Genomic DNA, 45,900 nt, shown 5'->3' on the forward strand with positions numbered 1-45,900 from the left:
TGCCATTCTTCCTGGTGTTGCAACTGCTTTTCTGATTTGTGGCTTTTCCCTCATATCTATGACACTTGGTGGCATCTTCGCTGGTATTATTGTTGCTTTAGCAACCATTTTAATTTCACGAAATAGCTTTCAGAAAGAAGATGCATCCATGACCGTCTTTTATCTTATTGCACTCGCGGCAGGTGTCATTATTATCTCACTAAAAGACTCAACAATTGAGCTGCTTCATCTCTTATTCGGATCGGTTCTTGCACTTGATGCACAAGCCCTTTGGTTAATCACTATTATAATGCTGATTACACTATGCAGCCTTTGTATTTTTTGGCGTGCACTTGTTTTAGAAAGCTTTGACCCCCTCTTTTTTAAATCACTCTCTCCGTTGAGTAAATATATTCATATTTCATTGCTTGGACTTGTGGTGTTGAATCTGGTTGGAGGCTTTCAATCACTAGGAACATTACTTTCCGTTGGCATTATGATGATTCCAGCTATTACAGCCCGTTTTTGGTTTTCACGGCTAGGCCCTATTTGCGCGCTTTCCACTCTTTTTGGAATCATTTCTAGCGTATGTGGTCTCCTGCTTTCTTTTCATCTTTCTCTTCCCTCCGGCCCTGCTATCATCATTGCCGCAGGATTTATTTATCTTTTTTCCTGCTTGATAAGTCCACGTGGCTTTATTGTAACATGGTTTCCCCACCTCTTTTATACCTCCTCACTTTAAGGAAAAAATGTGCCTAAGTTTACTCAAAAATTTGTTCTTCTTGGAGCTTTATTGCTTTCCCTTTCTCCATTTTCTGCTTCTGCAAACAATAAAATCAAAGTTGTTGCGAGCTTTTCTATTCTCGCAGATCTCGTAAAAAATGTAGGAGACAACCATATCTCTATGACCACTTTTGTAGGTCCCAATGCGAATACCCACACTTATGAACCTACCCCCCATGATGCTCAAGCTCTTAGAAATGCTCAAATTATTTTCATCAACGGACTTCATTTAGAAGGATTCATTGATCGCCTCATTACAGCAAGCGGTACAAAAGCACTTCTTGTCAAAGTTAGCGCTAACATTCCCTCCCTCAAAATGAAAAATCAAGAACATAATGCCCATCACCACCATAGCGTTATTGATCCACACGCTTGGCAAACAATTCCCAATGTCAAAATCTATGTGAAGAATATCGCTGCTGCTTTTTGTAAAATCGATCCACAATCCTGCACCAGCTACAAAAAAAATGCCGAAACCTACATCCAAAAACTTAAAATAGCACAAGATACCCTGAAAACAAAAATTGCTACCATCCCTAAAGATAAACGTATCATTATCACATCTCATAACGCCTTTGGCTATTTTGCCAAAGAATATGGTTTTACTATCCTTGCTCCCCAAAATGCTTCAACAGAAGCTGAAGCAACCGCAGCCGATGTTGCTAAACTTATCAAACAAATTAAGGCGAATAAAGCAGCTGCACTATTCGTTGAAAATATCTCTAATCCTCGGCTCATAAAACAGATTGCAAAAGAAACAGGTTTAAAAATTGGTGGGACTCTTTATTCTGATGCATTGTCAAATAAAAATGGCCCTGCAGCAACTTATCTCGATATGATGGAACATAATGTGAATACCATCATTGATGCCATCACAAAACATTAAGATTTTCTACAAAAGAGATAAAAAAGCGTTCATAAAATCGTAAGTCTATGATTATATTACTAATGATACCCAACATCTATAATTGATAATATTGATATAAAATAAAGTTACTTTTACAGAGAAATTTATACTCAATAGATGCTAAGATAGATAAAGTAAGTGGATTTATTGCCTCATGATGCCCAGATCGTCAGCGGCATCATTCTATTTTCCAACGCTTCTTTTACAATAACTCTCGACACTTGAAACGATTCATAAGAAGCATTTGGGGTCTCTTTCTTAAAGTATTTTTATCTACCCAACTCCATTTATAACATACAAGTAGAATGAGTGTATGAATAAAAACCACTTGAAGAAAAAATGCCTCTTATGAAGAGTCTCAACACAATAATTGTTGCAATGTTGGAGACTGGCAGAGAGTATGATGATGGACCCAGCTTGCATTTTTATAAATATAAAGATGGCGATACACAATGGATTTTATGTTATACTACTCATAAACGACTGCGTGAAAAAACAGTTGGAATAACCTTGCAAAATATTTTTTAAAACAAGTGCGTGAATTGGCAACCTAATAGCCTTCTGTTTAGGTATTCTGTTTTGTATGAGAGATGTAATTCTATTCAAAGAACGTAATAAAAAAATGTGTTCGGCAATGCGCAGTCTCCATTATGTAAGAGACATAGTCTCAGATATTTTTGAAAATCGTAATACTAAATTGCTAAAGATAGAAACTATTTTTTATCTTTCTGCTTTCATATTCCCCCCTAAACTAAGCTGTCTCCTCATTTTAGAAATTACATAAGAAGATAAGCTTATTCCACTCTGATATACAAAAACTGAATACAACACTGAGCCGTCTTCATATTTGTCTCAAACATACTGCTGTATAAAGTTTAGGTTGATTTATAAGCAACAAAAAAGCACGCACTTTATAAGAAAGCAATACCATAAAATCATTAATAGACTGGCAATATATTGAAAAAATATACCATCTTTCATAAAATGCTTTGCAAAACAACAAGATAACTGTCTTTGTCCCTGCTGATTCTTATAGGTGTTCGCACCAATCCCTTATGTCATATTCATAAAAATCTGTTTAAGAATGGTCTATAGGCAATTTTTTAACTCAAGAATATAGAAAGATCGATGGGATGTTACAGATGTGTTTCATCTGCTTTTATCATTAAAAGTAATGAAAATTGTAAAACAAGCGCGCCTTCTATCTCTCAGTGATTTCTTTTGCAACTGATCGGATACCCTCGCTGAGAATTGCATAGTGATTTACATGAGAAAAAATAAACTTGCAGCATGCGCGTGCAGGTTTCTCTCTAATTTATGTGATTGCTAAAAAAACAGATGCCTCTTATAGGATCTCTGAAACCATTTAAGATCATATAGTCAGCAGTAAAATAGAATATGCCTATTCTCGTACAGACTATTTAGAACAGCGTCGTATTTTTTGGATCAAATAGACTTCTTATGTTAGGGATCAAAGCTACGATATGGGGCGCATCCCCTCTCATCTGTGAATTATTGTTTCCCTCTATTTCTCTCATTTACTTTTTATAAGTTACATAAATTATTACATCAAGAAACACATAATAATATATTGTTTTTTATGAGCAAAATATGGTTAATCAATGGTTATTTTATATTGATATTTTTTTATAGTGAAAATGATTTTATTATGTTTGAGATTTGAAAATAATATTCTTCTCACAGACCGTGAAAATGCATATTTTCTTCATATAAATGTTTTGACATTCTCAGCGCCATGGGACAATGGATCATTACCAAAACTTTTAAAATTTTGTTTTTAATCCCATCGGTTACAACCTGATTTTGTAAATGCAATCGAGAAAATCGAAACGCAACATAAAAGAAAGTCGTGTCACATCAATTAATGCTTACTTACTATTTGTACGCTTTCCAGTGTTTTTGTTAAAAGTATGAAAATTCTGATGAGCGACAGTGAAACTTAGTTTTTGCCCATAGTCGTGTGTCAAGCGTTCTTTTATTTCAATCGTAAAGATGATATTATTCCAACGCGTTAAAACATGGCAACCTGTTCCGATAGGCTTGATAAGCTCAATTTTTGTGTGAAAGACAGGTCCTTTATCTGGATGTTCGCCCAATAAGATTATTTCAGGTCTGAATGCTAAAAGATCAGTTTCTTCGCCATAAGAAAATGAATGCCCTAAATGTTGTTCTAAGACATGGCGATCAAGAAAATTCATAGGAGGAGAACCAATAAAATCAGCAACAAATGTTGTTGCTGGAGTGTCGTAAATTTCCATTGGTGTTCCAATTTGCTCGATAGCTCCTTTATTCAAAACGACTATTCTATCAGCTAATGTCATAGCTTCTAGTTGATCATGGGTAACATAGAGGCTGGTCGTTCCTAATGAACGCTGTAGTGTTTTTATTTCAATACACATTTGCGCCCGCAATTTTGCATCAAGATTTGAAAGAGGTTCATCAAAGAGAAAAACACGGGGTTGACGTACAATCACACGCCCCATTGCAACACGCTGACGTTGTCCTCCTGATAATTGTCGTGGCTTACGATCAAGAAATGATTCTATCTCCAAAAGTTTTGCAGCATGTGCGATGCGTTTTTTAATTTCTTCTTTAGGAGTTTTACGATTTTTAAGACCATATTCTAAGTTTCCACGAACTGTCATATGGGGATAAAGAGCATAATTTTGAAAAACCATAGCAATATCACGATCAGCTGGTTCACGATCATTGATACGTTCGTTATCAATACATAATTCACCTGAGGTAACTTGTTCAAGTCCTGCTATAATACGCAATAAGGTTGATTTTCCGCACCCTGAAGGACCGACAAGAACAAGAAGTTCTTTATCAGCAACAGTTAAGTTTAAATCATCAATGACCAGAATGCCGTTGTCATACCGTTTTTTTATATTTGATAACTGGATTATGGCCATAATTACTTCTCCGTTTCAATAAGGCCTTTGATAAAAAGCCGTTGCATGAAGATAACAACAAGAACAGGGGGAACCATGGCAACAACCGATACTGCCATGAGTATATTCCATTGAGGATCATGTTGAAGTGATTCGACAATAAGCTGTTTTAAAATAATAAGGATCGTTTGATGATTTTGATCCGTTGTGATGATAAGAGGCCAAAGATATTGTATCCATCCATAAATAAACATAATGATAAATAAAGCAGCGATATTGCTTTTACTAAGAGGAAGAAGAATATCCTTAAAAAATTTAACTGGACCTGCACCATCAACACGTGCCGCCTCTAAGAGTTCATCTGGAATAGTCAAAAAAAACTGGCGAAATAAAAATGTAGCGGTTGCAGATGCAATAAGTGGAATAATCATTCCACTATAGGTGTCGATCATCCCCAATTTCGCAACAACCTCATAGGTTGGAAGAATACGAACTTCGACAGGGAGCATCAATGTAACAAAAATAAGAACAAAAGCAGTTTTTCGGAAAGGAAAACGCATATAAACAATTGCATAAGCAGATAAAAGTGAAATAATAATTTTTCCAATACTAATCCCTAGAGCCATAATGAGTGAATTCATTAAGAGTGGACAGAGGTTGGGAAGACCGAGTTGTGCAAGGCCATCACCAAAGATTGTTTTATAATTTTCCAAAGCATATTTCCCAGGTAAAAGAGGAAGTGTTCCCGAGTTGAATGCTGCTGAACTATGGGTTGATGCAATGATAGCAACGTAAACTGGAAAGCAAATAATGATAATGCCAATAATGAGAGTAATATGGGTTAGAAATTTCAAAATAGGGCGATTTTCAACCATAATTTACTTCCTAATATTGTACACGACGCTCAATCCAGCGAAACTGAATAAAGGTTAAGACAATAACCATCAACATCAATATTGTTGACTGTGCTGCTGATGCACCGATTATTTGATTTCTAAAGCCATCGTCATATACTTTATAGACGAGGATGCTCGTTGCACGCGCAGGACCTCCAGAAGTTGTATTATCAATAATACCAAAGGTATCAAACATAACATAATTGACATTGACAATAAGAAGGAAAAACGTCGTTGGTGAAATTTGCGGGAAGACTACAGTCCAAAATCGTTTAAAGGGACCAGCACCATCAATGGCGGCTGCTTCTATTTGAGAACGCGGAACAGACTGAAGACCTGTAAGAAAAAAGAGAAAATTGTAAGAAATTTGTTTCCAACTAGCCGCTATGACAATAAGAATCATTGCTTGAGTGCCATTAATACGATAATTCCATAGCACCCCTATTTTCTCGAGAAGAAAAGGGATAATTCCGATGGTGGGATGAAAGATAAACAGCCATAATATACCTGCCAATACTGGAGCAACAGCATAGGGCCAGAGCAAAAGCATTGTATAAGCCTTTTTTGCACGGATGACACGATCAACACAGACAGCTAAGAGAAGTGATATTGTCATTGAAGCGACAGTAACTGAGATGGAAAATACTGCGGTTGTAAGAAGTGATTGCAGATAAGTAGGATCAGAAAGAACGGTTAGATAATTTTCAAAACCAATAAAGGTTGTTGTAAAGCCAAAAGGGTCTTCACGCTCAAAAGATGATTTTATTGCTTGAGCAGCAGGCCAAAAGAAAAACAAAAAAGTCACAAGAAGCTGAGGGAAAAGCAGTCCGTAAGAAAGTAGACTATTTTTAAAATATGCATGTTTTTCTTGCATTCGTAGGGCTCTTTAAATGTAGAGACTTTAAAAAGATAAACAAAAAGAACTCAACTGTTTTTGTTGAGTCTTTAATGTTTAACAATAAAACGAGATTAATGATTAGATTTTTCAAATTCACGCAAGAGTTTATTTCCACGTTCAACGGTCTCATCTAAACCATCTTTCGGTGTTTTTGAACCACTAAGAACAGCTTCCAACTCTTGATCAAGAATGGCACGGATTTGTGGTAAATTACCAAATCTTATCCCTTTCGAGTTAACTGTTGGTGGATTAAGATTAATCTGTTTGATAGCTATATCCGCACCTGGCGTTTTTTCATAGAAATGTTGTTTTTTGCTCAATTCATAAGTCGCTTTTGTGGTTGGAAGATAACCTGTTTCCTGATGCCATTTTGCTTGGTTTTCTGTTTTTGAAAGAAATTTAAGAAAAGCGGCTGCCCCTGCATATTCCTTTGGGGTATGTCCCTTAAACGCCCAAATAGAAGCTCCCCCAATAACTGAATTTTGTGGTGTTCCTTCTGCATCCTTATAATACGGTAGCATACCAACTCCCACATCAAACTGAGCTTCCGAAACAATTCCAGCACGTGATCCTGAAGATTGCATAAAAATTGCACAATTTTGTGCCATAAACATTGGTGTTGAATCTAATGCACCTGCTGGACCACCATAACGGAAAATACCTTGATCAGACCACTTTTTCAGGTCAGTCCACATACGCACTTGTAAAGGTCCATTAAATGTAAGTTCTGAATCAAGTCCTTTAAAGCCATTTTCCTTCGTTCCAAAAGGAACATTATGCAACGCTGAAAAATTTTCTATACCAATCCATTGAGCAGCATAAGCCATCGTAAAACCGCAAGTTGCCGCTTTAGTCTCAAGAATTTTTTTGGAAAAGTCTTCTATATCTTGCCACGTTTTAGGAGGCTGTTCCGGATCAAGCCCTGCTTTTTTAAAGATATCTTTGTTATAATAAAGAATGGGAGTTGAAATATTAAATGGCATAGAGATGATACGTCCCTGTTCATCGGAGTAATAACCACTAATAGCAGGGAAATAATCTGTAGGATCAAATTCTTGTTTTGTATCAGCCATAAGTTGATAAAATGGATAGATTGCGCCTTTTGCAGCCATCATAGTTCCAGTACCAACGTCATAAATTTGGGCAAGCACTGGTTGTTTCTTTCCACGAAATGCTGCAATGAGTGAAATCAACCCCTCTTCATATTCGCCGCGAAATGAAGGAACAACTTTATACTCTGATTGACTTGCATTAAAATCGTTAATGAGACTTTCAGTTTGCTTTCCTAATTCACCACTCATAGAATGCCAAAAGCTGATTTTTGTCTGCGCAAAACTTGCTGTTATTCCCGCTGTAGACATTATGATAGCAACCGTGGCCGCTATGGAAAGATAAAAACGACTCATGGCTCACCCTTTCTGAAGTGATGGAATACAAACTACCCCTAAATTTATAGTATTACACATGAACATGCTATGACAGTTTTATTTCAGAAATATATTCTCTCATTTAAACAGGAACCACCAAAAGGTCAAATGAATTTGTTTAAATTTATTCGTTTTCTTTTATAAGCTTTCTTATGTATTAACGAGATACGCGTTTGTAACTATCTGAAAAAAGTGAGATGGCTTAAATAAGCAAAGTCAATTGGTAAAAAGATATAGATCGTAAATGTCATTCAATGACTATTTTAATATCTGGATTTACTTTTTTTAAAAAGAATTATTTATTCTTTTGCTATTTGTCTTATAATTTTCGGCTTATAACTTTAACACGATGTAGCTACTGAATTTAACGAAGAGACAAATAGAATTTTTCTTAAAACTACGAAAATCATTTTGAAACGCTTAATAGTTCCTTTCCTGTAGTGAGATCACGCTCCTCACGCAAAACAAAATGACATTGTATTACCAATTTTCATGCTGTTAAAAAATCTTTCAATACATCTACATTTCATGATAGCTCCTATAAAATATAGCCATAAAGTCTCTCCACTAAATTATATAAGACTTTTTGTATGCCATCATATGAGCCCCTAATGCTTCAACAAGTCTTGCATTTGAAATACGTTAAATGAATATTTTTATTCTTTTCTCAATAATTTTTTATCCACACACCAACCCTGCTTGTAATGTGTAAACGAATGATTTTGATTGATTCATTGTAAAAAGATTTGAAATAAGAAAATCTTACGTATTAAGATCTCTTATTCATATGAATAAACCATTAATTATCATTATAAATCAATGTATTATTGTTATATATTAGATAATTTTTCTTCTTTCATTACGCTAGCTTTATGAGGATATATAGTTCCCTTTGTATTGATGTATTTTTACCTTTGTGCACGCAATTGCAATGCGAGATCGGGTTGATCTGTCGTAATATAATGTACAGGCATGTCAAGCCAATGTGATAACCGAGCTTTTCCATTAATTGTCCATACCCCTACAGTAAAACCAGCCTCAAGAGCTGATTCAATAAAGTCCTGTGAAACAATGGAGCCATCTAAACTTAGATCAGAATAACCTAATTGCTTCCATACAGAAAAATGACGGTACATATCACCTTCAAGATTATCAACACATGGACCAGATGGTATTCCTGCTTCAATAAAAGGACGAAGGATCAAAGGATCAAAACTAATTGCAGAAACCCGTTCTGATAAATTTCGGCTTTTTATTAGCGCAAGCGCTTTTTGGGATAATATTGTTTCACGCTCCACTTCACCACATGTCTTGATTTCAAGATGCAATGCAATATTCGTTGGTGCTAAAAGATCAAGCACCTCTTCTAATAAGGGAGGTGCTTCTTGGCTTCCTTTTACGCAGAGTTGTTTGCGTGTTTCATTATCAATGTCGTGAATATACCCCTTTTTTCCAACCAATTGGTCTAGACGGAAGTCGTGAAAGACAACCACTTCACCGCTTTTCAGCAAATGAACGTCGCATTCAACTTCATCAACACCTAACGCTATAGCATTATTAAATGCCGAAAGAGTATTTTCAGGATAAAGATGAGCTCCGCCACGGTGTGCAACAATTTTTTTCTCAGACATGCAAAATTCCACACTTCTCAATTTTAAACGATATTAGCGTACAGATTGCCAGATAAAGGCTTATCCTTCATTTTAATTATTCCCATTCAATAGTACTAGGAGGCTTTGAGGTTACATCATATACAACACGATTAATCCCTCTAACTTCGTTAATAATACGTGCTGCCGTCTTACCTAAAAACGCCATATCATAGGGATAAAAATCAGCAGTCATTCCATCTACAGATGTGACGGCACGAAGAGCACAAACAAATTCATAAGTGCGACCATCCCCCATCACGCCAACAGTTTGAACAGGAAGAAGAACAGCAAAAGCTTGCCAAATTTCGTCATAAAGACCAGCTTTACGGATTTCCTCAAGATAAATAGCATCTGCTTCACGTAAAATTTCTAATTTTTCACGGGTCACAGTACCTGGACAGCGAATTGCAAGACCTGGACCTGGAAAAGGATGGCGACCAATAAACTGCTCTGGTAATCCTAACTCTCGCCCTAGCAAGCGAACCTCATCCTTAAAGAGCTCACGCAACGGTTCTACAAGTTGCATATTCATCTGTTCTGGCAGCCCACCCACATTATGATGGCTTTTAATGGTTACCGTTTTACCAATAGCAGACACACTCTCAATAACATCTGGATAAAGTGTTCCTTGTGCTAAGAACTCTGCACCTCCTATTTTTTTAGTTTCTTCTTCAAAAACTTCAATAAAAAGGCGACCAATCGTTTTGCGCTTTTTTTCTGGATCTGTCTCACCCTCTAAAGCATTAAGAAATATATCGGCAGCATTAACGTGAATAAGCTCTATATTATAATGATCACGAAAGAGCGTGAGAACTTCTTCAGCTTCATTCTTGCGCATCAGCCCATGGTCTACCAAAATGCATGTCAGTTGATCTCCTATGGCTTCATGAAGGAGTACCGCTACAACAGATGAATCCACCCCCCCTGAAAGACCACAAATCACACGACTTTTCCCAACTTTTTGTCGTATCGTAGCAATTGCCTGCTCACGATAAGAAGCCATTGACCAACCACCTTTAATAGCAGAGATTTTATGAATAAAGTTTTGCAAAAGTTTTGTACCATCTGGTGTATGGATAACTTCAGGATGAAACTGTACTGCATAAAAATGTCTTTTTTCATCAGCAATAGCCGCATAGGGAGCTCCGTTTGAGGTCCCTATGACACGAAAACCTTCTGGTAAAGCTGCCACACGGTCACCATGGCTCATCCATACTTGATAACGAGAACCTTTTTCCCACACTCCATCAAAAAGAGCACTCTCTTCTTGCACTTCCAAAAAAGCACGCCCAAATTCACGCTCATGTCCAGCTTCAACCTTTCCTCCAAGCTGAACACACATGACTTGTTCACCATAGCAAATACCCAGAATCGGAATACCCGCCTCAAAAATTTCCATTGGAGCACGCGGAGAGCCCTCATCAATAACGGAATAAGGACTCCCTGATAAAATAATAGCTTTAGGATTTATGCGGCGCACAGCTTCTAAAGCCAATTGAAAAGGAGCAATTTCACAATATACCCCCATTGCTCGTACCCGTCGTGCAATAAGTTGTGTAACTTGTGAACCAAAGTCAATAATAAGAACCGTGTCTGGATGTGATATGCTCATAGAAAACCAATCAACAATTGTAAAAGAAAACTCATGCGAGTTATGATTCAATCTTTCTTTTTTCACAAGCCTATTTTCTTAAGAAAAAGATTATTCTCGTAAAATTTATGATAAAAAATGCAAAAATATGGATCAATGTTTTTTTTGCAACACAGATAAAAAGAACCCATCTGTTTGTGTTGTGGCCGGCGACAAAGTAAGTCCATAATTTGAAAAAACTGGTTGCACAGGAGAAAAACTAAAATGTTTCTGCCAAAGCGCTGGCATATCTATTGGAGCAAAATGAGAATGTTGTTGAAGGAAACGGGAAATTTGTTCCTCATTTTCATCTGTAAAGAGAGAACAGGTAATATAGACTAGGCGCCCATTTGGCTTAAGATAAGCTATCGCTTCATTCAAAATAGATCTCTGTTCTGTTTGGCGTTGTTTCACCTGTTCTAATGTTAAACGCCATTTCGCATCTGGACGACGACGCCATGTTCCTGTCCCACTACATGGTGCATCTAGTAGAACTCTATCCATCTGACCTGTTAATGGTTTTAATTCTTCTCTTTGCACTCGTATTTGTACATTACGAACACCAGCGCGTCGAAGACGATCAAAAATAGGAGCCAAACGAGCTTTGTCTGAATCATAGGCATAAATTTGCCCACGATTGTTCATATCGGAAGCTAAAGCTAATGTTTTACCCCCAGCACCTGCGCAATAATCTAATACCTGCATGCTTTCTCGCGCTTCCACAAGGTGAGCAACAATTTGAGATCCTAAATCCTGTATTTCAAAGTGTCCTTTTTGAAAAGCTGGTTCCACTTGAACATTAGGATGACGGTTAAACTTTTCAATCGGTGCAATTCTCAAAGCTTGCTCAAACCATGGCAAAGATTTAAGTTTGGTTTTTGCTAATTCTTTCAACACCTTTTCTGGTGTTGCCTTTAAGTTATTTACCCGTAGGTCTAAAGAAGGACGCGTTGCTAACGCAGCCGCTTCAGTGATCCAATTATCACCAAATAAAGGACGCAGATGCGCTTGACACCATTGCGGAATATCACCACGAATATAGTCTGGAGCATCCACTAATTGCTGACCTTGCCACGATTTACGCTGTTTAGCTCCTAATAACTGCGGCGCAAACCGATCTTCTGCTAACTCACCGTCAATTTGCTCCAGCGTCATTTTTCCAGAATCTAATAAGGCACCAAAAACGATATCTCGGATATCATCACTCTCCATACGCCATTGTAAAGAATAGCGTCGTCTTAAAACATCATAAACGATTGTGCCAATAGCTGCGCGATCACCTGCTCCAGCAAAGCGATGAGAAAGCCCCCAATCCTTTAAAGCTTCTCCTACTGGGCGATGCTTCATTTCTATCTCTTTGAGAACATCTATTGCTGCTTGCAAACGCCCACCTAATCGCATTCATTTCTCCCATTAAAATAATAAAATCTTAAATCATCTAAAAAAATAATATTATCTTCTTCTTGCCAATAAAACCTTCTCAAAACCATTAAAAATTTACATTCAACATTAAAATGATCTGATCATACTTTTTATAAGATCCAATATTAGAGTATCTAGATTTTTCCTTTCATCTTCTGCCCATTCACTTTTTATCCCTCTACCTCTTATACTAAAAGATACGCAGCCATCCATAAAGAACTTATTTCCGCCATGCATTACGAAAAAACAAACTCCTTAATTATTGCGTAAAATAAAATTTACGAGGATTATCTGAATAACAGAAAAAATCAAATATCTCCCATCTTTTTAGGGCTATCCATCTGAAAAAATAGAAAAAATCTTCTCATAAAATTAAACACGTCCATCTTACGTTCACCAAAAAATTAACTTTTTAGAAAATGCTTGGAACCACTATTTGGCATGACCGTTTTTACTCTACTGGCAACTGCCAGACAATTTAAAAGGAGAAAATAATGACTTATAATAATGGAAAAACAACTTCATCTAAAAGCCGTCATAACACAATGCCCTCAAACAACGGAAAGAAATCCGTCCAAAGTGATCAGACAAACACTCGCCAACGTGCGTCAAAGACAGGACGGAAGACTACAAAAAGTTAATTCTAATTTTATATAACTTATTTCATATAGTCTTAACAGAAAGAATTAGAGTTTTGACCTCTAATTCTTTCCTTTTTGGGATTATTACACCAAATCACAAACAGAAAAAAGCGCAGTCCCTCTTTCTTGTTCTCGGAAGATTTTATATTTATACGATATGACATTATGCTCTTATATCTTTAAATATCTTTAAACTGGCCCACGATAGTTTGGACTCTCCCGTGTGATAGAAACATCATGCGTATGACTTTCATGGAGTCCCGCATTCGTAATACGTACAAACGTTGCTTTTTCACGAAACTCTACGAGATCTTTTGCTCCAACATACCCCATTGAAGCACGAAGTCCACCAGCAAGCTGATGTAGAACTGATGCTATAGGCCCTTTATAAGCCACCTGCCCCTCCACACCTTCAGGAACCAACTTAAGTTCATCACGAACATCATCTTGAAAATAGCGATCTGCCGATCCTCGTGCCATAGCACCAACAGATCCCATACCACGATAGGCTTTAAAAGATCGACCTTGATAAAGATAAACTTCACCAGGACTTTCTTCTGTACCTGCTAAAAGAGATCCAATCATCGCTGCACAAGCCCCACCAGCTAAAGCTTTAGCAAAATCACCTGATGCTTTGATTCCACCATCTGCAATAATGGGAATGCCCGCTTTTTCAGCAACTTCTGCAGCATTCATAATAGCTGCAAGTTGAGGAACACCGACACCAGCAACAATACGCGTTGTGCAAATAGAGCCAGGACCAATACCAACTTTTACCGCATCTGCACCACTGTCAATCAATGCCTGCGTTGCTTGAGCGGTTGCTACGTTCCCAGCAATAACAGCTGGAGAGGAAGCCATCTTTTTAATTCGTTCAACAGTTTCTAGCACATGTTGAGAATGTCCATGCGCTGTATCAATGACCAACACATCAACACCCGCGTCTATGAGGCGTTCAGCACGCTCAATCCCTCCATTCCCAACACTACTGGCCGCTGCAGCACGCAAGCGCCCTTGAGAATCTTTAGCAGCATTTGGATTTAATTTTGCTTTTTCAATATCCTTAACTGTTATCAGTCCGACACAACGATTTTGTTCATCCACAACTAATAATTTTTCAATACGATGATGATGTAAAAGATATTTTGCTTCATTAAGTTGGACATTTTCACGCACTGTGATCAAATTTTCATGCGTCATTAATTCATAAATTTTTTGTTTTGGATCTGATGCGAAACGGACATCTCTATTGGTCAAAATGCCAACAAGTCGTCCCGCTGTCTCACCTTTAACACTATTTTCAACAACCGGAATACCTGAAATGCCATGAGAGCGCATCAAAGATTTCGCTTCTTCAAGTGTTGCATCTGGTCCAATTGTGACTGGATTAACAACCATACCAGATTCAAACTTTTTTACTTGGCGGACTTCTTCTGCCTGTTCTGCAGGAGACATATTACGATGAATAACCCCAAGACCTCCAGCTTGAGCCATAGCAATTGCCAAACGCGATTCTGTTACCGTATCCATTGCAGCAGAAAGCAATGGCAAATTGAGCTTAATATCCGCTGCAATGCGCGTACTGAGATCCACTTGACTAGGCATAACAAGAGAATGACCGGGCTGTAAAAGTACATCATCAAAAGTCAGTGCCAATGCACCTGTCCCCGTTTCAACAATCTTTGCCATAGCAAAATTCCTTTTATAATAAAACACCGCAAGGAGCTTTAAAATACAACTGCGGTTCTCATACATGGTAGATTGGCAAAAAATTATGCCATGCTACAAACAAAATGAAAAGAAAAATAAATATTTTTTTTGGTTTATAAAATTTACAATTGTGATTCAATAGGTAACCAACTTATTATTTTTGCAAATGCGCGACGCCAAAAACTGCTTTCTGGCTCATGGTCAATGCTATATTTTTTTTCATTTTCAATAAAATCCCAATAAATACGATTATTATTACCAAGACGCAGATGATAGCTCATTTCCCCTGTGATTTCTTCAGAAAACAACAAATCTAATCTTGCTGTAATGGGAGCACATTCAAAAAGAATGCCCATTTCTGTATTTAATGATGCTGATCTTGGATCAAAATTTAAAGATCCAATAAAAGCTGTTTTACGATCAATTAAAAAAGCTTTGGCATGTAAACTTGCCTTACTCGATCGAAACAACCGTAACCCATGGGTGTTGCCCTCCGCTTTTAATTCATAAAGCTTAACACCACTTTTCAACAACGCCTTACGATACGATACATAACCACCATGCACCAATGCTACATCAGTAGCTGCTAAAGAATTCGTCAGAATTTTGACATCAACACCCTTTGAAACCAAATTACTAAAATTCTGCGTTCCAACCTTACCAGGAACAAAATAAGGTGACGTAATCTGAACCGTTTTTTGGGCATTTCCAATAACCTTTGAAAGTGCCTTCATAAGCCAATTGCTTGCTTTTTTACGCAATGCTTTTTCTGGAGGGTCAGAAAGAACAACAACTTTTTCTGCTAAAAATAACCGCCTTCCTGTTTGAATAAAACAATCAAAATTAATGTGCTCTTTGACATAATCTAAATAAACTTTTGCAACCTTGGAATCCCGAAATTTTTGTAATTTATCCTTCCAATAGCTAAGATCACTTGCGCTTTTAGGAACAACCAAAGTATGAATTGGCAAAACAACAGCACTATTCCAAAAATCATCAAAAATACTTTCCACCTTTTTAACAGAGGGTCCGATTAACATCAAATCTAAATCTCGAAAATGGGATTCTTCACCAGCATCAAAATAAGAATCTGCAAGATTACGTCCTCCTACAAAAGCGATCCTACCATCAACAATAAAAGCTTTATTATGCATTCTACGTGTAACAGTAATCGCCCGTAATATAATCTCTAAACCACGACGTAATCCACCTTTACGCGATCGTCCTGGATTAAACACTCTCACCTCGATATGAGGATGTTTATCTAGCGCAATATAAGCTGGATCACGTGCTTGAGCATTAATATCATCCAAAAGAAGCCGTACCCGAACACCCCGATCCGCTGCCTTAACTATTTCACTTAATAATAGACGCCCTGTTAAATCATCATCCCAAATATAATACATCAGATCAAGGCTACGCCCAGCCTCTGCAGCTCCTATTGCACGAACACAAAACGCATCCAAATTGCTGATAATGAGGGAAAGGGCATCTTTATCAATCCCCAATCCATTTTCTTCCTCAGCTAATTGACTAATGATACGATCAAGCTTAGTTTCATCTTTCTGAATAGGTAGCGCATAAGAACATTGCCCCCTAGCATTTTTCATAAAACGCCCATAGGTGTAGATTGCCAACATAGATGCAATAAAAAAAAAGAGGACAAAACCAATAACAATATGTAAAAGAGTCAAAGAGGACAAACTTTCTATTTTAAGCTATCGCATCATCAGTAATGCAAACGATAATACTAATCACTTTATCTTAACCGTGTAGCAGATAAAATGCCACCTCTTGCTTAAGAGAGTATAAATTTAATATTAATGATACAAAAATTTTAGCGGTAGTATTTAAAAGTTTTTAAAAATGCTTCTCTGCTTTAATAAATGTAAACTCAACTAAAATTGTATAAACTGAAACAGACGATTAAAATAGTCACATAAAATTTATATTTCATTTAAATCTACAAAATCATCCTCTATAGATAAATTTTACAATAAATGATTGTTTTCTTTAGCCCCCCACGGACTTTATCAAAATCCACTCTATTTTTTTGAAACTCATACTTGTCATGAAGAGAGATTTGTTATGAATTTTACTTTCTTTCTTGATTTCTTATTGCTCGCAATTCTTCCATTTTTCTATAAAGTGTAGAGCGACCAATATGAAGGCGGCGCGCAATCTCACTCATATGTCCTTTATAATGTTTAACCGCTTTCTCGATAATATCATGTTCCATCTCTGCAAAAGTACGCACATGCCCATCAGTATTCAAAAATTTTATAGATTCTTGTTCATTATCTTCTTGCATATTATCCTCAATGATATTGGGAACATTCATTAATGGATTTCCCATTAATTGCGGAAAATCTCGAACAGTTAATAACGGTCCTTCACTGAGTAAAATCGCACGAAATAAAAAGTTTTCAAGCTCATTTTTATTACCAGGCCAATCATACTGCATAAGCAAGGAAAGAGCAGATCCTGCTAAACCATGGACATGTGACCGCCCTGTTTCGGTGATAATACGATCAATCAAACGTTGTGTGATCTCTGGAAAATCATCCCTTAATTCTCGTAAAGCAGGGACGCTAATAGACAAGTGAGAAAATTGTTCAAACAAACTATGCAAAAAAAAGTTCTCTTTAACCAAATCCTTTAAACGCGATGTTGAAATAGCAATGATCCGAAAAGGGAAAAAATCTCCTTTTGTATCCCTTTCCCTTTCTTTAAGGTAATGAGCAAACCGTTTTTGCTGTATGGGCTCAAGTCGATCAATATCACAAAGGCAAAGTGTCCCTTTTTCAAGAGAAGAAACCAATGGTAGGAATTCTTTAAACCACTGCTGATTTTCTTCTTCTGGATCAACGATGGCTGAACATTGAAAGCGAATAAAAACACCTTCCGAGAATAATCCCTCATGATGAATAATCCGAGCTAATGTCTCACGTCCTGTTCCAACTTCCCCCTCTATCAAAAGATTCTGTAAAGAAGTTGCTGCTTGTCTCGATTGTTCTAACACTACCTGCATAGCTCTACTTTTTATGCAAAGATCAGAAAACCGTAAATGATTCTCTTTTTTTCGCCGAATATCTCGAACTTCATGCTCCAAGGCAGAAATAAGAGCAAGAATATCCAAAGTAACCCTTACGCGTAATAATGTTACTGGGTGGATCCAATAATCAATAGCTCCAGCTGTTAAAGCCTTCTGGAGTAAATTCTGATTCTCTTGTTGTGCTATAACGACAATAGGAACAGAAACACCAGCAACTCTAATCATTTTAATCAAATCGCTCACACTCAAATCACTCATAACGACATCAAGGAGTGCAAGCACAATGTTTTTACGCCTGTGTAAAAGATCAATCGTACGGAGACCATTTTCTGCTTCAATGACACGATAACCAAAACCTCGCAGCATAGCAGAAAGTTCTATACGTCTTCCATAATCTTCACTCGCAACAAGAATGGGACCAACCATAATGTCAATAATCTCCTTTGAGACTACTCAGCAGCTTAATATAAAAATTGTTGTAAACCATAAGAAATATTTCACCTCTTGTGTTTCACTTACGAACTTCATCAAGCTATTAATTAAATACAACATTAAGGCATTTTTTTCCATTTTTTTGCTTTTTCATTGATTTTCATCAAATTTTTCATATTGACTCATGGAGTAATTTAATAATGTTATAAAAACTAGAGAGCAAAATAATCTAAATAGAGTGCAATAAATGAAACATACCTATCATATTTTATGTCTTACAACTACCACCTTGCTGTTAAGTGCCTGTAGCTTTTCGCAATATTATAACTCAAATATGCCAACTGGAATTGATGGAAAATGGGTTGATGAGAATGGTATTATTTCTTCTTTCCACAATGGTGTTTTTGAAACGCGTGCAGCAGATACAGAAGAAAAACTATCAGAAGGGGCATATAATTACCTCAATGCCCAAAATATAGAAATTGAAATACGCTCTATTCTCCGTGGAACAATTTCTAGAGTCAATTGTACAATGTCATATGACGCCACACAACTTCTCTGCACCTCACATACAGGAGCACAGTTTTTCCTTAAGCGGAAATCTTAAACAACGTACAAGGGAAGCCTCTCTTAAGAACAGAGGGGGCACATACATTAAGCAGGAGGCGATCCTTTCTCCTCCTGATAGAAAATCCTCTCTAAAATACGCAAAGAGACTAATATAATCTTTATCCTGAAAATTTTCTAAACAGCGTAAAATAACCATTTTCTTCCACAGAATATCAGTAAAGTCACCTCACAATAAAACTGTGACTTTGTATCATTCAATCTATTTTAACCTAAAATAACATTTTATTTGATAGGGAAACTTTAATCTAGGCAGCGCCAATGCGCAAAAGATCATGAAAATGAACAATTCCTATCGGTTTTTTATCTTCAACCACGAAAAATGCACCAATATGATGATCATTAATGAAAGCTGTTGCTGCACCAACAAGTGTATTTGGTTTTACAACTTTAGGAGCCTTGGTCATCACCTCGTCAACATTAAATTTTGATAAATTAAAATGCATGTTACGTGCAAGATCGCCATCGGTTACAATTCCGATTAGTTCGCCTTCTTGATTCACAACACCAACACAACCAAAATGCTTTTCCACCAAAACATTCATCGCTTCAATCATAGATGTTCCCTGCATAACCAAAGGAATATTATCACCCTCGTGCATAATATCACACACGTATTTAAGGCTTGCACCAAGAGAACCACCAGGATGATATATTTTGAAATCCGTTGCGGTAAAACCACGCATTTCTAAAAGAGAAACCGCTAATGCATCTCCCATTGCCAATTGCATAATTGTTGAAGTGGTAGGAGCAAGCCCATGGGGGCAAGCCTCTTCTATCTTTGGTAACAATAAAACAATATCAGCTTGTCGTCCTAATACAGAGTACTCACTTGATGTCATCGCAATAAGGGGGATGCGAAAACGCGCCGCATAACTCATGATACCACTTAACTCTTGAGTTTCACCAGACCATGATAAAGCAAGAATAACATCATCAGATCCAATCATACCAAGATCACCATGATTGGCTTCAGCAGCGTGAACAAAAAAGGCAGGCGTTCCAGTTGAAGCTAAAGTTGCTGCAATTTTTGTCCCTATATGACCACTTTTCCCAAGACCAGTAATTACCACATGTCCACGAGCATTTCTAATAGTTTGAACAGCCGCTTCAAAAGAAGAAGAAAGACTTCCCAGAAGAGCTTTTTCAAGGACTTCAAGCCCCTGCTTTTCACTGGCAAGTGTTTTAAGCGCTGATGCAACAGCACCTTGCAAAGGCATATGAGGAGACGGTGTTATCATAATCAAATTCGATCAATAAAATTAAATGAGAGATCTATATTATTTTTCAACATTAATGGTTTCCAGTAAATTTTTCAATGAGGCAGAAACATGGCTGTGCATATCAGCGCGTGCCAAAGAAAATGCAACGTTGGCTTCAATAAAACCAGCTTTAGAACCGCAATCAAAAGTGCGCCCTTCTACTTGCAAACCCCAAAAATCTTGTTCATTTGAAAGCCGTATCATAGCATCTGTTAATTGAATTTCATTTCCTGTTCCTCGTTCTTGAGTGGAAAGAATATTAAAAATTTCTGGCTGCAAAATATAACGTCCATTGATGTACAAATTTGATGGTGCCGTTCCTAGCACTGGTTTTTCTACCATTTTTGTGATTTTAAAACCATTTGCAATCTGTTTACCTTTGCCAACTATACCGTATTTATGTGCTTCTTCAAGATCGCATTCCTGAACGGCAATAATATTTCCCCCACCCACCTTTTCATAAAGACTAATCATCTCAGAAAGACATCCCTTTTTGGCTTGAATCAGCATATCGGGTAATAACAAAGCAAAAGGTTCCCCTGCAACTAATTCACGCGCACACCAAAGAGCATGCCCTAATCCCAAAGGTTGCTGTTGCCGAGTGAAAGAAGTTGACCCTGGTAATGGCTGTAAACGGTATAAATGTGCAAGATCTTCTTTCTTTCCACATTCAGCTAGTGTCGTGTATAATTCAACTTGCGCATCAAAATAATCCTCAATGACTGCTTTGTTACGTCCAGTCACAAAAATAAAATGCTCAATACCAGCCTCCCTCGCCTCATCCACAACATATTGAATGACAGGTTTATCAACAACTGTTAGCATTTCTTTAGGAATTGTTTTTGTCGCAGGAAGAAAACGCGTACCAAGACCTGCTACTGGAAATACAGCTTTCCGGATTTTACGCACACTCACCCTCCTCAATGAATTCATATATTTTTTGTTTTATTTAACATATGTTTTTACGAAATGGTAAAAAAGATATCTTATTGTTTTGATTATCATTATAATGGACAATCAAAAATGTAAAAGAGAATATGAAAATTTATTGCAAAGATTAAAACGAATTATTTATTTCAGTTTTCTCCTCTTCTTGATCATATTATCGATTCAACTAAATACAAGATAAAGTTATTGCACATCTAATAAATTGAATATTAATGGGGATTTCAAAATGCAAAAAACAGAATTGAAGACTTTCTCTTTTTTAGAGAAGTCAATAACTTGGAGAACTCTTCTCACTGGCTCTGCCGTTATTTTTTCTGCTTTTTTAATGTTTTTTGTATCCCTTTCATATGCTGATAGCGGATTTAAACACTGGATTAAAGAATTTAAAAAAATAGCTATTTCTCACAATATTACCCCTTCTACGTTTCATATGGCATTTAAAGGTGTTAATGCCATTGATCCAGAAGTTCTAAAAAGCGCCGCATACCAACCAGAATTTGTTGCTCCTTCATGGAACTATTTCGATAATCGTATCCATGATATTGCAATTGTAGAAGGACGGCGCCAAACTCAAAAATGGTACAAATGGCTTCTTCAAATTGAAAAACGTTTTGGTGTTGACCGCAATATTCTGCTTGCTATTTGGTCAATGGAAAGCAACTATGGGAAAGTTTTAGCCAATAAAAGTGTAATGCGTGATACCATTCGCTCTCTTGCAACTCTAGCCTATGCTGATAAAAAACGTGCAAAATATGCACATACACAGCTGATTGCTGCTATGAAAATTTTACAAAGTGGCGAAATTAAACGCTCTCAACTCACTGGATCTTGGGCCGGTGCATTGGGGCATACACAATTTATTCCAAGCAGTTATCTCGCCTATGCAGTTGATATGGACCAGGATGGACGGCGTGATATCTGGAACTCTGTTCCAGATGCTCTGGCTACTGCTGCTAACCTTCTCCACAAAAATGGCTGGCAACCTAATCTTATTTGGGGAGTAGAGGTAAAAGTGCCGCAGGGGAAAAACCTTCCTGAAGGGTGGTATTCCTTTGAGCAATGGAAAAAATTAGGTGTAAAACACGCAAATGGGCATCCTCTTCCTACATTAGCTGAACAAGCAATATTAAAATATCCAGATGGAGCAAAAGGACCTATATTTTTAGTCACAAAAAATTTCTTTGTTCTGAAACATTATAATAATGCAGATCGTTATGCGTTTGCTGTTGCTCTTCTTGCTGATCGCATCGCTGGACATCCTGGATTGGTGCATGATTGGCAAAGACCTTTTCAACCTCTTACTTTCCAAGAATGCAAAGAACTGCAATCTCGCTTAAGTGCACTGGGCTATTATAAAGGGAATGTTGATGGAAAAATCGGAACAGCTTCTCGCAAAGCAATTAAAGCCTTTCAACTACGTCACGGTCTAAAAGCAAATGGATATCCATCATCTCAAGTGCTTTTTCTCCTGCGCAAACAATAATGGAGACTAAGGTTTTGTCTTCTGTTCGCCTGATATACTTGACATTATTGCTATTTTCACTTTCTATTGTGGGGCTCATACAGCCATCCCCAAGTAAAGCAACGAACTTCTTCAAATGGTTATCACAACATAACAAACAGACGCAACAACCACCGCAAATTATAGAACAAAAAATAGACAAGCCGCAAAAAAAGATCGTAACACAAAAAAATATACAAAAGCTAAAAAATGAGAATGCAAAGCGCATTCTTGTCATAGGGGATTTTACAGCTTCTGCTGTTGCCGATGCACTTAAGAAGTTTTTTATAAATAATAGCGATATCGTTATCATGAACAACGCAATGCCAGCTTCCGGCTTAGTTCGAACGGATTATTATTCTTGGCAAAGCAATATTTCTAAACTCATTGATCAAAATAACCCCGATGTTATTATCATGATGATCGGTGCAAATGATAATCAACCAATCACAGACTCTTATAGCACAATTAACACAGATCAATCAGAATGGATGCACATCTACAAACAAAGAATTATCGAAATTGCTGAAAGTCTTCATGCCTCTGGAAAATCATGGATATGGATAAGTCAGCCTTCTTTTGGAAATGACCTTTTGACACAAAAAATGAAAATTTTTAATGCGCTCTACAAACAAGAAACAGAAACAGCAGGAGGATATTTCCTCGATATCTGGAGCGGCTTTAGTGATGAAGAAGGAATTTTTTCTTTTTCAGGCTATGATATTAATGGAAAAATAACCAAATTACGCACCAATAATGGCATGCATTTCACCTCTGAAGGAAAGAAAAAACTTGCCTCTTATTTAGAAAAACCATTGAAAAATATTTTAAATTTTTATGCCTTTTCTCATGAAAACCCTTACTCAACCGATCAAGTTATTCAAAAACTTATACAAGAATCAGAGAATAAAGAGCGGAGTAATATTATGCGTCAGCCTCCAATGAGCCTCGATGATATGGCACAACAAAACACTCACCTTTTAGGCAAAAGAAAGTCAAGTTTTATAAAAAAATCATGGTTTCCATTAAATGGGCATCAAAAAGATCGAGCTGATAATTTTTCTTTCCCATAATGTCTCTTTAAAATACAAAATCTAATTTCCTCCGTAAACAAAAAGCAAATAAGATAAAAAACTCTGTTTACAGAGCTATGGTGAAGAGAAAATTTGCATAAATCACAACTGCATTTTTCGAATAATATGAAAACGGCATGGTATCAACCATACCGTTATATCTTATAGTCCACGTTTGTTAATCATTGCCTCTGGTAAAGGCATCCGTCCCCGAAAAGCTTTATAAAGCTCCTCTGGATCACGACTTCCCCCAGCAGAGTAAATAAAACGTTTCAACTTATCAGCAAGCTCTGAATTAAAAACATCTCCCGTTTCTTCAAAAGCCTGAAAAGCATCAGCATCAAGGACTTCCGACCACATATAAGAATAGTAACCAGCGGCGTAACCATCACCTGAAAATATATGCGTAAAATGTGGAGGACGATGGCGCATAATAATTGTATCAGGCATTTGCAGCTTTTCTAATTCTTGGCGTTCAAACACTGTTGGATCAGTTACCTTTTGTCCTTTATGAAAAGCCATATCTACAAGAGCTGATGAAGTAAATTCAACTGCAGCAAAGCCAGCATTAAATGTCTGTGCTGACAAAACCTTATCCATTAATACTTGCGGCATAGGATGTCCTGTTTTTGCATGCGTAGCATAAGTTTGTAAAATCTTTGGTACAGTTAACCAATGTTCGTAAAGTTGAGAAGGCAGCTCAACAAAATCACGCGAAACCGATGTTCCCGATACAGATGGCCATGTGACATCAGAAAGCAAACCATGCAATGCATGCCCAAATTCGTGGAAAAGCGTACGCGCATCATCGAGTGATAAAAGAGCAACCTCCCCTTTAGAAGGTTTAGCAAAATTACAAACATTGTAGATAATAGGCTTTTGTCCGCCATCCAATTTATATTGTGATTGCAAACTACTCATCCACGCACCGGACCGTTTTGAAGAACGTGCAAAATAATCACCAATGAAATGCCCAAGTAGACTTCCATCAGACTTTTTCACTTCCCACAAACGTGCATCAGGATGCCAAAGTGCAACAGCGTTTTTTTCTTCAAATGTAATGCCAAAGAGTTTTTCTGCTACCCCAAAAGCCGCTTTAATCATACGATCAAGCTGAAAATAATATTTAATCTCAGCGCTATCGAAAGAAAGTTTTTCAGTGCGAAGTTTTTCAGCATAATAACGCCAATCCCAAGCCGCTAAAGATTCATTGCTGCCCTGATTGTTGGCAAAATTTTGTAATTCAATTTGCTCAGTAGAAGCCTTCGCTCTTGCGCGCTCCCATACAGGCATAAGCAAATCCATAACGGAATCAACACTTTTAGCCATGGTATTATCGAGTTTCAAATCTGCGAAAGATTTATATCCTAATAATTTAGCCTGCTCATCTCGAAGCGCAACAATCTCTACAATAATTGTTTTATTATCATTCTTGTTATTATTTTCACCACGTTTAGCCCAAGCTTGGAATGCAACCTCACGCAAATCACGACGATCAGAGAATTTTAAAAAAGGTTCAACAATCGAACATGCTAGTGTTAATGCATACTCTTCTTCATTACCTCTTTCACACGCAATTTCCTTCATTGAATCAATGAGATCTTGCGGTAAACCAGATAAGTCGGTCTGTTTTAAAAACAGAATCCATTCAGCTTCATCATTTAAGACATTTTGTCCAAAAGTAGCATTTAAAAAAGCAAGTCTTTCATTAATTTCCAAAAGCCGTTTCTTAGCTTTTTCATCGAGTTTTGCCCCACGACAAACAAACTTTTTCCACCATAATTCAAGAACACGTGTTGTTTCACTCTCAAATATGCCCAGCTGCGACTGTTTATAAAGCGCATCTATTTTCGCAAATATCCGTGCATCCATCATCATTTTTGAAGAATACCGAGAAAGTTTTACAACGAACTCTTGCTCTAGCTGTTGAATTAATACATTCGTATGAGCACTGGTGCGCAAGAAAAATATTGAACAGACACGATCAAGCGCTTTGCCACAAAGCTCAAAAGGCTGCAAAAAATTCTCAAGCGTTGGTGGTTCTTGCACCATCGCAATCGCCTCTAGTTCTTCTTCGGCTTCTTGAAGTGCCTGTTCAAAAGCGGGTTTAAAATCTTCATCACTGATAGAAGAAAAATCAGGAAGACCTGAAAATCCCTTCCAGTCCAGCATTGCTGCTTTTGTCATAATACTTTATGTCTCCATTATAAATTTAAGCTGTAACGATTATCTTTACGACACAAATTGATAATATACTAAAACTATTTCGTGAGTTTCAAAACGACCTTTCCAAACGCTATTGAATAAAAAACTAGAAATCGTAAAATTCTTTCATTTCAAAACATATTATATTGGAGAAATAAAGATTATTCGCTCGCACACCACAATAGAATTGCATATTAATAAAAACACTTGAAGAAAGGCATAATCTCCACTCTTTACAAAATATTGCTGTAGATTCTTTTGAAAATCACAAAACTACATTAAAGAAATGATGGTAAAAATCAGAACTGATTTTTATATTATATTATCCTCAAATTAAGCTGTATTCTCGTTTTAGTGATTCAGAAACTTGTTTATAACTTATAATTCACCCTTGACTTTACTTCAAATATTAACAATTGGGAATATAGCTGGGGAGTTTTTTTTAAATCTTCCATAAACTTTTGTTTTTATCTCATCTATTATCTAGATTTACAACTCTCCAACTCTTCAGGAGGTACTTTATCATGACTGAAATTAAAACGACCTTCGACTTCAAAAATTTTTCTCCTGAAGCTCTCGCTGAAAAGTTAAAAAATCAGCATTTTGCAGACTCTATTGATATCATCAATGACCTCGATATCATGGAACGTGTAACCATTCTTAGTCTTCTGCCTCTTGATTATGTTATCGAACTTTTTGATAAACCCGAGCTTGAGCAACCTGCTTCCATCCTAGAACTTCTCCCTATAAATCGTGCTGTTGAAATTCTTGATGGCATGTCTGCCGATGCTGCTGCAGACGTCTTTCAAGAAATGGATAAAGAAACCCGCACACGACTTTATGCCTTGCTTAAACCCTTAACGCGCGCTGAACTTAAGAAACTCACCAGTTATCCTGATCATACAGCAGGGGCACTGATGACAACAGAGTTTATAGCCGTTCCTTCAAACTGGACTATACAAAAAACTTTGGATCACATTCGTGAGGTCGAGCGAACACGTGAAACCGTTTATACCAGCTATGTAATTGACCCTAAAACAGGTATTCTTCTCAAAGCTGTTTCACTGCGTAACCTTATTCTTGCCTCACCTGATGAACAAATTCTTAATGTCCCTACCCATGACTCGCCCATTACAATATCGCCCTTCACACATCATGAAGACATCGCACGCCTTTTCCAGCGCCATGATCTTCTCTCTGTGCCTGTAGTTGATGAAAGTAACCATGTCATTGGCATTGTAACCGTCGATGACGTTCTTGATACTATGGTTGATGAGATGAATGAAGATGCCTATAAATTTGGGGGTATGGAAGCGCTTAATAAGCCCTATATGCAAATTAAGTTTCCTGAAATGATGAAAAAACGCGGCGGATGGCTCGCTTTACTCTTTGTCGGTGAAATGCTGACAGCAAGTGCTATGCAACATTTCGAAACAGAACTCGAAAAAGCGATTATTCTTACACTGTTCATACCTCTCATTATGAGCTCAGGAGGAAATTCCGGCTCACAGGCTACATCCCTTATTATCCGTGCATTGGCTTTACGTGAACTCACGTTGAAAGACTGGTGGAAAGTGTTCATTCGTGAAATTCCAACAGGACTATCTCTTGGTCTCTTACTCGGAATTATTGGCATTACGCGCATTGCTCTTTGGCAACAATTCGGTATCTACGACTATGGGCAACATTGGATTGCTGTTTCGACAACAGTAGGTACAGCTTTAGTCGGAATCGTTACCTTTGGTTCTCTTTCTGGATCTATGCTGCCTTTTATTCTTAAAGGTTTAAAATTTGATCCAGCAAGTGCTTCTGCGCCTTTTGTGGCAACTTTAGTAGATGTCATGGGCATTATAATCTATTTTTCTGTAGCTTCCATCATTTTGTCAGGAACTCTTCTTTAAACATGTAAAGTAAAAACTCTTTCTTCTGGAAAGACTTTGTCATGTAACCTAAGATCTTTCCAGAAGAGAATAAGCTCCATTAATTTATTTTCTAGCGCATCGCTCCATAGACAATTTATTATTTTTATTGAATAACAGCTCCGAATATCGTAAATTTGCCTCATCATAAAGCTTCTCATATTAAATGAATTAAAGTTATCTTCTTGCCTGTCACAAAGGGGATTGGTGTATAGCTAAAAACTATTCAAGAAAAAATTAAATACTTCTTTATATCCTCTCTCTCGCATCAAAAACTGTTGCAATATTGACAGCTGAGAAAGAATAATAATGATATGCTCAATAGGCTTTATATTTCTTCACAACGGTGTTGATAGTATACTATTCGCGTATATTATATCATTTATGAGCCCTATCATGAAATGGATGTAGTGTACGTTCAAAAATCTCTCTTAAGTACATGAATATGCAACAACAAGTCTATTCTGTTTAAAGCGTTCTGTTTGGCATGAAACGCATACTCCTATTAGAGAATGCGATTAACAAAAGTGTGAGGCAATGCACTATCTTCATGGTTTTAAAGATATTGCTTAGATGCTTTTGAAAGCATAAATTTGTCTTAACGGCAAAGATAAGAATTTTCTTTTGATGCCTTCATATTCCTTCTAAATAAGACTGTATTCCGGTTTCATAAATAAATAAAACAGATATAACTATTGACCCAATCTGGCATACAAAAGCTAGAACTTCTTATAAAATGCTTAATCGTCTCAATATTTACCTCAAATACACGGTTGCATTAGATCTGGATTTTGATTGACAAGTTATAGAATAAGAAAAAGCTTTATTAGAATAAAAATGTCGTACAATCGTCAATAAATTGGCTATGGATTGAGAGATCTTCCGGATTTTTATCAATCTCTTTGCAAAACGACAACAATAATACAGCTAGCTTTATACTTACTTATTCTTACAAGCGTTCATATAATTTCCTTACATCATATTGATAAAAATCAAATTGACAGTGATTTTTATGGACAATTCTTAGCTCGAGAATAAAACATCCGTACTATAAAAAACTTTTTACGAAGCTCCAGTAATTGAAGCTTAATAGAGCCTTAAAGACTTGGATGAATAGTTTTACCATAAAAATATTACCTCCATCTTCCAAAATTATAAAAAAACATGTAAAAGGTTTTGTAATAGTCAGGCAAAGAATGTAAAGACTCTGCCTCAAATGAAATTTCATTAAACGAAAAGAAGAAAATTTATGCAATTGCGTAACATTGCCATCATTGCCCACGTTGACCATGGGAAAACAACGCTTGTAGACGGACTACTCAAGCAATCAGGAAACTTCCGTGATAATCAGCGTACAAGTGAACGTATGATGGATTCAAACGATATTGAAAAAGAACGCGGAATTACAATCCTAGCGAAAGTGACATCTGTTGTTTGGAAAGATACTCGAATTAATATTGTTGATACACCAGGGCACGCCGACTTTGGTGGAGAAGTTGAACGCATTCTAAATATGGTTGATGGAGCCATTGTACTTGTTGATGCTGCTGAAGGACCAATGCCACAAACAAAATTTGTCGTTGGCAAAGCATTGAAAGTGGGATTGCGCCCTATTGTTGCTATTAATAAAATTGACCGACCTGATGCACGCGTTGATGAAGTCATTAATGAGGTTTTTGACCTTTTCGCTGCTCTTGATGCAACAGACGAACAGCTTGATTTTCCTATTCTTTATGGATCTGGACGCGATGGATGGATGGCTGAAGCCCCCGAGGGACCAAAAGATCAGGGATTAAGTCCTTTATTTGATCTTGTGACGCAGCATGTCCCTTCTCCTAGTGTAGCAGAAGGACCGTTTCGCATGATTGGAACTATTCTTGAAGCAGATCCGTTTTTGGGACGAATTATTACAGGGCGGATTCATTCTGGCTCTCTAAGACCCAACCAAAATGTCAAGGTTCTTGGACAAGATGGAAAACTTTTAGAAACTGGGCGTATTTCAAAGATTTTAGCATTTCGTGGCTTAGAACGGCAACCTATTGAAGAAGGAAGTGCTGGTGATATTGTTGCGATTGCAGGTCTACAAAAAGGTACCGTTGCTGATACTTTCTGTGATCCTACTGTTAATGAACCCCTTACTGCCCAACCAATTGATCCTCCTACTGTTACTATGAGTTTTCTCGTCAACGATAGTCCCCTTTCTGGAACTGAAGGCGATAAAGTAACAAGTCGTGTCATTCGTGACCGATTGTTAAAAGAAGCAGAAGGCAACGTCGCTCTTAAAATTGAAGAATCAGCCGATAAAGATTCTTTCTACGTTTCAGGACGAGGAGAATTACAGCTTGCAGTTCTCATTGAAAATATGCGCCGTGAAGGATTTGAGCTTAGTGTTTCACGCCCACGTGTTGTTATGCAAAAAGATGAAAATGGAATAACTCTTGAACCAATCGAAGAAGTTGTTATCGATGTTGATGAAGAATATTCCGGTACTGTTGTACAAAAAATGTCTGAACGTAAGGGCGAAATGGTGGAATTACGCCCTTCTGGGGGTAATCGTGTCCGACTTGTTTTTTATGCGCCAACCAGAGGACTCATTGGTTATCAATCTGAACTTTTAACGGATACACGTGGTACAGCAATTATGAATCGCCTTTTCCATGCTTATGAACCTTATAAAGGAGACATTGCTGGTCGCGTTAATGGTGTTATGATTTCAAATGACAATGGTGAATCTGTCGCTTATGCTCTTTTTAATCTTGAAGATCGTGGACCTATGATCATCGATGCGGGTGTGAAAGTCTATCAAGGTATGATTATTGGCATCCACTCACGAGATAATGACCTAGAAGTTAATGTGTTAAAAGGAAAAAAACTCACCAATATGCGCGCTTCCGGAAAAGATGAAGCCGTAAAGCTAACGCCTCCCATTAGAATGACATTAGAACGTGCCTTATCGTGGATACAAGATGATGAACTTGTGGAGGTAACCCCTAAAAATATTCGTCTCCGCAAACTCTATCTTGATCCTAATGAACGTAAACGTTTTGAAAAAACACGTGCATCAATTTTAAGCTAATTTGATAATCTCTTTGGTAAAATATTTATAAAATATTTAATTGTATTGAGCCTCACTATATCCCAGAAAGGATGTCTCTATGAATATTAAGGAAATACCTGTAGGCAAAAATCCACCAGAAGATATTAACGTTATTGTGGAAGTCTCCCTTGGTGGTCAACCAATAAAATATGAGATGGATAAAAAGTCGGGCGCATTATTTGTTGACCGTTTTCTTCATACATCAATGGTTTATCCTGGAAATTACGGTTTTGTCCCTCATACACTTTCAGATGATGGTGATCCTATTGATGTCCTTATCTGTAATACCCGTCCACTTATGCCTGGTTGTGTTATCAATGTTTGCCCCATCGGAGCTCTGATGATGGAAGATGATGGTGGTAAAGATGAAAAAATTATTGCCATTCCCACTCCAAAATTAACAAAACGCTATATTAATATTCATGACTATACAGATCTTCCCGAGATTACACTCAAACAAATTGAACATTTCTTCAAGCATTACAAAGATCTGGAACCTGGAAAATGGGCTAAAATTGAAGGATGGCGTGATAAAAACTTTGCTCATGAATTAATTAAGAAAGCTGTTGAGCGCAATAAAAAAATATAACGATTTTAATAAAATAAAGCCTGTTTTTTTAATAGGCTTTATTATTTATTTTTTCTACGAGATGCAATCTCTAAAGGATTGCCATATCTGCTTTAGCTCTTCTAAATGTGTTGAAAAGTAAAGTTGTTTGTAGCGAGATATTGCGCCGTTTTTCAGAGAAATAGAAGAAGATGGTATTTTCCACTGCTTCGCAAGAAATTTAATGAGAGCTTTATTCGCTTTTCCATCTTCAGGAACAGCACGAAGGCGTATAACCAGATATTGTTTTTCACCATCCCTACATTCAACCCCTATTATTTTGTCAACGGATGATTTGGGAATGAGATATACAAACAAAATCAAGTTATTTTTATCAACTTGATAAAACATGTATTCGCCTCAAGTAATATTTCTATAAATACATGTTTGCGTAAACGCGCCACATGAAAGTACGAATAAAATAAATAATAATGAACACTACAATAGGTGAAATATCAATTGTTCCAAAATTTGGTAAAATTTGCCGGACACGGCTTAGAACCGGATTTGTAAGACGATTTAGAAAGCTTCCTATCAAAACAACAAAGCGATTGCGCGAATTTATGATATTAAAGACATAAAGCCAAGAAAAAATGACACTAGCGATTAAAATATCAATATAAATATTAAAAATCAAATCAATCGTCCGAAGCAATGCATAAATCATGCGTCATCCCTTTCAATCGAGGAAACAGAAGAGCGTATAGAAAACCTTCATTAAAGCAGGTTTTTGTATCAAAAAATGGTTTTATACTTCAATACTCTTTTTTCTTGAATAAAAACCAGACATCTAGATTCTTCATCTCTCTATTTAATAACGATGCAGCTAGAAAACAAATATCAAAATTAAAAATAGCATATGAAAATAGAAGAAACAGCAAAAAATCTGAATATCCCTTATAGGATTAATCTTAAATCTCATCGTTTTAATTATTAATATATAGAAAACAAACAAACTAAAAACGGCCTTTTAAAGGCCGCTTTTATTTTATTTTTAAAATTATTTCTGCAAAGCTGTCAAACGGTTAAGAGCACTGCTAAAACCATTGAGCTGAACAAATAAATCATTCAAAGCTGGTTCACCTGCAGCAGCAATTGTCATCGCCAACTTTAACTGTTTTCCAGAACGTAAAGCTGCTACGTGATTTTTGTCAAAAACGACAGGAACCATGCAACCTGCTGGTACACAAGTCCGAATACCAGTTTCGATAACAGCTTTTCCCTCATCAACTTGTAAACGAACAGGCTTAGAAACCAAAATGCCAAAAGGAACTGTTAAATTACCAGATACAACACCCTCAGCATTGAGAATAAGGCTCATAGCCACAACAACACGCCCCTGATCATTCACTTCTTGACGGTGCATAAAACAAATTCTTTTCCCTTCTTGTATACCACAATTAATAGTCCACAAACCGTAGGTTTCAGTCAAAGAAGAAGCTCCATTTGGCAATGTCGCTGCCGCATCTTTTGATGCAGGAGTTTTTGAATTTGTTGCAAATGCAACAGATGAAATACTCAAGAGAGTAAAAACTATAAGTAAATTAAATAATTTTTTCATTTTATATTCCTGTTCTTTACATAAAAGAGAAACATGTTTATTATTTATAAATGATATAAAGCGTCTTAATAAAAAAGCTTTCTCATAATCATATAGCTTTTATAATGGTCTAAGGCTACCTCGAAATTCGCTGACAACTTTCATATAGACATGCTTTTTAAAAGAAACAGCGATCAACGGAAGGGTTTCTAGATCAATCCATTTCCATTGATCGAATTCCGCTTTATTGCCATCTGGTGGCGGATTAATCGCAATTTCAGAAAGCTTTCCCGTAAACTGGAAAGCAAACCACTTTTGTATTTGTCCACGATATTTATTGCTTAATGTACACCCAATAAGTTCTTGTGGAAAATCATAGTGGAACCAATTTTGTGCTTCTTTAATCAACTTTACAGATCGAATACCAGTTTCTTCATAAAGTTCACGATATGCTGCATCTAATGGTTTTTCATCTTCATCAATCCCTCCTTGAGGAAGCTGCCAACGATGAGATATCTCAGTCTCTGCATGAATAGGCGTCATTAAACGACGCCCAACCCAAACTTTACCCTCATGATTAAAGACAACAATCCCAACACATTTGCGATATGGAAGAATCTTCAAATTAATACCTGCATCCATTTAATATTCCTCAAAATCGCAAGCTATAGATATCATTTCTCACTTTAACACATCCTTATTGGGATCTGGTGGAAATGCTGCATTTGCCATTTCACCTCGTAACAGCTTATAGGCCTCATTCAATTGAATATCATCTTTAGGGTCTTTCGGAACAAAAGCAGCTGAACCAGATCCTTTATTACTCTCTCGTTTTCCTTTGATATGTCCTTTTAACGCAGACTCACCAACTTTTACATCATAACCCTTATATTTTTCAGGGAGTGGTTGCTCTACAATAATATCAGGCGTGATCCCTGTTCCTTGAATAGAAGTGCCAGATGGCGTGTAATAAAGTGCTGTTGTTAAGCGTAAAGCTCCATTTTCACCCAAAGGAATAATTGTTTGAACAGATCCTTTACCAAAAGACTGCGTCCCTAAAATTGTTGCACGACGATGATCTTGTAATGCACCCGCAACAATTTCAGAAGCACTTGCCGAACCACCATTAATAAGGACAATGAGCGGTTTTCCATGGATAACATCACCTGGCTTCGCATCAAATCTTATCACATCACTCTTTTTGCGCCCACGCGTCGACACAATTTCACCTTTATTGAGAAAAGCACTCGAAACATTAACAGCTTGATCTAAAAGCCCACCAGGATTAAGTCGCAAATCAAGAACGTAACCTTTTAGCTTATCTTCAGGAATTTTAGATTGGATATCTTTAATTGCCGCCAGAAGATTACCTAATGTCTGCTCAGAAAACTGGATAACTCTTAAATATCCAATATCGCCCTCAACCCGATACTTCACTGCTTTTACCTTGATAATATCACGAACAATCTTCACTTCAAATGGCTTATCAACGCCAGAACGAATAATTGTTAAGGTAATTGGTGTTCCAGGAGCACCTCGCATCTTATTAACAGCTTCATTCAATGTTTGACCATTCGTTTGTACATCATCAATTTTTGAAATAAGGTCTCCTGCTAAAATACCTGCTTTTGAAGCGGGAGTATCATCCATTGGTGAAACAACTTTAATCAAGTTTTTTTCCATAGTGACCTCAATACCAAGACCTCCGAACTCTCCTTTCGTAGAATCCCGCATATCCTTGGCTTCTTCAGCATTCAAATAAGATGAATGAGGGTCCAGTGATGTGAGCATGCCATTGATAGCATTTTCAATGAGCTTTTTATCATCTGGAACTGTAACGTACTGCATACGCACGCGCTCAAAAACATCGCCAAATATAGCTAGCTTTTTATATGCATTATCTTCATTATTCGCAGCAACAGACTGCACCATAATCATTGAACAGGCGCCGAGCAATACCCCAGCGACCAAAAGAATAACTTTACGAATCATTTTGGCTCCTTCTTATTTTTTCAGTCTGCCACCAAGGAGTTGGATTTACAGGTTTTCCCTGCTTTCTAAACTCAATGTAAAGCATTGGAGAAGTTTTTCCTATATCCAATGCAACACTGTTTGAAATAAATTGCATCTCCATTATACCCAGAGGCTCACCAGAAAGGACAAACTGCCCCTGTTTTACATTAATTCTCGACATTCCAGTAAGAATAATATGATAACCATTTCCAACATTAAGAATAATTAACTGTCCGTAAGAACGAAATGGCCCAGCAAAAGCAACAAAAGCATCTACAGGTGATATAACAACAGCTCCTGACTCTGTTTCTATCGTTTCACCAAAGCGCGTAATCTGCGAATTTTTGTTAGAGCGATGTATTCTTTTTCCTGAAACAGGAAAAAGTAAAGAACCTTTTCGGCTTTCAAAATTGGACTGTTCTAACAATTGCAAACTTTTCCGTACCTGTACTGATGCATCAGAGCTAAGTTTTGACTGACGGTCGAGCTCTAAAATCAATTCTTCCAAAGACTGCGCTTTTTTAGCAAGAGCAATATTTTTTTGTTGCTGTTCTGTAAGTTCTTTTTCTGATTTTTTTTGTAGTTTGTTTTTTTTGTCTAATAAAAGCTCTAGACGTTTTCGCTGCTCTGCTTGATTTTGCAGTTTTGTCTTTAATGCCGTATATTCCGTAGTAATGGAATTACTCAAATTGGTCAACTCCTTGAGTTTCTGTGTTAAATCTCGTGTTTTCTCTTGCATCTGAGGAATAACAGTACCTAATAAAACAGAACTACGTATAGAAGCCAACGCGTCCTCTGGCTGTATCATAAGAGCAGGAGGCGGATTCAATCCCATACGTTCCAAAATTGCAAGAACTTCCGCAAATTCAGTGCGACGATTTTTTAAACTTTGATAGACTTGTACCCGCTCTTCTATCATTTTTTTAAGCTTTTCTTCCCTTTTAGCAATATCATCTGCTACTGTACGTTCTTCTTTAGCCGCCTTTATGAGTGCATCACTCAAAACACGTTGATCTTTTTTTAAATGCTCAACCTGATGCGTAAGAAAAGCAACACGCTCACGCGAAAGTGAAATGTTTTGGCGAATTTCTCCTAATTCTTTATGTGCTTCCGTACTCCTCATTGTATCTTCCGCATGCGATACAGAAAAGCAAAAAAACATACTCAAGAGCAAAATGACAAATATCACGCACTCCCCATATAAATATAGCATCTTTCTATGAAGAAGCTTTTTCATTTGCCCAATCATGACACCTCATCGTATACATTAGAGATGCTTTAAATGGTGTCAGCTAAAACAATATTAATAAATATATAAATAAGTGCTAAAAATTGCACAAAAATATTAAAAACGATGATACGGATGATTATTTTCGATTGTCACAGCGCGGTAAAGTTGTTCTGTAAGAAGAATACGTGCGATTTGATGTGGCCACGTCATCAAACCAAAAGATAAAAGAAAATCAGCATGCTTCCTTATTTGTTCATTATGTCCATCAGGTCCTCCCAAAGCAATGACGACATCTCGAATGCCTTCATCACGATAACACCTCAATTTTTCAGAAAAAGAAATTGAAGAAATCGATTCTCCACGCTCATCTAACACAATTAATCGACATTTTTCAGGTAAAAATTCAATAAGTCTTCTCCCCTCTTCCTCCATACGTTGACACGCTGTTTGAGCACGACTTTCTGGTATCTCTTGTAACTTTTTTAAATGAAAGCCTACAACTCCAGAAATTTTAGAAAAACGATCCAAATAATGCTGAACTAATTTTTGCTCCGCCCCACTTTTCATACGACCAACCGCAAAAATAGAAATTTGCATTTTAATGATCTCCGAAGAGAAGCAAAGCTGTATCGTTTAAATCCGGAGTCATCCATATTTTTTCTAAATTATAAAAAAGGCGAATTTCTGGACGAAAAAGATGAATGATAATATCACCTGTATCAATCAATACCCAATCACCTCCAGCAAGCCCTTCTACACGCGCAAGCCCCTGCCCATTATTTTTCCAAGTATGTAATAAATGATCAGCAACAGAAGATACATGACGCTGCGAATTTGCTGAAGCTATGACCATATAATCAGCCAAAGATGACTTCCCCCGAATATCAATAGCAACAATATCTTCTGCTTTTGTATCTTCTAAGCTCTTGAGAATAACTTCAAGACTCTCTCTAACAGAAAAAACTTTTTTTTCTTTTGAAGGCATACTATCGTAAGAGTGTTTGTGTGCAATATTTTTCAGATCAATATCCTTTCTTATCATTGTGGAATCTAAAAAGAGATTTCTCTAAAGAGAAGCAGAATCTTAGGAAATGTTCAAGAAAAATCATTCTTTTTCAAACGCAGGTTTGTTGAAGATTGAAAAGATAAAGGTCCATGCAAATAAGTCCAAACTGGTGGCTTGATAAAAGGTAATCGCTTACTTTCTCTCTCATCCAAACGAAAACGACGATAAATATGTGCCATAGGAGAAGAAAGTGCCGACCGATTGCCTAAAGGACGATCAATAATCGCAATAGGAAGCATAGAAACGATATCATGCCATCGATACCAATGATGTATCGTCGTAAAACTATCTGCCCCCATAATCCATACAAAATTTACGCCACTGTAATGGGTAAGAATATGAAAAATTGTATCTATTGATACTTTGCTCCCTATAGCCTGTTCAAAACCTGTTAGGCGAATTTTCGGATGGTCAATAAGTTTAAAACTTAATTGCATTCTCTCCTCTAAAGAGAGCAACTGTGTACGATCCTTTAAAGGATTTCCTGGAGTGATCATCCACCATAACTGATCAAGATGCAAACGCCGAATGGCAATTTTTGCAACAAGAAGATGCCCTGCATGCGGTGGATTAAAGGAACCACCAAAAAGACCCACAACATTGGATCTTTCAACATGTGGCATACAATTTTTCCATGGAAAAAATGGTGTTCTCAAGCTCTAACCTGACCATTTCCTTTAACATGATATTGAAATGAAGTTAGCTGTTCAACACCTATCGGGCCACGTGCATGCATTTTTCCTGTTGCAATACCAATTTCCATTCCAAAACCAAATTCACCTCCATCAGCAAATTGTGTGGACGCATTGTGCAGCAAAATAGCTGAATCTAAATGATTAAAAAAATTCTTCACCACTTCCAAATCCTCAGCAATAATCGATTCCGTATGTCCTGATGAATAACGCTTGATATGAGAAATGGCTCCCTCAACACCCTCAACCGTTTTAACAGAAAGAATAGCATCAAGATATTCATGCGACCAATCTTCTTCAGAAGCTAATTTGACATCTGGCATAAGAAAAACAATATCTTCTGTAGCACGAATTTCACACCCCTTCTCCTGTAAAGCAGTTAAAACAGGAAGAAACTTTTTTAATGCCTGACTGTCAATGAGAACTGTCTCAACAGCACCGCATATCCCTGTCCGCCGCAACTTTGCATTTAAAACAATATTGCGTGCCATATCTAAATCTGCCGATTTATCAATATAAATATGACAAAGTCCCTCCAAATGAGCAAAAATTGGAACACGTGCATCAGACTGAATGCGGGCAACAAGGCTCTTTCCACCACGTGGTACTATCACATCAATCGCTCCATCCAATCCTTTGAGCATTTCCCCAACGGCAGCGCGATCTGTCGTTCCAACCATTTGAATAGCATCTTTGGGTAAACCAGAGCGCTCTAAACCTTGTACCAAAGCTACATGAAGAGCATGAGAAGAATGAAAGCTATCCGAACCACCACGCAAAATCGCAGCATTGCCTGCTTTTAAGCACAAAGAACTCGCATCAACTGTAACATTTGGACGACTTTCATAAATAATACCAATCACACCAAGAGGTGTTCGTACACGACTTATATGAAGCCCATTTGGACGTTTCCACGCGCTCATGACCTGTCCAACAGGATCAGATAAACGAGCAACTTGGCGAACACTGTCTATCATTGCACGTAAACGCAAGTCATCTAATTTTAGCCGATCAATCATTGCAGCTTTCAAATTATTCTGAGCAGCATTCTCTAAATCTTGACAATTCGCCCGTAAAATCTCATCTGACTGAGCCTCCAGACTTAAAGCGATCATTTCCAATGCATTGTTCTTTTGCTCAGAAGAAGCAACAGCCAACGCTGCAGCGGCATAGCGCGCTTTTTGTCCCATATCTTTCATTTGTTCTTCTAAAGTCATCGTATCATCCACTCTGCCAAAACAATAAAAACAAAAGTAACTTTTTTAAACAGAATTGGTCAAGCAACGTACAATCATATCATTACGATGCACCATAGCAGAGCGCGCCTCATACCCAAGAATAGCTTCAATTTCTTCACTTTTATGTCCTATAATGCGTACAGCCTCATCTTTGTCATAGCTTACAAGTCCACGCGCAATCTCAACTCCATCTGTACCAACAATTGCAACCGTATCCCCACGCTGGAAATTTCCCTCAACGGCAATAACCCCTGCAGCTAATAACGATTTTCCTGTTTCAAGGGCCCTAATGGCTCCTTGATCAATCGTCAAAACACCAGATGGATCTAAATGACCAGAAATCCATGTTTTCCAAGCACTGACAGATTTCTTACTTGCCGCAAAAAAACTCTTACGTTCACCTTTGTCAATTGCAGCAAGGGGATTCATACGCTTGCCTGAGGTGATAATCATCGCCGTTCCAGCAGCATTAGCGATTTTTCCGGCATCAAGCTTAGTCTTCATTCCTCCCCGTGAAAACTCTGAAGCAGCAACATCTGCCATTTTTTCGATATCATGCGTAATGGATGCAACAAAAGGTATAAATTCAGCCGTAGGATCACTATGGGGAGACTTTGTATAAAGACCATCAATATCAGATAAAAGTATTAAAAGATCTGCCCTCACCATTGTTGCCACACGTGCAGCTAAACGATCATTATCACCATAACGAATTTCAGTTGTTGCAACAGTATCATTCTCATTAATAACAGGCACAGCTCCCAAATATAAAAGCATCTCAATCGTTGCACGTGCATTGAGATAACGCCTTCGCTCCTCCGTATCAAATAAAGTGAGCAAAATTTGGCCTGTTTTGAGCCCATGTTGAGCAAGCGCATCACCATAGGTTTTTGCTAACTCAATTTGCCCCAAAGCAGCACATGCCTGACTTTCTTCCAATTTCAAAACGCCCTTAGGAAGCTGTAGCAATGTCCTTCCTAAAGCAATAGCGCCTGAAGACACCAACAATATCTCTACGCCTTTTTTGTGCAATTCAACAACATCACTGATCAAGCTTTTAAGCCATTCAACCCGTAAACCTGTCTGAGGATCAACCAAAAGGGCAGATCCAATCTTGACCACAATACGTTTATAGTGTGTAAGTTTTTTCGATCCAACAGCCATCTCAATCAACCTTGCTATCCCCACGGATCTCCTCTTTGCGTGACATTTCAATAATATGTGCACCAGCCCGCAGCACATTTTCTAAACCTTCGCGGCTAACCGCAGAAAACATCATAACAGGTTGACCCGCAGCTCTTTGCAAAGCTTCTTGTTTCGTTTTACGCTCTTCAATTGTCAGAGTATCTATCTGGCTTAAAGCGACAATTTCAGTCTTATCACTTAGATTATTTCCATATGCCTCAAGTTCATGACGCACAATTTGATATGCTTTTGCTACATCTTCTTCTTGAGAAGAAATCAGATGAAGCAGTACGCGACAACGTTCTACATGTCCTAAAAAACGATCTCCAATTCCCACACCTTCATGCGCTCCTTCAATTAATCCTGGAATATCAGCCAAAACAAATTCACGACCATCAATACGTACAACACCAAGATGAGGATGTAGAGTGGTAAAAGGATAATCTGCAACTTTTGGTTTTGCAGCCGTTACAGAAGCTAAAAAAGTTGATTTTCCAGCATTAGGTAAACCAACAAGCCCAGCATCAGCAATTAATTTCAAGCGAAGCCATACTGCGCGCTCTTCTCCAGCCAAACCTGGATTTGCACGACGCGGTGCCCGATTTGTCGATGTTGTAAAATGAAGATTACCAAAACCGCCATTCCCTCCTTTTGCAAGACGATAGCGCTGTCCCACTTCCGTTAAATCACAGATTAACGTTGTATTATCTTCTTCAAAAATTTGCGTCCCAACCGGAACTTTAAGGATGACATCGTCACCCTTTTCACCCGTCATATTACGACCCTTGCCATGCCCCCCTGTTTTTGCTTTAAAATGCTGTTGGTAGCGATAATCAATCAGCGTGTTAAGCCCATCAACAACAAGAGCCCAAACATCACCACCCCGTCCTCCATTCCCCCCATCAGGTCCCCCAAATTCTATGAATTTTTCACGACGAAATGATACTGCTCCAGAACCTCCATTACCAGAACGAATATAAACCTTAGCTTGATCAAGAAATTTCATTGGAAGCACTCTCTGAGGAATCAATCTCTCTACCTCTATAGGCAATACATTAGTTTTACCAGTTTTTCATCATTGATAACAGAAAAACTGTCAATATCGCCGATAACTCTTTGAGAAAAAATCATCACATCTAAATAGGTTAAGTAAAGTTAAATCTTCTTAAAAGAAGGCGCTATTCTTGTATTTTTGTTTTTCCCTTAAATTCAAGTGCTAGAAGATAAAGCTCTACTGATTCTGATCGGCTTGCAGGCGGTTTAACATGATAGACTTTTTTAAAATGCTGTTTTAGTATCGTGAGAAGAGTGTTTTCTGCTCCTCCTTGAAAAGCCTTTGCTAAAAAATGTCCCCCAGGCTTAAGAACCGAAAGAGCAAAATCAGCCGCAACTTCACATAAATAAATCGTTCTTAAATGATCCGTCTGACGATGACCTGTTGTTGGCGCTGCCATATCAGAAAGAACCACATCCGGTTTTGTCCCTAAAGTTTCAATTAATTTCTGCGGTGCATCTGTATGCAAAAAATCCATTTCCAACATGGCAACTCTAGGCAATGGATCAACATGTAAATAATCAATACCAACAACGCTAGGATCTTCATCACTTGACCCTACTATACGCTCAGCCACCTGACACCATCCCCCAGGTGCTGCTCCTAGATCAATAACCTTTTGACCTTTTTTCAAAAACCTATAACGCTCATTAATTTCAATGAGTTTATAAGCCGCACGCGAACGATAACCATCTACTTTTGATTGATGGACATAAGGATCATTCAGATGCCTCTCTAACCATCGTCGTGATGAAGCTTTAATGGTTCCTGCTTTCTTTTTTACGCGCTGATATAATTCATGTGACCCTGAACCTCCGTAGCCACCCCTCGGTGTTTTTGTTGTTTTTTTCATCGTTATTCATTGTCTCCATATTTAATTCTCTAACGCTTTAAATCTCCGCTCTTTCTATGACGACACCATACCCCATCGCGCAACATCAGCTCTATCAAAATTCCTTCCCTTAATCCACGATCAGCAACTCTTAAACGCTGACTTGGCCAAACTTCCCGAATAACATCTAAAATTGCACAACCAGCTAAAACTAAATCTGCTCTCTCGCGCCCAATAAAAGGACTTACGACACGTTTTTCTATATCCCATGACAATAGGCGTTTTGTCATAAGAGTAATGTCTGCATCATTCATCCAAATGCCATCCACTTTTTTCCTATCATAACGCTCTAAATTAAGATACATTCCTGCTAAAGTCGTAACTGTACCGGAGGTTCCCAAAAGATGAAACTTCGAACCTTGCGCTAACTCTCCTAATTTATGACGATCTGAAAAATTATTTAATAACCCTCGCACATAGCTTTTCATTTTTTCAAAATCATCTAAGCTAATATCATTCCCTCCAAAACGTTCAGAAAGCGTAACAACACCAACAGGAAGAGAAGTCCAAGCGATAATTTGTCTAGCTAAACGAAAAGAACGCTTTTGAGAAACATCAAGTAGCACAATTTCTGATGATCCTCCTCCAATATCAAAAAGCACAATTGCGTCAGTATTTGGTTCAACAAGTGTACTACACCCTGTAACAGCAAAACGCGCTTCTGTTTGCCGATCAACAATTTCCAATTCAAGACCTGTCTCCTCCAAAACACGCTGAATAAAATGTCTACCATTTTCTGCAGAACGACAAGCTTCTGTTGCAATCAAGCGATAACGCTTAATATGCCTTTGTTTTAGCTTTAGATGACAAATCTTTAATGCTTCAATCGCACGATCCATAGCTCGTGTATTAAGAAAACCGTTATTTATTAAACCTTCTCCCAATCTTACAATACGAGAAAAAGCATCAACAACACGAAAATATCCAGGTTTACTGGGAGATGCAATGAGAAGACGACAATTATTCGTTCCGAGATCAAGTGCCGCATAAAGAGGTGGAGATTTTACTGGAGGGAACCGTCGAAGAAAAGGCGCTTTGAGTTTTGTTGTTTTTTGAGCACCTATCATTATCTGACTATGAAACTCAAAAGCTGTCTCAGATTGAACAAAAGCCTGTTTCTGTTCATAATGTTTTTTTCTCTGTTGTCTCTTTATATCAACAAAAACAGAGTATGCTTCTGTTCGTGACAATGCAGAACGATTATTTGTATTACTACCGCACTGATCATACAACTGATCTGCTTTGGTATCGTATATTTCTCCTCGCTTTAACTCTTTTGAACCATAATTTAACGGGGTCATTTCTCTTATCCCTTGAGCGTTCCCCCAATAAATAAACGCGAAAACTCTTCTTCTCATTCCTAAATAAAGCAATAATGCAGCATCAAATGATAAATACAAGAAATCATTCTTTCTTTGCCTATCATTAAAATTTTCTACACTAGCATCATTCAGATTTTTGTATAATCTTTTGGTTGTTTCCGTGAAATCATGCTTCTCTTTATGAACTTAAAACTATAAATTAATCGTTTACGTTCGCATCAATTTTTATAAATTTTGCTCTTTTCTTTATATCATTTACACGGAGTACACTTCTATTATAACAAACCTACATTATCATACTATTTGCTGCCCCTTAAGGACACAACAACCTATACATTAGTACGGTTTATAAAAAATTTTTTCTTTTTTTCAATCTCGTTATCCACACACGAACCTCGTTTGTTGTATGCAATGAAATGGCTTTGATTATGCTGGAATAAAAGTTCCGTAGTACTACAAAATGCAATTACAATAGCTGTTATTTTGTGAATACCAATTTAAACTATCGTTCAAAAAATTCTCTAGGATTATAAATTTATCTGAAAAATATTAATGCTTAATCAGACCGCTCTAAAAATCCATTTAAAGCTTTAAAAAAGAATTTAGCCTACTTACTATTATAAGGAAGCTATCTTTTTAATTATTTTAAATCGAGTATTTCTAATCTTTTTTACTTCTAATAACTCACGAAATCACTCTTTAAGCTTTATGGAAAATACTAACTTTATTTTCTATTACATATAAAGAACTTATTGTGACTTTATATTCATAAAACTCTCACTCTTTCCAATAAATCACCTTGATATCATATTATATAAAAATTCTTACTTATTTGACCTTATAATTTACACTCAAAAATATAATACAACGATTTATGAAAAAATGACTCTTGTTAAAAATACTCGATGGATTCTAAGGACGTAAAGAATTAAGTGCCGCATTTAACCCTTTAAATGGTACAGTAAAAGAAAATACCTTTCCTTCTTTAAGTTTATAGGAAATACGTACTTTATTGTCCTGCTCTATTTGTTTAGTCAAAACCGGCCCTACAGGCGATTGTGCCAAACAAACGGTTTCATTGCATTGCGTATAATGAATAAGAACAGGTTTTTTAACACCTTTTACAAACATTTGAATCGGAACATTTATATCAGAATTTGGCAATGTTCGAAAAAGCATCACTGCTTGACCACTTGTCGTAGACACAAGAGACCAACTAAAAATGGTATTTCCTTCTTGATCATGAACAGTCTGTGTCACATTACATATACCTTGCTTATGTTTAAGCTTTTGTTTTTCGTCACAAATCAAAGTCCAATCATAAAACTGCATAATAATTCGACGTGTTTCACCAGGTTCTCCCTTAGGTATCGATAAGTGTGGTGGATGCACTGTATAAATATTATCATTCTCGTTAGCAGAGCTTTCGCTCTTGCCTATTAAGGCAAGAGCAAACAGAACCTTTACTAAAATACTTCTCTTTTTTACAATAACAGCCATTTTTTCTATTATCATCTCAACCTCAGAGTAATTCCAGCACCTATCCCCCAGTGACCTCCAGCACTCGTAATAGATACATTCGAGCGAATATTTCCATCTTCAGATGTATAACCAGCCCCAATAGCAAATGCGGATTGACTGCGCCACAAACCACTACCAAATGAAACACTTAAAGATCCTGGTATATCATAGTAACGTAAGTTGGACACCGCTAAACCAATCGCTGCTGCTTGTCTTGCTTCCTTGCGAACATCCTCAATAGCATAATTTAGCGTCTCAAACTTCATATCCGTATAGGATTTTGCCTCGTTAACGCCATTATTGACAAGACTACTAACTTTCTCATCCGTATACTTATTGGCATCTTCAAGAACCGTCTTCATCTGCTGTTCTGTGTAATCATGTAACTGACCTCCATTAACAGCTTCTTTCGAATCCTTTTCAATCTTTCCATCCGCTACATTGTCTATTAACACTGGAGAACTGTCATCTCCACCAACTAATGTAACTGTATTGGTCTTTTTACCTGTTTCATCTTTATCATATTGTACAGATCCATCCGTAACTTTAGTTTCAATATC

At 37.3% G+C, this 45,900-nt stretch carries 38 protein-coding genes (1 of these 38 running past the window's edge); 9 read left to right on the forward strand and 29 right to left on the reverse strand.

The annotated features are described in order from the left end of the window. On the forward strand, positions 1-721 hold the 3' portion of the coding sequence (locus ACFIKD_RS02555) for a metal ABC transporter permease (protein ID WP_375636008.1). The gene continues 149 nt to the left of window position 1, outside the view; the window shows 721 of its 870 coding nt (coding positions 150-870); its start codon lies beyond the left edge, outside the window; the stop codon is at positions 719-721. A 9-nt stretch (positions 722-730) separates the two neighbouring features. Beyond that, positions 731-1,648 carry a metal ABC transporter solute-binding protein, Zn/Mn family gene (locus tag ACFIKD_RS02560; protein ID WP_375636009.1) on the forward strand — a complete coding sequence of 306 codons (918 nt, stop codon included), beginning with the start codon at positions 731-733 and terminating at the stop codon, positions 1,646-1,648. 1,910 nt (positions 1,649-3,558) lie between these two features. Here ACFIKD_RS02560 and ACFIKD_RS02565 read toward each other — a convergent pair. The 7 genes from ACFIKD_RS02565 to ACFIKD_RS02595 form a co-directional block, all read right to left on the reverse strand. After that, positions 3,559-4,605, reverse strand: a complete 1,047-nt coding sequence (locus ACFIKD_RS02565; protein ID WP_375636010.1) for a sn-glycerol-3-phosphate import ATP-binding protein UgpC — start codon at positions 4,603-4,605, stop codon at positions 3,559-3,561. A 2-nt stretch (positions 4,606-4,607) separates the two neighbouring features. After that, positions 4,608-5,459: a sn-glycerol-3-phosphate ABC transporter permease UgpE gene (gene ugpE / locus ACFIKD_RS02570; RefSeq protein WP_375647143.1), complete on the reverse strand. Its 852-nt coding sequence runs from the start codon at positions 5,457-5,459 to the stop codon at positions 4,608-4,610. A gap of 10 nt (positions 5,460-5,469) precedes the next feature. After that, positions 5,470-6,354, reverse strand: coding sequence for a sn-glycerol-3-phosphate ABC transporter permease UgpA (gene ugpA, locus ACFIKD_RS02575; protein ID WP_012754601.1), 885 nt, complete (start codon positions 6,352-6,354; stop codon positions 5,470-5,472). A 95-nt stretch (positions 6,355-6,449) separates the two neighbouring features. Then, on the reverse strand, positions 6,450-7,784 hold the full coding sequence (ugpB, locus tag ACFIKD_RS02580; protein ID WP_375636012.1) for a sn-glycerol-3-phosphate ABC transporter substrate-binding protein UgpB: 1,335 nt from the start codon (positions 7,782-7,784) through the stop codon (positions 6,450-6,452). A 929-nt stretch (positions 7,785-8,713) separates the two neighbouring features. Then, positions 8,714-9,436, reverse strand: a complete 723-nt coding sequence (locus ACFIKD_RS02585) for a glycerophosphodiester phosphodiesterase (protein WP_375636013.1) — start codon at positions 9,434-9,436, stop codon at positions 8,714-8,716. Between the two features lie 76 nt (positions 9,437-9,512). Beyond that, positions 9,513-11,069, reverse strand: coding sequence for a glutamine-hydrolyzing GMP synthase (gene guaA / locus ACFIKD_RS02590; protein ID WP_208438601.1), 1,557 nt, complete (start codon positions 11,067-11,069; stop codon positions 9,513-9,515). 132 nt (positions 11,070-11,201) lie between these two features. Then, on the reverse strand, positions 11,202-12,488 hold the full coding sequence (locus tag ACFIKD_RS02595; RefSeq protein WP_375647144.1) for an RsmB/NOP family class I SAM-dependent RNA methyltransferase: 1,287 nt from the start codon (positions 12,486-12,488) through the stop codon (positions 11,202-11,204). Between the two features lie 515 nt (positions 12,489-13,003). On the opposite strand from ACFIKD_RS02595, the gene ACFIKD_RS02600 reads away from it, so the two are divergent. Then, entirely contained in the window at positions 13,004-13,150 is a 147-nt protein-coding gene (locus ACFIKD_RS02600) for a hypothetical protein (protein ID WP_273722522.1), read from the forward strand. 189 nt (positions 13,151-13,339) lie between these two features. Here the strand turns inward: ACFIKD_RS02600 and guaB are convergent, their stop codons facing one another. The 3 genes from guaB to ACFIKD_RS02615 all read right to left on the reverse strand — a co-directional run bounded on the left by guaB (position 13,340) and on the right by ACFIKD_RS02615 (position 18,341). After that, positions 13,340-14,839 (reverse strand): IMP dehydrogenase, encoded by a 1,500-nt coding sequence (guaB, locus tag ACFIKD_RS02605; RefSeq protein WP_012754596.1) that lies wholly within the window; start codon positions 14,837-14,839, stop codon positions 13,340-13,342. Positions 14,840-14,982: 143 nt separating this feature from the next. Continuing rightward, on the reverse strand, positions 14,983-16,554 hold the full coding sequence (locus tag ACFIKD_RS02610; protein ID WP_375644648.1) for a phospholipase D family protein: 1,572 nt from the start codon (positions 16,552-16,554) through the stop codon (positions 14,983-14,985). 401 nt (positions 16,555-16,955) lie between these two features. Next, positions 16,956-18,341: a sigma-54-dependent transcriptional regulator gene (locus ACFIKD_RS02615; protein ID WP_375636017.1), complete on the reverse strand. Its 1,386-nt coding sequence runs from the start codon at positions 18,339-18,341 to the stop codon at positions 16,956-16,958. Between the two features lie 253 nt (positions 18,342-18,594). Between ACFIKD_RS02615 and ACFIKD_RS02620 the strand changes: the two genes are divergently transcribed. After that, the gene (locus ACFIKD_RS02620) at positions 18,595-18,954 is read left to right on the forward strand and encodes a hypothetical protein (RefSeq protein ID WP_375636018.1); all 360 of its coding nucleotides are present in this window, start codon (positions 18,595-18,597) and stop codon (positions 18,952-18,954) included. 268 nt (positions 18,955-19,222) lie between these two features. On the opposite strand, the gene ACFIKD_RS02625 is transcribed toward ACFIKD_RS02620, so the two are convergent. Both ACFIKD_RS02625 and ACFIKD_RS02630 read right to left on the reverse strand, forming a co-directional pair. Beyond that, positions 19,223-20,215: an SIS domain-containing protein gene (locus ACFIKD_RS02625; protein WP_375647145.1), complete on the reverse strand. Its 993-nt coding sequence runs from the start codon at positions 20,213-20,215 to the stop codon at positions 19,223-19,225. 39 nt (positions 20,216-20,254) lie between these two features. Then, positions 20,255-21,145, reverse strand: coding sequence for a UTP--glucose-1-phosphate uridylyltransferase (locus ACFIKD_RS02630; RefSeq protein ID WP_375647146.1), 891 nt, complete (start codon positions 21,143-21,145; stop codon positions 20,255-20,257). 265 nt (positions 21,146-21,410) lie between these two features. Between ACFIKD_RS02630 and ACFIKD_RS02635 the strand changes: the two genes are divergently transcribed. Next, positions 21,411-22,667, forward strand: a complete 1,257-nt coding sequence (locus ACFIKD_RS02635; RefSeq protein WP_375647148.1) for a lytic murein transglycosylase — start codon at positions 21,411-21,413, stop codon at positions 22,665-22,667. A gap of 14 nt (positions 22,668-22,681) precedes the next feature. After that, positions 22,682-23,758, forward strand: a complete 1,077-nt coding sequence (locus ACFIKD_RS02640) for an SGNH family hydrolase (RefSeq protein ID WP_375647149.1) — start codon at positions 22,682-22,684, stop codon at positions 23,756-23,758. A gap of 162 nt (positions 23,759-23,920) precedes the next feature. Here the strand turns inward: ACFIKD_RS02640 and ACFIKD_RS02645 are convergent, their stop codons facing one another. Continuing rightward, positions 23,921-25,945, reverse strand: coding sequence for a M3 family metallopeptidase (locus ACFIKD_RS02645; protein WP_375647150.1), 2,025 nt, complete (start codon positions 25,943-25,945; stop codon positions 23,921-23,923). 542 nt (positions 25,946-26,487) lie between these two features. Here ACFIKD_RS02645 and mgtE point away from each other — a divergent pair. From mgtE to ppa, 3 genes are all read left to right on the forward strand, one after another. Continuing rightward, on the forward strand, positions 26,488-27,864 hold the full coding sequence (gene mgtE / locus ACFIKD_RS02650) for a magnesium transporter (protein WP_012754587.1): 1,377 nt from the start codon (positions 26,488-26,490) through the stop codon (positions 27,862-27,864). 1,267 nt (positions 27,865-29,131) lie between these two features. Continuing rightward, on the forward strand, positions 29,132-30,958 hold the full coding sequence (typA, locus tag ACFIKD_RS02655) for a translational GTPase TypA (protein WP_375647151.1): 1,827 nt from the start codon (positions 29,132-29,134) through the stop codon (positions 30,956-30,958). A gap of 79 nt (positions 30,959-31,037) precedes the next feature. Further along, entirely contained in the window at positions 31,038-31,568 is a 531-nt protein-coding gene (ppa, locus tag ACFIKD_RS02660; RefSeq protein WP_375644653.1) for an inorganic diphosphatase, read from the forward strand. A 54-nt stretch (positions 31,569-31,622) separates the two neighbouring features. On the opposite strand, the gene ACFIKD_RS02665 is transcribed toward ppa, so the two are convergent. The 16 genes from ACFIKD_RS02665 to ACFIKD_RS02740 all read right to left on the reverse strand — a co-directional run. Continuing rightward, entirely contained in the window at positions 31,623-31,937 is a 315-nt protein-coding gene (locus ACFIKD_RS02665) for a DUF167 domain-containing protein (RefSeq protein WP_012754584.1), read from the reverse strand. A gap of 22 nt (positions 31,938-31,959) precedes the next feature. Then, positions 31,960-32,253: a YggT family protein gene (locus ACFIKD_RS02670; protein ID WP_375647153.1), complete on the reverse strand. Its 294-nt coding sequence runs from the start codon at positions 32,251-32,253 to the stop codon at positions 31,960-31,962. A 333-nt stretch (positions 32,254-32,586) separates the two neighbouring features. After that, positions 32,587-33,147, reverse strand: coding sequence for an invasion associated locus B family protein (locus ACFIKD_RS02675; protein WP_375644655.1), 561 nt, complete (start codon positions 33,145-33,147; stop codon positions 32,587-32,589). Between the two features lie 99 nt (positions 33,148-33,246). Beyond that, on the reverse strand, positions 33,247-33,768 hold the full coding sequence (locus ACFIKD_RS02680) for an RNA pyrophosphohydrolase (RefSeq protein WP_375636027.1): 522 nt from the start codon (positions 33,766-33,768) through the stop codon (positions 33,247-33,249). 39 nt (positions 33,769-33,807) lie between these two features. After that, positions 33,808-35,118: a S41 family peptidase gene (locus tag ACFIKD_RS02685; protein ID WP_375644656.1), complete on the reverse strand. Its 1,311-nt coding sequence runs from the start codon at positions 35,116-35,118 to the stop codon at positions 33,808-33,810. Continuing rightward, positions 35,108-36,388 carry a murein hydrolase activator EnvC family protein gene (locus ACFIKD_RS02690; RefSeq protein WP_375647154.1) on the reverse strand — a complete coding sequence of 427 codons (1,281 nt, stop codon included), beginning with the start codon at positions 36,386-36,388 and terminating at the stop codon, positions 35,108-35,110. Before ACFIKD_RS02690 ends, ACFIKD_RS02685 begins: the two co-directional genes overlap by 11 nt. 96 nt (positions 36,389-36,484) lie before the next feature. Continuing rightward, on the reverse strand, positions 36,485-36,967 hold the full coding sequence (gene rlmH / locus ACFIKD_RS02695) for a 23S rRNA (pseudouridine(1915)-N(3))-methyltransferase RlmH (protein ID WP_375636030.1): 483 nt from the start codon (positions 36,965-36,967) through the stop codon (positions 36,485-36,487). A 1-nt stretch (position 36,968) separates the two neighbouring features. After that, on the reverse strand, positions 36,969-37,412 hold the full coding sequence (rsfS, locus tag ACFIKD_RS02700; protein ID WP_375644657.1) for a ribosome silencing factor: 444 nt from the start codon (positions 37,410-37,412) through the stop codon (positions 36,969-36,971). Between the two features lie 53 nt (positions 37,413-37,465). After that, positions 37,466-38,059 carry a nicotinate-nucleotide adenylyltransferase gene (locus ACFIKD_RS02705; protein ID WP_012754576.1) on the reverse strand — a complete coding sequence of 198 codons (594 nt, stop codon included), beginning with the start codon at positions 38,057-38,059 and terminating at the stop codon, positions 37,466-37,468. A gap of 29 nt (positions 38,060-38,088) precedes the next feature. Further along, on the reverse strand, positions 38,089-39,345 hold the full coding sequence (locus ACFIKD_RS02710) for a glutamate-5-semialdehyde dehydrogenase (protein ID WP_375647155.1): 1,257 nt from the start codon (positions 39,343-39,345) through the stop codon (positions 38,089-38,091). Between the two features lie 45 nt (positions 39,346-39,390). Continuing rightward, complete coding sequence (gene proB, locus ACFIKD_RS02715; RefSeq protein WP_375647157.1) at positions 39,391-40,530, reverse strand: glutamate 5-kinase; 1,140 nt, start codon at positions 40,528-40,530, stop codon at positions 39,391-39,393. 1 nt (position 40,531) lies between these two features. Then, positions 40,532-41,557, reverse strand: coding sequence for a GTPase ObgE (gene obgE, locus ACFIKD_RS02720; protein WP_375647158.1), 1,026 nt, complete (start codon positions 41,555-41,557; stop codon positions 40,532-40,534). Between the two features lie 172 nt (positions 41,558-41,729). Beyond that, positions 41,730-42,458 carry an RlmE family RNA methyltransferase gene (locus ACFIKD_RS02725; RefSeq protein ID WP_273790641.1) on the reverse strand — a complete coding sequence of 243 codons (729 nt, stop codon included), beginning with the start codon at positions 42,456-42,458 and terminating at the stop codon, positions 41,730-41,732. Between the two features lie 29 nt (positions 42,459-42,487). Next, complete coding sequence (locus tag ACFIKD_RS02730; protein WP_375647159.1) at positions 42,488-43,798, reverse strand: Ppx/GppA phosphatase family protein; 1,311 nt, start codon at positions 43,796-43,798, stop codon at positions 42,488-42,490. A gap of 933 nt (positions 43,799-44,731) precedes the next feature. Further along, positions 44,732-45,334 (reverse strand): invasion associated locus B family protein, encoded by a 603-nt coding sequence (locus ACFIKD_RS02735; RefSeq protein ID WP_375644660.1) that lies wholly within the window; start codon positions 45,332-45,334, stop codon positions 44,732-44,734. Continuing rightward, on the reverse strand, positions 45,331-45,900 hold a 570-nt coding region (locus tag ACFIKD_RS02740; RefSeq protein ID WP_375647160.1), incomplete at its 5' end, for a YadA-like family protein. The genes ACFIKD_RS02735 and ACFIKD_RS02740, both read right to left, overlap by 4 nt.

The sequence above is a fragment of the Bartonella sp. CR84HXZ genome, assembly GCF_042194535.1.
GTDB classification, from domain to species: domain Bacteria; phylum Pseudomonadota; class Alphaproteobacteria; order Rhizobiales; family Rhizobiaceae; genus Bartonella; species Bartonella grahamii.

What these genes read in the sequence shown, in the direction of transcription:
- ACFIKD_RS02565 (WP_375636010.1), bottom strand. Translation starts at nt 4,605, where the DNA reads ATGGCCATAATCCAGTTATCAAATATAAAAAAACGGTATGACAACGGC.
- ugpE (WP_375647143.1), bottom strand. Translation starts at nt 5,459, where the DNA reads ATGGTTGAAAATCGCCCTATTTTGAAATTTCTAACCCATATTACTCTC.
- ugpA (WP_012754601.1), bottom strand. Translation starts at nt 6,354, where the DNA reads ATGCAAGAAAAACATGCATATTTTAAAAATAGTCTACTTTCTTACGGA.
- ugpB (WP_375636012.1), bottom strand. Translation starts at nt 7,784, where the DNA reads ATGAGTCGTTTTTATCTTTCCATAGCGGCCACGGTTGCTATCATAATG.
- ACFIKD_RS02585 (WP_375636013.1), bottom strand. Translation starts at nt 9,436, where the DNA reads ATGTCTGAGAAAAAAATTGTTGCACACCGTGGCGGAGCTCATCTTTAT.
- guaA (WP_208438601.1), bottom strand. Translation starts at nt 11,069, where the DNA reads ATGAGCATATCACATCCAGACACGGTTCTTATTATTGACTTTGGTTCA.
- ACFIKD_RS02595 (WP_375647144.1), bottom strand. Translation starts at nt 12,488, where the DNA reads ATGCGATTAGGTGGGCGTTTGCAAGCAGCAATAGATGTTCTCAAAGAG.
- ACFIKD_RS02600 (WP_273722522.1), top strand. Translation starts at nt 13,004, where the DNA reads ATGACTTATAATAATGGAAAAACAACTTCATCTAAAAGCCGTCATAAC.
- guaB (WP_012754596.1), bottom strand. Translation starts at nt 14,839, where the DNA reads ATGGCAAAGATTGTTGAAACGGGGACAGGTGCATTGGCACTGACTTTT.
- ACFIKD_RS02615 (WP_375636017.1), bottom strand. Translation starts at nt 18,341, where the DNA reads ATGGTTGGTCCCATTCTTGTTGCGAGTGAAGATTATGGAAGACGTATA.
- ACFIKD_RS02620 (WP_375636018.1), top strand. Translation starts at nt 18,595, where the DNA reads ATGAAACATACCTATCATATTTTATGTCTTACAACTACCACCTTGCTG.
- ACFIKD_RS02625 (WP_375647145.1), bottom strand. Translation starts at nt 20,215, where the DNA reads ATGATAACACCGTCTCCTCATATGCCTTTGCAAGGTGCTGTTGCATCA.
- ACFIKD_RS02635 (WP_375647148.1), top strand. Translation starts at nt 21,411, where the DNA reads ATGCAAAAAACAGAATTGAAGACTTTCTCTTTTTTAGAGAAGTCAATA.
- ACFIKD_RS02645 (WP_375647150.1), bottom strand. Translation starts at nt 25,945, where the DNA reads ATGACAAAAGCAGCAATGCTGGACTGGAAGGGATTTTCAGGTCTTCCT.
- mgtE (WP_012754587.1), top strand. Translation starts at nt 26,488, where the DNA reads ATGACTGAAATTAAAACGACCTTCGACTTCAAAAATTTTTCTCCTGAA.
- typA (WP_375647151.1), top strand. Translation starts at nt 29,132, where the DNA reads ATGCAATTGCGTAACATTGCCATCATTGCCCACGTTGACCATGGGAAA.
- ppa (WP_375644653.1), top strand. Translation starts at nt 31,038, where the DNA reads ATGAATATTAAGGAAATACCTGTAGGCAAAAATCCACCAGAAGATATT.
- ACFIKD_RS02665 (WP_012754584.1), bottom strand. Translation starts at nt 31,937, where the DNA reads ATGTTTTATCAAGTTGATAAAAATAACTTGATTTTGTTTGTATATCTC.
- ACFIKD_RS02670 (WP_375647153.1), bottom strand. Translation starts at nt 32,253, where the DNA reads ATGATTTATGCATTGCTTCGGACGATTGATTTGATTTTTAATATTTAT.
- ACFIKD_RS02675 (WP_375644655.1), bottom strand. Translation starts at nt 33,147, where the DNA reads ATGAAAAAATTATTTAATTTACTTATAGTTTTTACTCTCTTGAGTATT.
- ACFIKD_RS02680 (WP_375636027.1), bottom strand. Translation starts at nt 33,768, where the DNA reads ATGGATGCAGGTATTAATTTGAAGATTCTTCCATATCGCAAATGTGTT.
- ACFIKD_RS02685 (WP_375644656.1), bottom strand. Translation starts at nt 35,118, where the DNA reads ATGATTCGTAAAGTTATTCTTTTGGTCGCTGGGGTATTGCTCGGCGCC.
- ACFIKD_RS02690 (WP_375647154.1), bottom strand. Translation starts at nt 36,388, where the DNA reads ATGATTGGGCAAATGAAAAAGCTTCTTCATAGAAAGATGCTATATTTA.
- rlmH (WP_375636030.1), bottom strand. Translation starts at nt 36,967, where the DNA reads ATGCAAATTTCTATTTTTGCGGTTGGTCGTATGAAAAGTGGGGCGGAG.
- rsfS (WP_375644657.1), bottom strand. Translation starts at nt 37,412, where the DNA reads ATGATAAGAAAGGATATTGATCTGAAAAATATTGCACACAAACACTCT.
- ACFIKD_RS02705 (WP_012754576.1), bottom strand. Translation starts at nt 38,059, where the DNA reads ATGCCACATGTTGAAAGATCCAATGTTGTGGGTCTTTTTGGTGGTTCC.
- ACFIKD_RS02710 (WP_375647155.1), bottom strand. Translation starts at nt 39,345, where the DNA reads ATGACTTTAGAAGAACAAATGAAAGATATGGGACAAAAAGCGCGCTAT.
- proB (WP_375647157.1), bottom strand. Translation starts at nt 40,530, where the DNA reads ATGGCTGTTGGATCGAAAAAACTTACACACTATAAACGTATTGTGGTC.
- obgE (WP_375647158.1), bottom strand. Translation starts at nt 41,557, where the DNA reads ATGAAATTTCTTGATCAAGCTAAGGTTTATATTCGTTCTGGTAATGGA.
- ACFIKD_RS02725 (WP_273790641.1), bottom strand. Translation starts at nt 42,458, where the DNA reads ATGAAAAAAACAACAAAAACACCGAGGGGTGGCTACGGAGGTTCAGGG.
- ACFIKD_RS02730 (WP_375647159.1), bottom strand. Translation starts at nt 43,798, where the DNA reads ATGACCCCGTTAAATTATGGTTCAAAAGAGTTAAAGCGAGGAGAAATA.
- ACFIKD_RS02735 (WP_375644660.1), bottom strand. Translation starts at nt 45,334, where the DNA reads ATGATAATAGAAAAAATGGCTGTTATTGTAAAAAAGAGAAGTATTTTA.